At 71.8% G+C, this 56,381-nt stretch carries 52 protein-coding genes and 2 pseudogenes (1 of these 54 running past the window's edge); 28 read left to right on the top strand and 26 right to left on the bottom strand.

Annotated features, from left to right (window positions below):
• Positions 1-43: 43 nt before the first annotated feature.
• Together AC3ET3_RS22350 and AC3ET3_RS22355 are read right to left on the bottom strand one after the other, a co-directional pair.
• The gene (locus tag AC3ET3_RS22350) at positions 44-550 is read right to left on the bottom strand and encodes a DUF2563 family protein (protein WP_435612764.1); all 507 of its coding nucleotides are present in this window, start codon (positions 548-550) and stop codon (positions 44-46) included.
• 276 nt (positions 551-826) lie between these two features.
• A complete protein-coding gene (locus tag AC3ET3_RS22355) occupies positions 827-1,216 on the bottom strand; it encodes a DUF192 domain-containing protein (RefSeq protein ID WP_432134763.1) in 390 nt (129 codons plus the stop codon).
• A 105-nt stretch (positions 1,217-1,321) separates the two neighbouring features.
• On the opposite strand from AC3ET3_RS22355, the gene AC3ET3_RS22360 reads away from it, so the two are divergent.
• The 6 genes from AC3ET3_RS22360 to AC3ET3_RS22385 all read left to right on the top strand — a co-directional run bounded on the left by AC3ET3_RS22360 (position 1,322) and on the right by AC3ET3_RS22385 (position 9,225).
• Positions 1,322-2,335, top strand: a complete 1,014-nt coding sequence (locus tag AC3ET3_RS22360; protein ID WP_435612765.1) for an LLM class flavin-dependent oxidoreductase — start codon at positions 1,322-1,324, stop codon at positions 2,333-2,335.
• A 6-nt stretch (positions 2,336-2,341) separates the two neighbouring features.
• Entirely contained in the window at positions 2,342-3,145 is an 804-nt protein-coding gene (locus AC3ET3_RS22365) for a methyltransferase domain-containing protein (protein WP_435612766.1), read from the top strand.
• A 944-nt stretch (positions 3,146-4,089) separates the two neighbouring features.
• Positions 4,090-4,863, top strand: a complete 774-nt coding sequence (locus AC3ET3_RS22370; RefSeq protein ID WP_432134766.1) for an isoprenyl transferase — start codon at positions 4,090-4,092, stop codon at positions 4,861-4,863.
• 375 nt (positions 4,864-5,238) lie between these two features.
• Positions 5,239-6,564, top strand: a complete 1,326-nt coding sequence (gene phoH2, locus AC3ET3_RS22375; RefSeq protein ID WP_432134767.1) for an RNA 5'-3' helicase PhoH2 — start codon at positions 5,239-5,241, stop codon at positions 6,562-6,564.
• 398 nt (positions 6,565-6,962) lie between these two features.
• Positions 6,963-7,646: an aggregation-promoting factor C-terminal-like domain-containing protein gene (locus AC3ET3_RS22380; protein WP_435612767.1), complete on the top strand. Its 684-nt coding sequence runs from the start codon at positions 6,963-6,965 to the stop codon at positions 7,644-7,646.
• A 148-nt stretch (positions 7,647-7,794) separates the two neighbouring features.
• Complete coding sequence (locus tag AC3ET3_RS22385) at positions 7,795-9,225, top strand: AI-2E family transporter (RefSeq protein ID WP_435612768.1); 1,431 nt, start codon at positions 7,795-7,797, stop codon at positions 9,223-9,225.
• A gap of 25 nt (positions 9,226-9,250) precedes the next feature.
• Here AC3ET3_RS22385 and AC3ET3_RS22390 read toward each other — a convergent pair whose 3' ends face one another.
• Complete coding sequence (locus AC3ET3_RS22390; protein ID WP_432134770.1) at positions 9,251-9,790, bottom strand: alkyl hydroperoxide reductase; 540 nt, start codon at positions 9,788-9,790, stop codon at positions 9,251-9,253.
• Positions 9,791-9,793: 3 nt separating this feature from the next.
• Complete coding sequence (locus tag AC3ET3_RS22395; protein ID WP_432134771.1) at positions 9,794-10,348, bottom strand: peroxiredoxin; 555 nt, start codon at positions 10,346-10,348, stop codon at positions 9,794-9,796.
• A gap of 133 nt (positions 10,349-10,481) precedes the next feature.
• On the opposite strand from AC3ET3_RS22395, the gene AC3ET3_RS22400 reads away from it, so the two are divergent.
• The 4 genes from AC3ET3_RS22400 (at position 10,482) to AC3ET3_RS22415 (ending at position 14,197) form a co-directional block, all read left to right on the top strand.
• A complete protein-coding gene (locus AC3ET3_RS22400) occupies positions 10,482-11,498 on the top strand; it encodes a LysR substrate-binding domain-containing protein (RefSeq protein ID WP_432134772.1) in 1,017 nt (338 codons plus the stop codon).
• Between the two features lie 187 nt (positions 11,499-11,685).
• Positions 11,686-13,371 carry a hypothetical protein gene (locus AC3ET3_RS22405; RefSeq protein WP_435612769.1) on the top strand — a complete coding sequence of 562 codons (1,686 nt, stop codon included), beginning with the start codon at positions 11,686-11,688 and terminating at the stop codon, positions 13,369-13,371.
• A 13-nt stretch (positions 13,372-13,384) separates the two neighbouring features.
• Positions 13,385-13,765, top strand: a complete 381-nt coding sequence (locus AC3ET3_RS22410) for a roadblock/LC7 domain-containing protein (RefSeq protein WP_432134774.1) — start codon at positions 13,385-13,387, stop codon at positions 13,763-13,765.
• A gap of 3 nt (positions 13,766-13,768) precedes the next feature.
• The gene (locus tag AC3ET3_RS22415) at positions 13,769-14,197 is read left to right on the top strand and encodes a hypothetical protein (RefSeq protein ID WP_432134775.1); all 429 of its coding nucleotides are present in this window, start codon (positions 13,769-13,771) and stop codon (positions 14,195-14,197) included.
• A 71-nt stretch (positions 14,198-14,268) separates the two neighbouring features.
• Here the strand turns inward: AC3ET3_RS22415 and AC3ET3_RS22420 are convergent, their stop codons facing one another.
• From AC3ET3_RS22420 to AC3ET3_RS22440, 5 genes are all read right to left on the bottom strand, one after another.
• Positions 14,269-16,599 carry an ABC transporter permease gene (locus tag AC3ET3_RS22420; protein ID WP_432134776.1) on the bottom strand — a complete coding sequence of 777 codons (2,331 nt, stop codon included), beginning with the start codon at positions 16,597-16,599 and terminating at the stop codon, positions 14,269-14,271.
• A complete protein-coding gene (locus AC3ET3_RS22425; protein ID WP_432134777.1) occupies positions 16,596-17,285 on the bottom strand; it encodes an ABC transporter ATP-binding protein in 690 nt (229 codons plus the stop codon). Before AC3ET3_RS22425 ends, AC3ET3_RS22420 begins: the two co-directional genes overlap by 4 nt.
• Positions 17,282-17,809, bottom strand: coding sequence for a PadR family transcriptional regulator (locus AC3ET3_RS22430; RefSeq protein WP_432134778.1), 528 nt, complete (start codon positions 17,807-17,809; stop codon positions 17,282-17,284). Before AC3ET3_RS22430 ends, AC3ET3_RS22425 begins: the two co-directional genes overlap by 4 nt.
• 116 nt (positions 17,810-17,925) lie before the next feature.
• Positions 17,926-18,180: a type II toxin-antitoxin system antitoxin gene (locus AC3ET3_RS22435; protein WP_432134779.1), complete on the bottom strand. Its 255-nt coding sequence runs from the start codon at positions 18,178-18,180 to the stop codon at positions 17,926-17,928.
• The gene (locus tag AC3ET3_RS22440; RefSeq protein ID WP_432134780.1) at positions 18,177-19,124 is read right to left on the bottom strand and encodes an SPFH domain-containing protein; all 948 of its coding nucleotides are present in this window, start codon (positions 19,122-19,124) and stop codon (positions 18,177-18,179) included. The genes AC3ET3_RS22435 and AC3ET3_RS22440 overlap by 4 nt, the downstream gene beginning before the upstream one ends.
• Positions 19,125-19,397: 273 nt before the next feature.
• Between AC3ET3_RS22440 and AC3ET3_RS22445 the strand changes: the two genes are divergently transcribed.
• Positions 19,398-21,794 (top strand): transglycosylase domain-containing protein, encoded by a 2,397-nt coding sequence (locus AC3ET3_RS22445; protein WP_432134781.1) that lies wholly within the window; start codon positions 19,398-19,400, stop codon positions 21,792-21,794.
• A 36-nt stretch (positions 21,795-21,830) separates the two neighbouring features.
• Here the strand turns inward: AC3ET3_RS22445 and AC3ET3_RS22450 are convergent, their stop codons facing one another.
• The 4 genes from AC3ET3_RS22450 to AC3ET3_RS22465 form a co-directional block, all read right to left on the bottom strand.
• On the bottom strand, positions 21,831-23,822 hold the full coding sequence (locus tag AC3ET3_RS22450; RefSeq protein WP_432134782.1) for a SpoIIE family protein phosphatase: 1,992 nt from the start codon (positions 23,820-23,822) through the stop codon (positions 21,831-21,833).
• A gap of 531 nt (positions 23,823-24,353) precedes the next feature.
• Positions 24,354-25,049, bottom strand: coding sequence for a cytidylyl-2-hydroxypropylphosphonate hydrolase (gene fomD, locus AC3ET3_RS22455; RefSeq protein ID WP_435612770.1), 696 nt, complete (start codon positions 25,047-25,049; stop codon positions 24,354-24,356).
• Positions 25,050-25,121: 72 nt separating this feature from the next.
• Positions 25,122-26,519: a class II fumarate hydratase gene (locus tag AC3ET3_RS22460; RefSeq protein WP_432134784.1), complete on the bottom strand. Its 1,398-nt coding sequence runs from the start codon at positions 26,517-26,519 to the stop codon at positions 25,122-25,124.
• A 104-nt stretch (positions 26,520-26,623) separates the two neighbouring features.
• The gene (locus AC3ET3_RS22465) at positions 26,624-26,941 is read right to left on the bottom strand and encodes a hypothetical protein (RefSeq protein ID WP_432134785.1); all 318 of its coding nucleotides are present in this window, start codon (positions 26,939-26,941) and stop codon (positions 26,624-26,626) included.
• Between the two features lie 166 nt (positions 26,942-27,107).
• On the opposite strand from AC3ET3_RS22465, the gene AC3ET3_RS22470 reads away from it, so the two are divergent.
• Both AC3ET3_RS22470 and AC3ET3_RS22475 read left to right on the top strand, forming a co-directional pair.
• Positions 27,108-27,356 carry a GntR family transcriptional regulator gene (locus AC3ET3_RS22470; RefSeq protein WP_432134786.1) on the top strand — a complete coding sequence of 83 codons (249 nt, stop codon included), beginning with the start codon at positions 27,108-27,110 and terminating at the stop codon, positions 27,354-27,356.
• Between the two features lie 90 nt (positions 27,357-27,446).
• The gene (locus AC3ET3_RS22475; protein ID WP_432134787.1) at positions 27,447-28,088 is read left to right on the top strand and encodes a hypothetical protein; all 642 of its coding nucleotides are present in this window, start codon (positions 27,447-27,449) and stop codon (positions 28,086-28,088) included.
• 87 nt (positions 28,089-28,175) lie between these two features.
• Here the strand turns inward: AC3ET3_RS22475 and AC3ET3_RS22480 are convergent, their stop codons facing one another.
• Positions 28,176-29,843 carry a fumarate hydratase gene (locus tag AC3ET3_RS22480; RefSeq protein ID WP_435612771.1) on the bottom strand — a complete coding sequence of 556 codons (1,668 nt, stop codon included), beginning with the start codon at positions 29,841-29,843 and terminating at the stop codon, positions 28,176-28,178.
• A gap of 156 nt (positions 29,844-29,999) precedes the next feature.
• On the opposite strand from AC3ET3_RS22480, the gene AC3ET3_RS22485 reads away from it, so the two are divergent.
• Complete coding sequence (locus tag AC3ET3_RS22485) at positions 30,000-30,743, top strand: DUF1707 SHOCT-like domain-containing protein (protein ID WP_432134789.1); 744 nt, start codon at positions 30,000-30,002, stop codon at positions 30,741-30,743.
• Between the two features lie 124 nt (positions 30,744-30,867).
• A complete protein-coding gene (locus AC3ET3_RS22490; protein WP_432134790.1) occupies positions 30,868-31,245 on the top strand; it encodes a WhiB family transcriptional regulator in 378 nt (125 codons plus the stop codon).
• A 281-nt stretch (positions 31,246-31,526) separates the two neighbouring features.
• On the opposite strand, the gene glpX is transcribed toward AC3ET3_RS22490, so the two are convergent.
• Positions 31,527-32,561, bottom strand: coding sequence for a class II fructose-bisphosphatase (gene glpX / locus AC3ET3_RS22495; protein WP_432134791.1), 1,035 nt, complete (start codon positions 32,559-32,561; stop codon positions 31,527-31,529).
• 126 nt (positions 32,562-32,687) lie between these two features.
• Between glpX and AC3ET3_RS22500 the strand changes: the two genes are divergently transcribed.
• A complete protein-coding gene (locus tag AC3ET3_RS22500; protein ID WP_432134792.1) occupies positions 32,688-33,215 on the top strand; it encodes a DUF4245 domain-containing protein in 528 nt (175 codons plus the stop codon).
• Positions 33,216-33,280: 65 nt separating this feature from the next.
• Here AC3ET3_RS22500 and AC3ET3_RS22505 read toward each other — a convergent pair whose 3' ends face one another.
• From AC3ET3_RS22505 to xseA, 3 genes are all read right to left on the bottom strand, one after another.
• Positions 33,281-33,871 carry a malonic semialdehyde reductase gene (locus tag AC3ET3_RS22505; RefSeq protein WP_432134793.1) on the bottom strand — a complete coding sequence of 197 codons (591 nt, stop codon included), beginning with the start codon at positions 33,869-33,871 and terminating at the stop codon, positions 33,281-33,283.
• 139 nt (positions 33,872-34,010) lie between these two features.
• Positions 34,011-34,265, bottom strand: coding sequence for an exodeoxyribonuclease VII small subunit (locus AC3ET3_RS22510; protein ID WP_432134794.1), 255 nt, complete (start codon positions 34,263-34,265; stop codon positions 34,011-34,013).
• 108 nt (positions 34,266-34,373) lie between these two features.
• Positions 34,374-35,597, bottom strand: coding sequence for an exodeoxyribonuclease VII large subunit (xseA, locus tag AC3ET3_RS22515; protein WP_432134795.1), 1,224 nt, complete (start codon positions 35,595-35,597; stop codon positions 34,374-34,376).
• 180 nt (positions 35,598-35,777) lie between these two features.
• On the opposite strand from xseA, the gene AC3ET3_RS22520 reads away from it, so the two are divergent.
• The 3 genes from AC3ET3_RS22520 to ppgK all read left to right on the top strand — a co-directional run bounded on the left by AC3ET3_RS22520 (position 35,778) and on the right by ppgK (position 38,261).
• Positions 35,778-36,242 (top strand): hypothetical protein, encoded by a 465-nt coding sequence (locus tag AC3ET3_RS22520; RefSeq protein WP_432134796.1) that lies wholly within the window; start codon positions 35,778-35,780, stop codon positions 36,240-36,242.
• A gap of 176 nt (positions 36,243-36,418) precedes the next feature.
• Positions 36,419-37,462, top strand: a complete 1,044-nt coding sequence (locus AC3ET3_RS22525; RefSeq protein ID WP_432134797.1) for a 4-hydroxy-3-methylbut-2-enyl diphosphate reductase — start codon at positions 36,419-36,421, stop codon at positions 37,460-37,462.
• 52 nt (positions 37,463-37,514) lie between these two features.
• A complete protein-coding gene (ppgK, locus tag AC3ET3_RS22530; RefSeq protein ID WP_432134798.1) occupies positions 37,515-38,261 on the top strand; it encodes a polyphosphate--glucose phosphotransferase in 747 nt (248 codons plus the stop codon).
• A gap of 335 nt (positions 38,262-38,596) precedes the next feature.
• Here the strand turns inward: ppgK and AC3ET3_RS22535 are convergent, their stop codons facing one another.
• Positions 38,597-39,103: a DUF6542 domain-containing protein gene (locus tag AC3ET3_RS22535; RefSeq protein WP_432134799.1), complete on the bottom strand. Its 507-nt coding sequence runs from the start codon at positions 39,101-39,103 to the stop codon at positions 38,597-38,599.
• Positions 39,104-39,751: 648 nt separating this feature from the next.
• On the opposite strand from AC3ET3_RS22535, the gene ychF reads away from it, so the two are divergent.
• The gene (gene ychF, locus AC3ET3_RS22540; protein WP_432134800.1) at positions 39,752-40,840 is read left to right on the top strand and encodes a redox-regulated ATPase YchF; all 1,089 of its coding nucleotides are present in this window, start codon (positions 39,752-39,754) and stop codon (positions 40,838-40,840) included.
• Between the two features lie 127 nt (positions 40,841-40,967).
• On the opposite strand, the gene AC3ET3_RS22545 is transcribed toward ychF, so the two are convergent.
• The gene (locus AC3ET3_RS22545; RefSeq protein ID WP_279560030.1) at positions 40,968-41,360 is read right to left on the bottom strand and encodes a DNA-binding protein; all 393 of its coding nucleotides are present in this window, start codon (positions 41,358-41,360) and stop codon (positions 40,968-40,970) included.
• Positions 41,360-41,611 (bottom strand): hypothetical protein, encoded by a 252-nt coding sequence (locus AC3ET3_RS22550; protein ID WP_018845686.1) that lies wholly within the window; start codon positions 41,609-41,611, stop codon positions 41,360-41,362. The genes AC3ET3_RS22545 and AC3ET3_RS22550 overlap by 1 nt, the downstream gene beginning before the upstream one ends.
• A 146-nt stretch (positions 41,612-41,757) precedes the next feature.
• Between AC3ET3_RS22550 and AC3ET3_RS22555 the strand changes: the two genes are divergently transcribed.
• The 3 genes and pseudogenes from AC3ET3_RS22555 (at position 41,758) to AC3ET3_RS22565 (ending at position 45,089) form a co-directional block, all read left to right on the top strand.
• Positions 41,758-43,938, top strand: a complete 2,181-nt coding sequence (locus tag AC3ET3_RS22555) for a DEAD/DEAH box helicase (RefSeq protein ID WP_435612772.1) — start codon at positions 41,758-41,760, stop codon at positions 43,936-43,938.
• 479 nt (positions 43,939-44,417) lie between these two features.
• Positions 44,418-44,702 (top strand): hypothetical protein, encoded by a 285-nt coding sequence (locus tag AC3ET3_RS22560; RefSeq protein WP_435612773.1) that lies wholly within the window; start codon positions 44,418-44,420, stop codon positions 44,700-44,702.
• Positions 44,684-45,089, top strand: a pseudogene (locus AC3ET3_RS22565) (PIN domain-containing protein). The gene AC3ET3_RS22560 and the pseudogene AC3ET3_RS22565 overlap by 19 nt, the downstream one beginning before the upstream one ends.
• 252 nt (positions 45,090-45,341) lie before the next feature.
• Here AC3ET3_RS22565 and AC3ET3_RS22570 read toward each other — a convergent pair.
• Together AC3ET3_RS22570 and AC3ET3_RS22575 are read right to left on the bottom strand one after the other, a co-directional pair.
• Positions 45,342-45,749: a PIN domain-containing protein gene (locus tag AC3ET3_RS22570; RefSeq protein ID WP_435612774.1), complete on the bottom strand. Its 408-nt coding sequence runs from the start codon at positions 45,747-45,749 to the stop codon at positions 45,342-45,344.
• Positions 45,746-46,021: a hypothetical protein gene (locus tag AC3ET3_RS22575; RefSeq protein ID WP_255980202.1), complete on the bottom strand. Its 276-nt coding sequence runs from the start codon at positions 46,019-46,021 to the stop codon at positions 45,746-45,748. The genes AC3ET3_RS22570 and AC3ET3_RS22575 overlap by 4 nt, the downstream gene beginning before the upstream one ends.
• An 84-nt stretch (positions 46,022-46,105) precedes the next feature.
• Between AC3ET3_RS22575 and AC3ET3_RS22580 the strand changes: the two are divergent.
• Together AC3ET3_RS22580 and AC3ET3_RS22585 are read left to right on the top strand one after the other, a co-directional pair.
• Positions 46,106-46,312 (top strand): annotated as a pseudogene (locus AC3ET3_RS22580) (carbohydrate ABC transporter permease); the annotation flags it as partial.
• A 157-nt stretch (positions 46,313-46,469) separates the two neighbouring features.
• Positions 46,470-46,802: a hypothetical protein gene (locus AC3ET3_RS22585; RefSeq protein ID WP_432134805.1), complete on the top strand. Its 333-nt coding sequence runs from the start codon at positions 46,470-46,472 to the stop codon at positions 46,800-46,802.
• Between the two features lie 186 nt (positions 46,803-46,988).
• Here AC3ET3_RS22585 and AC3ET3_RS22590 read toward each other — a convergent pair whose 3' ends face one another.
• From AC3ET3_RS22590 to AC3ET3_RS22600, 3 genes are read right to left on the bottom strand one after another with little or no spacing between them, the layout of a single operon-like run.
• Positions 46,989-50,660 (bottom strand): DEAD/DEAH box helicase, encoded by a 3,672-nt coding sequence (locus AC3ET3_RS22590; protein WP_432134806.1) that lies wholly within the window; start codon positions 50,658-50,660, stop codon positions 46,989-46,991.
• A gap of 41 nt (positions 50,661-50,701) precedes the next feature.
• Positions 50,702-51,658 carry an effector-associated domain EAD1-containing protein gene (locus tag AC3ET3_RS22595; protein ID WP_432134807.1) on the bottom strand — a complete coding sequence of 319 codons (957 nt, stop codon included), beginning with the start codon at positions 51,656-51,658 and terminating at the stop codon, positions 50,702-50,704.
• Positions 51,655-52,359 carry a hypothetical protein gene (locus AC3ET3_RS22600; RefSeq protein WP_432134808.1) on the bottom strand — a complete coding sequence of 235 codons (705 nt, stop codon included), beginning with the start codon at positions 52,357-52,359 and terminating at the stop codon, positions 51,655-51,657. The genes AC3ET3_RS22595 and AC3ET3_RS22600 overlap by 4 nt, the downstream gene beginning before the upstream one ends.
• 503 nt (positions 52,360-52,862) lie before the next feature.
• On the opposite strand from AC3ET3_RS22600, the gene AC3ET3_RS22605 reads away from it, so the two are divergent.
• From AC3ET3_RS22605 to AC3ET3_RS22615, 3 genes are all read left to right on the top strand, one after another.
• On the top strand, positions 52,863-53,942 hold the full coding sequence (locus AC3ET3_RS22605) for an SMP-30/gluconolactonase/LRE family protein (RefSeq protein ID WP_432134809.1): 1,080 nt from the start codon (positions 52,863-52,865) through the stop codon (positions 53,940-53,942).
• A complete protein-coding gene (locus tag AC3ET3_RS22610) occupies positions 53,939-55,372 on the top strand; it encodes an MFS transporter (RefSeq protein ID WP_432134810.1) in 1,434 nt (477 codons plus the stop codon). Before AC3ET3_RS22605 ends, AC3ET3_RS22610 begins: the two co-directional genes overlap by 4 nt.
• Before the next feature lie 294 nt (positions 55,373-55,666).
• Positions 55,667-56,381: the 5' portion of an AfsA-related hotdog domain-containing protein gene (locus AC3ET3_RS22615; RefSeq protein ID WP_432134811.1), read on the top strand. The gene runs 314 nt beyond the window's last position; 715 of the gene's 1,029 nt are visible here — the first part of the coding sequence; its start codon is at positions 55,667-55,669; its stop codon lies off the right edge, out of view.

Here is a 56,381-nt window from a genome sequence, read left to right on the forward strand (position 1 = left end):
GTCTCGAACGGGGTGGAGCCGGTCCCGGGGGTGTTGCCCGTCATCAGATGGTGCCTCCCGCTTCGTTGCCGGTTCCGTTCGTCGTGCCGCTCTCGCCGGTTCCGCCGGCCTCCTCACCGGTCTGAGCGCCGGTACCCGTGTGGGTGTCCGACGGGGTGCCCGGGGTGTGGGTGCCGCCGTAGTGGGCCGTCGTCTCGGCGCTGATCGCGGCCATGCGGTCCCGGACGTCCAGGTCGATGTTCTCGTAGCCCTTGTGCGAGGCCAGGACGGCGATGCTCATGCCCTCCATGCAGTCAGAGAGCAGCTTGGAGAGGTTCTCCAGCTCGGTGATCACCGTCTCGTACGCCCCGTAGAGGCCGGCCGCCTCCGCCCACGCGCCGTCGCCGCCCCCGAACTCGGCGCGAACCAACTGGTCCTGGGCCACCTTGCCGGGGCCCGCCGGTGAACCCTTGAGGTCGCGGATGAGTTCGTCGACGCGGCGGCGGAAGTCCGTGAAGGAGGACAGCTCGGCGGCCAGGTCGGCCCGCGCGTCCTTCGCGAAGTCGAACACGGACGACACCCACGACGTCGACGTCGGGTTCGAACCCGAACCGTCTTCGCTCGGCAACACAGCACATCCTCCCCGTACGGCCCGAATGGTCAGGCTGAAACCCGTAGCCGCTGCGGAAACTCTAACCACCGCCGCTGACATGCCTGTTCGCGGCGTCGCGGAGGTGAACGGGATCACGTCAGGTGCCCGGAACCATTCCAGTGACGGGCGCGCCGCATTGCATGAGCATCCGTACTCAGACTCGCCCCCTTCCCTCCCATCGACTCCACCCTCCGCTCAGGAGCCCGGGTGCACCGACACCCGGACGCCCGCCCGCAGGTCCCAGCCCGCCATCGCCCCCGCCTCCGCCTCCAGCACGTGCCGGGCGCGCGGGCGCGGCAGGCCGAGGCGGTTGGGGCGCATGGTGCGTACGGCGAGGACGCGCAGGGTGCGGTCCAGGTACGCCACGTCGATCGGCATGCGCATGCCGAAGGTGTGGACGCCGGACGCGGGGGACAGCAGCATCGCGCCGGTCAGGGAGTCCCGCCCCAGCAGCCCCCTCGTACGGGCACGGTACGAGGTGGCGAACTCCAGGGGGACGCGGAGGTCCTCGGCGTCGTCGCCGGGCACCGGCACCCGCAGCGTCCCGCCGCCGTCCGGCCAGCGTTCTCGTCGTACCGTCGCCACCGGCCGCCTCCCACCTTCCTGACCAGCCCTCCCCTCCGATCTGCCAATTGGGCCGTTCCGTTAAACGAGTTGTCCCGGTCGTCGGCGTCTGGATAGGAAGCCCTCATGACTTCCATCGGCGCCATCTTCCGGCCACAGCTGCCTCCCGAGCGGCTGCGGGACATCGCCCGGCTCGTCGACGACGCGGGACTGGACGAGCTGTGGCTGTGGGAGGACTGCTTCCGGCAGGGCGGCATCTCGTCCGCCGCCGCCGTGCTGGCGTGGACCGAGCGGGTGCGGGTCGGCGTGGGACTGCTGCCCGTGCCGCTGCGTAACGTCGCCGTCACCGCCATGGAGGCCGCGACCCTGCACCGCATGTTCCCCGGGCGGGCCCGGATCGGGGTCGGGCACGGCGTGCAGGACTGGATGGGGCAGGCCGGGGCGCGTGTCGACTCGCCGGTGACGCTGCTGCGGGAGTACACGGTGGCCTTGCGGGCGCTGCTGAACGGGGAGCGGGTCACCGTCAAGGGGCGGTACGTCCGGCTCGACGACGTCGGGCTCGACTGGCCGCCGACCGGGAGCGGGGCGGCGCCGGCCGAGGTGCTCGTCGGTGCCGTCGGGGAACGTACGGTCCGGCTGTCCGGGGAGGTCGCCGACGGCACCGTGCTCAACGAGTCCGCCTCACCCGAGCGGGTGCGGGAGGTCCGGCGGATCGTCGAGCGGGAGCGAGCGGCAGCCGGGCGGAACGGCGCACGGAACGGCACACGGAACGGCGACGGTAACCGCGAAGGGCATGGTGAGGGGACCGGTCGGCGGATCGGCCGGAGCGACGGCGAGGGGGCCGACCAGGGGACCCGCCACGGCAGCGCCACGCGGCCGCACCAGATCGTCGTCTATCTCTTCGCCGCCACCGGGGAGGGCGCCGCCGAGCGGCTGCGCGGGGAACTCATCGCCACCGGACTCGACTCCGTTCCGGGGCTCGGCGTCGCCGGTGACGCCGAGACGGTCGCCGCTGCGGTACGGCGCTTCGCCGACGCCGGCGCCGACAGCGTCGTACTCCTCCCCACCGCTGATGAGCCCGACCCCGAGGGGTTCCTCCGGTTCGTGGCCGAGGACGTACGTCCCCTCGCCGCGAGCTGAGGACCTGTGAACGGCAGCGTCAACGACCGCGGCGGCGACGATTACGAGGCCCTCGTCGCCGAAGGCGCCTCCGTGCCGACCGACGGGTGGGACTTCTCCTGGTTCGAGGGCCGGGCCACCGAGGCGCGGCCCTCCTGGGGGTACGCGGTGTCCCTGGCAGGGCGGCTGGCGGAGGCCGCCGCCGTGCTCGATCTCGACACCGGGGGAGGGGAGGCCCTGGACTTCGCCCTCGCGCGGGCCGCGCCCCGGGCGCCGGGGCTCGCCGTCGCCACCGAGGGCTGGCCGCCCAACGTGGCCGGGGCCACCGCGCTGCTGCGCCCGCGCGGGGTGGCGGTGGTCGCGGTCGCCGACGACGCGCCGCTGCCCTTCGCCGACGGTACGTTCGACCTCGTCGTCAGTCGGCATCCGGTGCGGCCCCGGTGGGCCGAGATCGCCCGGGTGCTCGCGCCCGGCGGGACGTACTTCGCGCAGCACGTCGGGCCGAGCAGCGTCTTCGAGCTCGTCGAGTACTTCCTCGGGCCGCAGCCGGACGAGGTCCGCGAGGGCAGGCATCCCGACCGGGAGCGCGCGGACGCGGAGGCGGCCGGGCTGGAGGTCGTCGACCTGAGGGCGGAGCGGCTGCGGATGGAGTTCCGCGACATCGGTGCGGTGGTGCACTTCCTGCGCAAGGTGGTGTGGATGGTGCCGGGGTTCACGGTGGAGGCGTACGAGCCTCGGCTGCGCGCCCTGCACGAGCGGATCAGGAGCGAGGGTGCCTTCGTCGCCCATAGCGCCCGGCACCTGATCGAGGCCCGCCGCCCGGCCCGGTAAGCCGCGCCCCGTGCGCTGCCCGTCGCCCGGACACCCGCCGCCCGCCGCCCGGCCCGGGTAAGCCGCGCCCCCGTGCCCTGCCCGCCGCCCGCCCCACCCGCCGCGCGTCGCCGTGCCCGGTGAGCCGCCCTCTGCCCGTTCCCCAAGCCGCGCCCCGACCGCCGCCCCCGTGCCCCGCCCCACTCGCAGTCCCGTGCCCGCCCCACTCGCCGCGCCCGTGCCCCGCCCGCCCTGCCCGCCGTCCCGTGTCCCGCCCTGCCCGGTGAGCCGCCCTCTAGCACCCCCATGCCGGAAATGGCCGGAAGTCCCTCCGCAAGGTGTCCACATCGTTATCAGAAATCCCTCGCGTCACACGTAAGTCTCACGTAAGTTCAGACCAAGGCAATTCGCGTAAGCAAAGCTGCGCGGGCGTCACCGCGCAGTGGAGGGGGCTGCGCGGTGGCGTGCGCGTCAAGCGGGCGTTCGCGCCTCGGGTAGCCCATCGGAGGGACGTCCCTCAAACCTCCGAAATCACCCCCGTTTCCTCCGTTCGGCCTGGGAATCCGCCGACTTTCGGCCATCCGTACCCCAGGAACGACCCCTATCGGGCCCCTTATCGCGTCGCCGGGCGACTCCGGAGAGTAGTTGTGACCCGCCGATGCACGCAGCATCACTTACGAAGGGTTATGGTGGAAACCCCCCCTCGGGCCGGTCCGTCTCCCCCCCACGGACCGGCCCGTTTTTTGTGCGCACCGACCGGCGCCCGTCCCTCCGCCCAGTCGGCCCCTCCCCCCGGCCGACCCCGGTCCTGTCCCTCCGCCCGCAGCAGCCGCCCCCATCCGCCCGCCCCACCCCCGCCTCAAGGCGCCCGCCCCGCCCCCCGCCTCAAGGCGCCCGCCCCGCCCCCGGCGGGGTAGGCTGCGCCCCTGCGGGGACCGCATCCGCACCGGAGGGGTGGCAATCACGTGAACCTGCGCGACAAGCTGCGCGGCCTGCTGGTCAGGCTCTACGCACGCCGGGTGGAAGGCCACCTGGACCACGCTCAGGTGCCCAAGCACATCGGCGTCATCATGGACGGCAACCGCCGCTGGGCTAAGGCCGCCGGCTCCTCCACCGTGCACGGCCACCGCGCCGGCGCCGACAAGATCGAGGAGTTCCTCGGCTGGTGCAGTGAGACCGACGTCGAGGTCGTCACCCTCTGGCTGCTGTCCACGGACAACTTCGACCGGCCGCAGGACGAACTCGGTCCGCTTCTCGGCATCATCGAGGACGTCGTGCGCACCCTCGCCGCCGACGGCCGCTGGCGCGTGCACCACGTCGGCACCCTGGACATCCTCCCGGCCGGAATGCAGCGCACACTGAAGGAGGCCGAGGAGACCACCGCGCACATCGCCGGGATAACGGTCAACGTCGCCATCGGCTACGGCGGCCGGCAGGAGATCGCCGACGCCGTGCGGTCCATGCTCCTGGACGCCCACGAGAAGGGCACCTCGATGGAGGACCTCGCCGAGACGGTGGACGTCGAGATGATCGGCCGCCACCTCTACACCGGCGCCCAGCCCGACCCGGACCTCGTCATCCGCACCAGCGGTGAGCAGCGGCTCTCCGGTTTCATGCTGTGGCAGACCGCGCACTCCGAGTACTACTTCTGCGAGGTCTTCTGGCCGGCCTTCCGCAAGGTCGACTTCCTGCGCGCGATGCGCGACTACGCGGCCCGCCACCGCCGCTTCGGCGGCTGAAGCGGCTGAAGCGGCCCGACCGGACCGCGCGCCGGACACACGCGCGTCCCCCTGGCGCCCCCGGGGAAACCCTCCGCGTACCCCATTCCCCACGGATGTAACAAGGAGTTCACCGGCCTGCCGTGACAAGCGTCGGCATGGCGGCGCGTGTTCGAGGGCATAAGGCAAGCAGGTCGATGCCCGAACCACGGGTGTCGGATCCTCAGCGGGCGGCACGGGGTCGTCCGCCCGGGAGGCCCTTTGCACCAGCCGGAACGTGCGGTCAGCACGGACGCAGCGGAGGGCCGGTCGCCGGCCCGCGGTGCAGCGGGGCCGGAGACCGGTCCAGTCACTCCTCGTCGCTCCCCGACCTCATCCGAGGGGGTACGTCCTTCCGTGGTGACCAGCACAAAGCGCCACAAGCCAGACCGGCGCACCTACGTTCTCGACACCAGCGTCCTGCTGGCCGACCCGAACGCCCTGAGCCGCTTCGACGAGCACGAGGTCGTGCTCCCCATCGTCGTGGTCACGGAGCTGGAGGCCAAGCGGCACCATCCCGAACTCGGGTACTTCGCCCGGCAGGCACTGCGCCTGCTGGACGATTACCGGGTGCGGTACGGACGCCTCGACGCCCCCATCCCGATCGGGGACCTGGGCGGGACGGTCCGTGTCGAGCTCAACCACTCGGACCCCGGCGTGCTGCCCACCGGCTACCGCCTGGGGGACAACGACTCACGCATCCTCGCGGTGGCCCGCAATCTGCAGGCCGAGGGGTTCGACGTCACCGTCGTCTCGAAGGACCTGCCGCTCCGGATCAAGGCCTCCTCCGTCGGTCTCCTCGCCGAGGAGTACCGCGCCGAACTCGCCATCACGGAGAACTCCGGATGGACCGGGATGTCCGAACTGACGCTGCCCGGCGAACAGGTGGACATCCTCTTCGAGGAGGGACACCTCCACGTCCCCGAGGCCGCCGACCTGCCCGTGCACACCGGCCTGACCATCCAGTCGGAGCGCGGCAAGGCGCTCGGCCGCGTCACCCCCGAGGGGAACATCCGGCTCGTGCGCGGCGACCGTGAGGCCTTCGGCATCAAGGGGCGAAGCGCCGAGCAGCGGATCGCGCTGGACCTGCTGCTCGATCCGGACGTCGGGATCGTCTCCATGGGCGGCCGGGCCGGCACCGGCAAGTCGGCGCTGGCGCTGTGCGCGGGTCTGGAGGCGGTGCTGGAGCGCAGGCAGCACCAGAAGGTGATGGTCTTCCGGCCGCTGTACGCCGTCGGCGGGCAGGAGCTCGGCTATCTGCCGGGCTCCGAGGCGGAGAAGATGAGCCCCTGGGCGCAGGCCGTCTTCGACACGCTGTCCGCGGTCACCTCGCGCGAGGTCATCGAGGAGGTCACCGCCCGCGGGATGCTGGAGGTGCTCCCGCTGACCCACATCCGCGGCCGCTCCCTGCACGACGCGTTCGTGATCGTCGACGAGGCCCAGTCGCTGGAACGGAACGTCCTGCTGACCGTGTTGTCCCGGATCGGCGCCAACTCGCGGGTGGTACTCACCCATGACGTGGCACAGCGGGACAATCTGCGCGTTGGGCGCTATGACGGTGTCGTGGCCGTCGTGGAGAAGCTGAAGGGGCACCCGCTCTTCGCGCATGTCACCCTGACCCGGTCCGAGAGGTCCCAGATCGCCGCACTCGTGACCGAGATGCTGGAGGAGAACAGCGGCTGACCCTTCGGGTGAGCCGGTCGGCGCCGCCCCGCAAAGGCCGAGAGCCTAGCGGGGCGGCGTCGTCGTACGGGGGCGTTCGGCGAAATCTCCGGGCCCAAACCAGATGTGACCTTTAACACGCAGCACAGAATTGCCTCGCGGCGCCGGGTTACGGCAGAGTCTCAATCCTGTCAGGCCCCGCATACGACACGGCTGTACCCCCAGCGGTACGGCACCACAGCAGGACTCATCAACTCCATAACGCCGTCGTATGCCGCCCGAGCACCAAGCGGCGCTTCCGTCAAGGGAGTCGTCCACCGGGCCCGCGCCTCCGTGACCCCGTAGTTGGGAGGCCAGCGCCAGGGGCACGATTGCGTCCGCCAGGGTCACCGAGGCGGGCGATGCTGGAAGGAAACCGTGTGAGCCGGATCTCGGTCCGGGGATTCGCAGTGGCCTCGGCCACGGCGGTCACCGCTGTCGGAAGCGTCGTCGGCGTTGCGTCGGGCAGTGTCGCCCAGAGCAACGACGCGGAGGCGACGGCGAGTGACGCGACCCTGCTCGCGGACATACCCGTCGGTGAACAGGCCCAGGTGCAGACCGCCTCCCTGACGCAGCAGGCCAACTTCCAGGCCATCGCGGCGGACGAGTCCGCCAAGAAGGACGCGGAGGAAGCGGCCCGCAAGGCCGCCGCCGAGACCGCCGTCGCGAAGAAGGAAGCGGCGGAGAAAGCCGAGAAGGCGGCGAAGGCGCGCGAGGAGGCCAAGCTCAAGGCCAGCCGCAGCGCCGGTGACTTCCCCGTCCAGAGCTCCTACACGGTCGCCCAGATCCAGGCGATGGCCCGCTCCATGGTGCCCAGCGGGCAGTTCCAGTGCTTCAGCAACATCGTGGACCACGAGTCCAGCTGGAACTACCACGCGGTGAACCCCTCCTCCGGCGCCTACGGCCTCTTCCAGGCGCTGCCCGCCGGCAAGTACGCGAGCGCCGGAGCGGACTGGCAGAGCAACCCGGCCACCCAGATCAAGTGGGGGCTGAACTACATGAACAGCCGCTACGGCAGCCCCTGCGACGCCTGGTCCTTCTGGCAGGCCAACCACTGGTACTAGGCCCTCGCGGCATCCGCCCGGTTCCCGGGCCCGCTCAACCCTCCGCAGCCCCTCCCCGTCCTAGGGTGAGGGGCTGCGGCCCTGTACGGTCGTACACCGACGACTCCTGGGGGGAGCGGTGGGGAGAGACGGGGGAAAGGGACGGATCATGTCGCGAGTGCCAGGGTGGCTCGGCCGGCTCGGAGCCGGGCTGACGCGGATGGGCAGGCAACTCGACGAGCGCCGCGCCGAGGTCGAACGGGAACACGCCGAACCGGAGCCGCCCCCGCCGCCCGCCGACCCCCGGCCCACCGTGGTGCTGCCCCCCGTTCCCCGCCCCGACCCGGCCCAGGCGGTGCCCTGGGGCGTCCGGGTGGCCGCCGAGGCCGGCTGGCGGCTGCTGGTGCTCGCGGGCACCGTCTGGGTGCTGATGCGGATCATCAGCGCCGTACAGCTGGTGGTGCTCGCCTTCGTGGTCGCGCTGCTGCTGACCGCCCTGCTGGAGCCCACCGTGACCCGGCTGCGGCGGCGCGGGGTGCCGCGGGGGCTGGCGACCGCGTTCACCGCGTTCCTCGGGTTCGTCGTCATCGGACTGCTCGGCTGGTTCGTGACCTGGCAGGTCATGGAGAACATCGACGACCTCTCCGACCAGGTCCAGGACGGCATCGACGACCTGCGCCGCTGGCTGCTCGACAGCCCCCTCCACGTCACCGACAAGCAGATCAACGGCATCGCCAAGAACCTGCGGGAGGCGATCGGGGCCAACACCGACCAGATCACCTCGGCCGGGCTGGAGGGCGTCCAGGTCGTCGTCGAGGCCCTGACCGGCATCCTGCTGGCCTTCTTCTCGACCCTCTTCCTGCTCTACGACGGCAAGCGCATCTGGGAGTGGTCCCTGAAGCTGGTCCCCGCCGCCGCGCGCCCGGGCGTCGCCGGCGCCGGTCCGCGCGCCTGGGCCACGCTCACCGCGTACGTACGCGGCACGGTCATCGTCGCCCTCATCGACGCCGTGTTCATCGGTATCGGCATCTACTTCCTCGATGTGCCGATGGCCGTCCCGCTCGCCGTGTTCATCTTCCTGTTCTCCTTCATCCCGCTGGTCGGCGCCGTCGCCTCGGGCGCGCTGGCGGTGGTGGTGGCGCTGGTGACGCAGGGCGTGTTCACCGCCGTGATGACGCTGGCGGTGGTGCTGGCGGTGCAGCAGATCGAGGGGCACATCCTGCAGCCGTTCATCCTCGGCCGCGCGGTGCGGGTGCATCCGCTGGCGGTGGTGCTCACGGTCGCCACGGGCGGCATGGTGGCCGGCATCGGCGGCGCGGTGGTGGCGGTGCCGCTGGTCGCGGTCACCAACACGGTGGTCGGCTATCTGGCGGCGTACGCCCGGGAACGCGCCCACGAGGAGCACGCGGTGCTCGCCGGTACCGCCGAGCTGTCCCCGGCCGCGGCGCTCGGCGGCGAGGCCGGTCAGCCCGGTCAGCCCGGTGAGGCCGAACGTGCCGGTCAGGCCGGTCAGGCCGGTCAGGCCGGTCCGGCCGGTCGGAGCGGCGCGGCCCCCGGCGAGGCGCCCGGAAACGCGGAGAACCCCGCCCACGAGGAGTGAGCGGGGTCCGCGGAGCGAAGGGCGACTACTCGACCTCGGCCAGCACGGCGTCGGCCTCCAGCGTGGCGCCCACCGCCTGGATCACCGAGGCGATCTTGAACGCCTCCTGGATCACCTCACGGTCGACACCGGCCTTGCGCAGCACCTGCTCGTGCGAGTCCAGGCACATGCCGCAGCCGTTGATCGCGGACACCGCGAACGACCACAGCTCGAAGTCGACCTTGTCGACGCCGGGGTTGCCGATGACGTTCATCCGCAGACCGGCGCGCAGGGTGCCGTACTCGTGGTCCGACAGCAGGTGCCGGGTGCGGTAGAAGACGTTGTTCATCGCCATGACCGCGGCGGCCGACTTGGCGGCCGTGTACGCCTCCGGCTTCAGGTTCGCCTTGGCCTCCGGCGCCAGCTCGCGCAGGACGAGAGGGGAGCGCGAGGCGATCGCGGTCGCCAGCACCGTGCCCCACAGCTGCTGCGCGGGCAGGTCGGAGTTGCCGATGACCGAGCCCAGGTTGAGCTTGAGGTCCTTGGCGTAGTCCGGTACGCGGGACTTCAGCGAGTCGAGGGACATGACTCACTCACCGGCCAGCAGCTTGACCGGGTCGAGGGTGTCCTCGCCCTTGGTCCAGTTGCACGGGCACAGCTCGTCGGTCTGCAGGGCGTCCAGGACCCGCAGGACCTCCTTGGGGTTACGGCCCACGGAGCCGGCGGTCACCATGGTGAACTGGATCTCGTTGTTCGGGTCGACGATGAAGACGGCGCGCTGCGCGAAGCCGTCCTCGCCCTCGATGCCGAGCGCGCGCATCAGCTCGTGCCGGGAGTCGGCCAGCATCGGGAAGGGCAGGTCACGCAGGTCGTCGTGGTCCTTGCGCCAGGCGTGGTGGACGAACTCCGAGTCACCGGAGAAGCCGAGGATCTGGGCGTCCCGGTCGGCGAACTCCTCGTTCAGCTTGCCGAAGGCCGCGATCTCGGTCGGGCACACGAAGGTGAAGTCCTTGGGCCACGCGAAGACGACCTTCCACTTGCCCTCGTAGGTCTTGTGGTCGATCTGCTCGAACTCCTTGCCCTTCTCCAGCGAGACGCAGGCGGTCAGTTCGAACTCGGGGAACTTGTCACCGACAGTGAGCACTAGCTCTCCTTGCAGCGAAGAAGCATCCGGATAGCGGACGCTTCCCATGGGTTGGACACCGCTGATCGTGACACAGGGCGGATTGATCCAGGAAATAGCTACACTCGGTCGAGTTGATCGGAGGTAGTTATCAGTGACCGTTGGTAGTACGAACGCCGGTAAGAAGCGCCCGCCCAGTCTCGCCCAGCTCCGCGCCTTCGCCGCCGTCGCCGAGCACCTCCACTTCCGCGACGCCGCCGCGGCCATCGGCATGAGTCAGCCCGCCCTGTCCGGCGCGGTCTCCGCGCTGGAGGAGGCCCTCGGGGTGACCCTCCTCGAACGTACGACCCGCAAGGTGCTGCTCTCGCCCGCCGGTGAGCGGCTCGCCGTGCGCGCCAAGGCGGTGCTGGACGAGGTCGGCAGACTCCTGGAGGAAGCGGAGGCGGTACGGGCGCCCTTCACCGGGGCCCTGCGGCTCGGCGTGATCCCGACCGTCGCGCCGTACCTGCTGCCCACCGTGCTGCGCCTGGTACACGAACGCTATCCGCATCTCGACCTCCAGGTGCACGAGGAGCAGACCGCCAGCCTCCTCGACGGGCTGCACACCGGCCGCCTCGACCTGCTGCTGCTCGCGGTCCCCCTGGGTGTGCCCGGGGTTACCGAACTTCCGCTGTTCGACGAGGACTTCGTGCTGCTCACGCCTCTCGATCACTGGCTCGGCGGCCGGGAGGGCATCCCCCGGGAGGCGCTCAAGGAACTCGATCTCCTCCTTCTCGACGAAGGGCACTGCCTGCGCGACCAGGCGCTCGACATCTGCCGGGAGGCGGGGCAGGGGTTCAAGGGGGCGGGGCGAAGCCCCTCGGGGGAGGGCGGCGGTGGGAGACGGGTGGGCGCGCCGGTGACGACTACCGCCGCCGGGCTGTCCACGCTGGTGCAGTTGGTGGCCGGGGGGCTCGGCTGCACGCTGCTGCCGCGTACCGCGCTGCGGCTGGAGACCGCGCGCAGCAGCCAGTTGCTGACCGGCTCCTTCGCCGAGCCCGCGCCCACCCGCCGGATCGCCCTCGCGATGCGCGCCGGGGCCGCGCGGGAGGCTGAGTACGCGGAACTCGCCGACGCGTTGCGCGAGGCGCTGCGGCCGCTGCCCGTACGGGTGCTCGACAGCGACGCCTGAAGTCCCCCAGTCGTTCAAATGGGCGTCGAACAAAGCCCATGTGAACATCACAGAAGTCCAAGTTCCGCCAACTCGGGGCAGGGTGGGACGTAAACCGCTTTCGTCCCCCACACGGCTGATACACATACCCCCCTCAGAGCTACACGTCAGGCGCGTGTGCGAAGGGCCAAGGGGAGTGATGTCGGGGTTGGCAGCCGCACTGGGCGCGTGCGGGCGTGACGGGTTCACCGGGGTACTGCGGGTGTCCGGCGCACCCGGCGGCGTCTTCCACCTGCGCGGCGGGCTCGTCGTCGCCGTCGAGTCGCCGGGTGCGCCCGGGGCGGACGCGCTGCTGCTGCGGTCCGGGCGGATCCAGGGCGAGGAGTGGGCCGGGCTGGTGCGCGAGGCGGGCGGGGCCCGCTGGCCGGCCGACGGGATCGTCACCCACGGGTACGCGGGGGCGGCGCAGCTGCGGGTGGTGTGCGCGATGGCGCTGCGGGACGCCGTGTTCGCGGTCGTCGCCGGCCGGGTCGACGCACTCGAACGCGGGCCCGCGGCCGGTCCGCCGCCCGCCGCCGTCCCCGTCGGGGAACCGCCCCAGCGGCTGCTGCAGGAGGCCGGGCGCCGGCTCGCTGCCCTGGCCGCGCTGCCCTGTCCGGTACGGCCGGACCGGGAGCGCCCGGTGCCCGCGCCGCTGTCGTACACCGGGGAGTGCCTCAGCGCCGAGCGGCGTGAGCTGCTCGCCCACGCGGATGGGCGGCGTACCGCCCGTGACCTGGCGTTCCGCACCGGGCGCGGGGTGTACGCGGTCACCGTGGAGGTGGCCCGGATGCTCGGCGAGGGCCTGCTGGAGTGCCTGGAGAACCCCTGGCCGATCCCCGTCCACCTCCCGGCCGGCAAGGACCTCTCCGTGCGCCGACCGGCCCCCGCCGCTCGCCCCGGCACCGGTCCGGCTCCGGCGACCCGTTCCTCCGGCGTCGCGGTGGACGGTTCTTCCGACGGTGCGGTGGACGTTTCTTCCGCCGGTGCGGCTGCCGAGGACGGGGCCCGGGGTGCGGCCCGGGGCCCGTTCAGGGGCGAGGGCGGGGCCGTGGGGGAGGGGGACGGTGTGGGCTTCGGCGGTGCGGTCGCCGGGCGTGGCACTCGGGGTGAGTCCCCCTGCGGAGGCGGAACCGTCGGCGGTGCGGTCGTCGGCGGTGCGGCCTCGGGCGCGGTGGCCTCCGGACGGGGGACCGGCCGCGAGGACTCCCCGGGGCGCGGTCACCGCAGCCGGGCAGATTCCCGTGGGACCGGCCCGGCCGGTGCGGCGGGTGGCGGCGGGAGCGAGCGGCTCGTGCTCGGAATGGATGCCGGCGTGGCACCGCCGGGGGACGGGCTCTCCGGGGTGCCGGTGGCGGCCCGGTCGGCTCCCGCGCCGGGGCGCCCCTTCGATCCACCGCCCCCCGTGCTACCGGCGCCCGCCACCCGGTCGGCTTTCCCCGCCCCCGCATACGAACCCGCACCCGCACCCGCGCAGGCCGCCGCGCTGGAACCCGCGCCGTCCCGGCGCCCGCCCGCCGACCGACCGGCACCCCCGCCGCCCCCGCTCGCGCCCGGCGCTCCGCCAACGCCCGCCCTGCCCCCGCCCGGCGCCCCGCCGACCCCCACACCGCCCGCGCCCGGCGCCCCACCCCCGCCCGGCACACCGCCCGCGCCCCCGTGCGGCGGCACGCCGCCCGAGTCTCCGTGCGGCGCCGGCGGGGCGGAGGCGACGGAGCAAGAGTCTTTGCCGGTGTCCCCCAGAGGACCGGGCGGGCCCTTCGAACCTCCCGAGCTGCCCCGGCGCAGGCCGTTCTTCCGGCTGCGGGCGGGGGCGGGGCCGAGTGACGTATCCGCTGATGAACACAGGAAATAGGAGAGTTGCAGCCATGGACCACCAAGCCCTCGCGCGGGAGATGCGCGGTCTGCGCGAGCAGGTGACCGGGATCACCGACACCGCCGTCGCGGCGGCGGACGGACTGCTCATCGCCGCCGACACCGCCGACTCCATCGACCCGGAGGGCCTCGCCGCCCTCGCCGCGGCCGGACTCGGACTCGCCCGCCGCACCGCCGCGGCCACCGACCGCGGCGCCCTGCACCGGACGGTCACCTACGGCAGCCACGGCTGCGCCGCCTTCTACGCGCTCGGCGACACCGCGCTGATGGTCGTACTCGGCGACGAGGGCCTGGACCTCGACCGGCTGCACACCGCAAGCCTGCCCGCACTGGACCGCATCGGCGCGATCCTGACGACCCCCCAAGGAGTCTGAACCATGGCCACGAAACGGATGACTACGAGCTTTTCCGACCAGGTGATGGGCCTGGTCAAGTCCCTGCGCTCGGAAGCCCCGGACTGCGTCGCCGCCGGCGTGGTCGACATGGCCACCGGGATGCTGCTCTCGTACGAGACCGTCGACAACCACCCGCCGGAGGTGCTGGACCTGCTGGCGGGCGCCACCCTCGACCTGTTCCAGGGCCGCACGGTGGTGATGATCGAGGACGTCTTCAAGGAGCGCCGCGGGATCAGCAACGACACCCACTTCTTCCAGGAGATCCTGGTCAACAGCGAGAACCTCACCCACCTGTTCCTGCGCCTGACGGAGCAGCAGGACGTGGTGGCGGTCGTCGTCTGCCGCAAGTCGGTGAACGTGGGCATGCTGTTCGCCCAGGCGCGGCGGGTGGTGAAGGAGTACAGCCTGTAGACGCGGACCGGGCCCCCTCCCCGCCGGTCGGTTCCGGCGGGGAGGGGGCCCGGTGTCCGGTGGCCCGGGTCCTACTCGGTGCGCAGCCCGTCCGGCCGGAGCAGCCGCAGCAGCGGCGGCAGGCTGAACAGCGTCACCCCGAGCACGACCCCCGCGCCGATCCCGGTCATCGACACCACGCTCCACCAGTCGAGGATCACCGGCGTGTCCGTCATGCCCAGCAGCAGCGCGCCCAGCGCCACCCCCACGAGCGAGGCGAGCAGCAGGCCGAGCGCGATCGGGATCGCCGTCTGCCACAGCACCGACAGGCCCAGGGTCCGGCGCCGGGTGCCGAAGGCGACCAGGGACGACAGCAGCTTGCGCCGCTCCCGCAGCTGCTCCAGCTGGGACACCAGCAGGCTCGCGCCGATCAGCGTCAGCACACACGAGGCGCCGACCAGCAGCCCCGTACGGATGGAGGCGAACCGGTTGGACTCCTGGGTCGCCGACCACACCGACTGCGAGCTCATCGGGTTGACCTGCGCGGCCGTGTTGCGCGCGTACTCGAACGCGTCGGGCACGGACTCGTCGATCGACAGGTACAGCTGTCCGCTGACCGCCTCGGAGACGTCGTCCGGCAGGGCGGACGGGGTGAGCAGGAACCCGCCGCGCCGGATGCCGTTCATGTCGGCTGCGGACTGCGCGTGCTTGACGTTCGCCGGCACCTTCCAGGTGAGGTCCGGGCCGTTCTCGTCGTCGGGGCTGAAGTGCAGGGTGGCCCCCGCCTTCGCCATCTGCGGGCCGTCCGTGTCGTACTCGGCGCCGTCCAGGACGAACACGTCGCCGTCCCGGCACGACGGGAGCTTCGCCAGCTCCCGCAGGTCCGCGCAGGTGCCCACGGAGAGCGGGGCGCTGAGTTCCGTGCCCTCGCCCGTCCAGGCGGTGTTGGCGACGTATCCCTCGGACAGGCTGATGACCCGCCGCACGCCCCGGGTGTCGGCGAACCGGTCCGCGGCCTCGGACAGCGCCATGCTCTTCGGCACCTGTACGTCCATCTGGGTCCGCGAGACGTCCTTGCCGGTGTTCTTGGTGTAGTCGCCCTCGACGCCGGCGAACAGCATCTGCAGGGCGACCGCGCCGGCGACGGCCACCGCGATGCCGTTGACCATCCGGGCCGCCGTGCCGCTGCTCAACTGCAGTCGCCGTACCGCGAGTTGCCACGACAGGGCGCCCGCGCCGAGCCGGGCGACGACGGTCTCCACCAGCCAGGGCAGCAGCGCGGTCACCCCGACGAGCAGCAGCAGGACACCGCTCACCACCTGGTACTCGTTGAAGTTCCCGTTCTCGCGGCCCTGGCCGAGCATCGGCGCGAGCAGGCCGAGGCCCGCCAGCGGCAGCAGCAGCCGCCACCACAGCCGGCGCCGCGTCGGCTTGGCCGTGCGCACCACGCCGAGCGGTTCGATCACCACGCCGCGCAGCGCGAGCAGCGTGACCAGCACGGCGGCCGCCGGGACGGCGACGGCGACCAGCACGGCCAGCGCCGGCGAGGGGTTGAGATAGCTGGGGAACACGCTGATCCCGAACACCTCGACGGAGCCCGCCACCTGACGGCCGAGCAGGAAGAAGCCGAGGCCGACGACCAGCCCGAGCAGCGCCCCGGCGAGCGCCTCGCCGGCCGCGATCCGCCGGGTCATCCGCCCGTCGGAGCCCACCAGCCGCAGCGCCGCCAGCCGGCGGTCGCGCCGCTCGCCGCCGATCCGTACCGCGGCCGCGACGAACACCGCGACCGGCATCAGCAGCACGACCAGCACGACCAGGTTGAGCAGCACCAGCACCGGGTCGGTGCGCTCCTCGGACGGCTGCGCCTCGCCGAACCGGTTCAGCCGCACCACCCAGGCGCCGCCGGCCCGCTCCTCCAGCTTCTCGCCGCCCGCGTAGTAGGCCAGCTCCCGCGAGCCGACCAGCCCGGCCTCCTTGATCGTGCCGGTGATCCGGTACGGCAGCCGCTCCCGCAGCAGCCGGGCCCCGTCGGACTCCAGCAGCTCCTTGAGCGCGGGGGAGACGACCATCTCGTCCGCGGCCGGGAACGCGTCGACGCCCGGCGGCAGCGGGGCCCGCGGCCCCATGGGCTCCAGCAGCCGCCCCCGTATGTCCTTGTTGCGGAACGAGGTGTCGGTGTGGGCCACGACGACCGTGTCGTCGGTGCGGGAGACGGTCTCGCCGGAGCCGAAGTCCATCCGGGCCTGTTCGCGGTCGTGCCGGACCGACAGCGCGGTGGGCAGCGCGGTCGACAGCAGCAGCAGCGCCACACCGAGTCCCACGCCGACGGCGGTCAGCGTCAGCCGGACCCAGCCCTCGCGCCCGCCGGAGACCGCGAACCGCAGGCCCAGGCGGAGGTCGCGGCCCCATGCGCGCGGGTTCATACGGCCCGCTCCATGTCCCGCGACCTGCCGTCCCGTACGACGATCTCGCGGTCGGAGTAGGCCGCCACCCGGGCCTCGTGGGTGACCAGGACGACGGCCGCGTTGGTGGTGCGGGCCGCGTCGGTGAGGAGTTCCATGACGCGTTCGCCGTTGAGCGAGTCGAGCGCGCCGGTGGGCTCGTCCGCGAACACCACGCGGGGGCTGGTGACCAGCGCCCGCGCGACCGCGACCCGCTGGCCCTGGCCGCCGGAGACCTCGCCGGGCCGCTTCCGGCTGAGGTCGTCGACCTCCAGCCGCTCCATCCAGGTGAGCGCGGTGCGCTCGGCGGCCTTGCGTGAAGTGCCGTTCAGCCGCAGCGGCAGGGCGACGTTCTCCACGCAGGTCAGTTCGGGCACCAGCTGCCCGAACTGGAAGACGAACCCGAACTCGCTGCGCCGCAGCGAGCTGCGCTCGGCGTCGCTCATCGTGGCCATCTCGCGTCCGTCGTACATGATCGACCCGGAGTCGGGTGTCACGATGCCGGCGAGGCAGTGCAGCAGCGTCGACTTGCCCGAGCCGGAGGGGCCCATGACGGCGACGACCTCGCCGGGGTGGATGGAGAACCCGGCGCCGTCCAGGGCGAGCGTCGGACCGTAGGCCTTGCGCAGATCCTGCGCCGTGAGCAGGGAACCGGCGGGAGCTATCACTGGGCCGTCACCGCCTCGCGGAGCCGGTCGAGCCTGGCGGCGGTCAGCTCCAGCCAGCGCAGGTCGGCCTCCAGGTGGAACAGGGCGTGGTCGCAGATCAGCTGGTCGGCGAGGTCGCCCTTGCGCTTGCGGTCGGTCAGGATCCGCATGCTGCGCAGGTGCTCCGAGCGCTGGGTGTCGAGGATGTCGGCGGCGTCGCGGTGGGTGAGCAGGGCGAGGACGACCTTGGTGTACAGGGTCGACTGCAGGTACGGCTCGGGCTGCTCCGGCGTGGCGAGCCACCGTTCGACGTCGGTGATCCCGGCGTCGGTGATCGCGTACCGCTTGCGCTCGGGCCCGCCGCCCGGCTCGATGCCCTCGACCTCGACGAGGCCGTGCTTCAGCAGCCGGGACATCGTCGAGTAGACCTGGCCGTAGTGCAGCGGCCGGTCGTGACCGAACTTCGCGTCGAAGGCCCGCTTGAGGTCGTAACCGTGGCGGGGTCCGGACTCCAGGAGTCCGAGAAGGGTGTGACCGATGGACATGGCGAGGACTCTACACAGCGTGTATACCCGGTGCGTATACACCGGGTGTGGACTCCCTCGCGGAGCGTGCGGGCAACCGCTCTCTCAGTCGTGGAGCCGCAGGTCGCAGCCGATTGTCACGGTTCTGACACAGGGGGGCGGCCGCGGCGCGGCAGCGGTCCGGCCCCCCGCGGCAGCCGTCCGGCCTCCGCCAGCGCCTTGCGCAGCAGGAACTCGATCTGCGCGTTGGCCGACCGCAGGTCGTCGGACGCCCAGCGCGCCAGCGCCTCGTACACCGACGGGTCCAGTCGCAGCAGCACCTGCTTGCGCTGCTGCGACCGCCGCCGGGGCGCCGGACCCTCGTCGGAGTCGTTCCCCGGTCGGTCCGTCACTGGTAGAGGGTCCCGGTGTTCAGGACGGGCTGCGGCGCCCGGTCCCCGCACAGTACGACCATCAGGTTGGACACCATCGCCGCCTTCCGTTCCTCGTCCAGTTCCACGATGTCCCGCTCGTTGATCCGGGCGAGCGCCGCCTCGACCATCCCGACCGCCCCGTCGACGATCTCCCGCCGCGCCGCGACCACCGCGCCCGCCTGCTGGCGCTGGAGCATCGCGGAGGCGATCTCGGGAGCGTACGCGAGGTGGGTGAACCGGGACTCGATGATCTGCACACCGGCCGCCTCCACGCGCGCGTGCAGCTCGATCGCGAGCTTCTCGGTGATCTCCTCGGCGTTGCCGCGCAGCGAGAGCCCGTCCTCCTCGTGCGCGTCATAGGGGTACTCGATGGCGATGTGGCGGACGGCGGCCTCGGTCTGGGTGGAGACGAACTCCAGGAAGTCGTCCACCTCGAAGGTGGCCTGCGCGGTGTCCCGCACCTTCCACACCACCACCGCGGCCAGCTCGATCGGGTTGCCGTAGGCGTCGTTGACCTTGAGTACGGCGGTCTCGTGGTTGCGGACCCGGGTGGAGATCTTGGTGCGCGAGGTGAACGGGTTCACCCAGCGCAGCCCGTCCTCGCGGATCGTCCCGCGGTAGCGCCCGAAGAGCTGGACGACCCGCGCCTCGCCCGGTGCCACCATGTTCAGCCCCGACATCGCCAGCAGTGCGCTGAGCCCGGCCAGCACGCCCGGCACGATCAGCGAAGCCTTGACTCCGGCGGCCACGGCCGCGGCGGCGCCGCCGGCTATCAGCCCGATCCCGGCCAGCAGCCCGACGAGCCCGAGCAGCAGGGCGTACCCGCCGCCGATGCTGTGCGCCGGGAACTCCTTCACCCGTGGTTCCGGCATCTCCGGTGCCGTGGGCGTGGCGGTGGCGGCTGAGGCGTCGTGCGTGGGCATGGGTGGGTCCCCCCGTTCGTCGGGCGAGTCGCCGGTCGGGCGCCTCGCTAGCTTGTGCCTATCTAAGTGATATCAGATTACCGTCGCGCGGCAACCCTGTGCCCCTCTCGCACGTCGGTTCCGGTGGACGGCGTGCTGATTCTCACGCCTCCCCCGCCCGGAAAGGCCCGGATCGGGGGCCCTTTGTCATAGAGAGCGGTGTTAGCTTTCTGAGCTGACCTGCCCCCTGGGCACTGGGGTGACTGCCGAGTAGGAAGCGGAGCGAGCGGACTCATGGGACGAGCGGAAGAGAGACGAGCGCGCCAGCGCGGTGGCCGCCGCGCCGCGCCCAGGAACCGCTCGTCGGAGCCCTCGGCGACGGACTCCGCCTCGCCGTCGGTCGCCGAGGGCGGCCGGGCCGCGGCCCGCCGGGCCGCCAGGCGGGGCGGCGGGGCGAAGGGCGCCAAGAGCGACCGGAGCCTCATACGCAGGCTGTTCACCTGGAAGAAGATCCTCGGCACCTTCCTCGGCGTCTGCCTCCTCGGCATCGGCACGTTCATCACGCTGTACCTGATGATCGACATCCCGGAGGTGAACGCCGACGCCCTCAAGCAGAGCAACACCTTCAAGTACAGCGACGGCACGATCCTCGCCCGGGACGGCGAGCTCAACCGCGAGAACGTCGACCTCTCCAAGATCTCCAAGGACGTCCGCAACGCGTTCGTCGCCGCCGAGAACAAGAGCTTCTACGACGACTCCGGCGTCGACCTGAAGGGCACCGCGCGCGGCGTCCTCAACACCCTCACCGGCAAGGGCGCCCAGGGCGGCTCGACGATCACCCAGCAGTACGTCAAGAACTACTACCTCACCCAGGAGCAGACGGTCACCCGCAAGCTCAAGGAGGTGGTCATCTCCCTGAAGCTGGACCGCGAGAAGTCCAAGGAGTACATCCTCGCCGGCTACCTCAACACCAGCTACTACGGCCGCGGCGCCTACGGAATCCAGGCTGCCTCCCAGGCCTACTACCGGGTCGACGCCGACAAGCTGAACGTCGAGCAGGCCGCCTACCTCGCCGCCCTGCTCCAGGCGCCGAGCCAGTACGACTGGGCGGTCGCCGGCGACACCGGCAAGAGACTGGTGCAGCAGCGCTGGAACTACGTCCTGGACAACATGGTCGAGGAGGAGTGGCTCGACAAGTCCGAACGCGACGCCATGAAGTTCCCGATCCCGAAGGACCCCAAGCCCGCGCCCGCCAAGAAGGGCCAGGTCGGCTACCTCGTCGACGCGGCGGAGAGGGAACTGCGGCACCAGCTGGTCGCACAGGGCGTGGCCGAGAACAGCAAGGCGGCCGAGGCCCTGGTCGGCCGGGGCGGCTGGACGATCACCCTCAACATCGACCGGAAGAAGCAGCAGGCGCTGGAGGCGTCCGTCAAGGAGCAGCTCACCAGCAAGCTCGACCCCGACAAGCGCAAGGTCGACGGCGACATCCAGGCGGGCGCCGCCTCGGTCGACCCCAAGACCGGCGCGGTCGTCGCGATGTACGGCGGCGTGGACTACTTCAAGCACTACGTCAACAACGCCACCCGCACCGACTACCAGCCCGCCTCCACATTCAAGCCGGTCATCCTCGCCGCCGCCCTCGACAAGGGCGCCAAGACGCAGGACGGCGACGAGATCACCGCCAACACCCTCTACAGCGGCAAGAGCAAGCGCCCGGTCGTCGGCAGCGACATCGCGTTCGCCCCCGAGAACGAGGACGACGTCAGCTACGGCGACGTCACCGTCCAGGAGGCCATGAACAAGTCCGTGAACTCGGCCTTCGCCCAGATGGGCGTCGACGTCGGCATGGACAAGGTGATGGAGACCGCCGCCGACCTGGGCATGGACCCCAAGGACCTGAAGGCGGTGCCCGCCCAGACCCTGGGCACCATGGGCGCAAGCCCCCTGGAGATGGCCGGCGTCTACGCCACCCTCGACAACCACGGCAAGAAGGTCACCCCGGCGATCCTCAAGGACGTCGAGAACAGCGCCCTGTCGCTGAAACTGCCGGACCCGGTCGGCGACCAGGTCATCAGCCGCGAGGCCGCCGACACCGTCACCTCGGTGCTGACCGGCGTGGTCGACGACGGCACGGCCCGCCGGTCCGTGCGCGACAACCCCGACCGCAAGGGCCAGAAGGTCGCCGGCAAGACCGGTACCTCCGACGACAACAAGTCGGCCTGGTTCTCCGGCTTCACCCCCGACCTGGTCACCTCGGTCGGCCTGTTCGGTGAGGACGCCAAGACCCACGCCCAGGTCAACATGACCGGCGCCACCGGCGAACTCCCCGGCAAGGGCCGCGTCAACGGCGGTGGCCCCCCGGCCCAGATCTGGGCGCAGTACACCTTCGGCGTCTCCACCGAGGTCTCCAAGTTCGACCTGGAGACCGACCAGGGCGCGGCGGTGCGGCCGACGAAGTCGGCTACCCCGTCGCAGTCCCCGTCCTCGACGCCGTCCGAGACGCCCAGCAGCGAGCCCCCGTCGTCCTCGGCACCGCCGTCGTCCTCGGCGCCGCCGTCCCAGACGCCGACCTCGGAGCCGCCGGCCACCTCGGAGGCGCCGACGCCGCCTGATCCGTCGACGGCGCCGCCGACGGGTTCGCAGAGTCCGACCGGTCCGCCCGACGTCTTCAACCCGCAGTCGGGCGGCTGACCCGCCGCAGGGGAGCGGGCCCGCGGCCCGCTCCCCTCACGGCCTGACCAGCTCGAACCACACGACCTTCCCGGTGCTGAGCCGGGTGGCCCCCCACCGCCGGGCCAGCCGGTTCACCAGATACAGCCCGCGCCCACCCTCGTCGGTGGCCCGGGCCTGCCGCAGCCGCGGCAGCTGCGGCACGTCGTCGCCGACCTCGCACCGCAGCACGTCGGTCCGCAGCAGCCGCAAGGTCACCGGCCGCGACGCGTACCGCACCGCGTTGGTGACCACCTCGCTCACCAGCAGCTCCACCGAGTCGCTCAGCTCCTCCAGACCCCACCGGTCCAGCGCCCGCCGGGCCAGCCGCCGGGCCTGGCCCGGCGCGGAGACCTCCGGGTCCAGCACCCAGTACGCGACGTCGCTCGGCGCGATCCCGTCGAACCGCGCCGCGAGCAGCGCGATGTCGTCGTCCCGGTCGCCGGGCCCGAGCATGTCGAGGACCTCGTCGCACAGCGCCTCCAGCGGCGGCGGATGGTCCGGCCCGGTCAGCCGCGCGGTCGCCGCCAGCTTCTCCCGCAACTGCTCTATGCCGGTCGCCACGTCCCGCAGCCGGGACTCCACCAGACCGTCGGTGTACAGCAGCAGCGTGCCGCCGGCCGGTGCGTCCAGCTCCACGGCTTCGAAGTCCACCCCGCCGACGCCGATCGGCGCCCCCGGCGGCACCCGCAGCACCTCGGCCCGGCCGCCCAGGTGCAGCAGCACGGGCGGCGGGTGGCCGGCGTTGGCGATGGTGATGCGGTGCGCCACCGGGTCGTAGACGGCGTAGAGGCAGGTCGCCATGCGGTCCGTGCCGAGCCGCTGCGCCTGCTCGTCGAGGTGGTGCAGCACCTCCTGCGGCGGCAGGTCCAGCCCGGCCAGGGTCTGCGCGGTGGTCCGCAGCTGACCCATGATCGCGGCCGACGTCATGGAGTGCCCCATCACGTCCCCCACGACCAGCGCCACCCGGCTGCCGGGCAGCGGGATCGCGTCGTACCAGTCACCGCCGACCCGCGCCGTCTCGGCGGCCGGCAGGTAGCGCGACGCCAGCCGTACGCCCGTGGGCCGCGGCAGCGTCTCCGGCAGCATGGTGCGCTGCAGCTCGTCGGCGATGTACGCCTCACGGTCGTACAGCACCGCCTTGTCGATGCCGAGCGCGCTGTGCGTGGCCAGCTGGGCGGCCACCAGCAGGTCGTCGCCCTCGAACGCCATGCGCTCCGGGCCCCGGATGAACACCGCGGCCCCGATCACCCGGCGCCGCCCGCGCAGCGGCGCGAGGATCGCGCGCTGGCCGCACGGCACGACCGACTCGCCCTCGTCGCCGAGGAGTTCCGGCAGCGCGGCGCGGGCCGCCGGGGCGTCCGCGAACACCGGCCGCACCCCGCGCAGCACCTCCGCGAGCGCCCCGCCGGGCCGTACCTCGCACAGCTCGGCGATCGCCGCCGACAGCTCGGACAGCTCCGGCGCCTCCGGCGGCGCCACGGGCTGCGCCCAGCCGGCCTCGGTGTCCCGCTCCTGCGGTATCCGGTCGGTACGCCGCAGCCGCAGCACCACCGGCCCCAACGGCCGCTCGTCGCCGACCGGAAGGGGATCGCGCAGGTAGACGAGGATCGCGTCGGAGAAGGTCGGCACGGTCGCCCGGCACAGCCCCATCACGATCTCGTCCAGGTCCAGGCCCCGGGCGATCCGCCGGGTCGCCGCGCCCACGAACCGCAGCCGGTCCCCGTCCCGCCGCATCGGCGTGGGCCGGCCCGGCGACACCGGCTGACCGGTGCGCCGCTCCGGCCCCGCCCCGCGCTCGTCGGCGCCGGGCTGCACGGGGATGGTCTCGGGGGCCGGGCGCGGCCGGTGGCTGTCCGGCTCGGCCGCCGACGGCTGGGAGTGCTCCGGGTCGGAACCGGCCGGTAAGGCCGCGGCCGCCGCGGGCGCCTGGGTACGCAGGAGCGCCCCGCGGGGGTCCGTGGGGTCGACGCCCTGAGGGCGCTCGAAGGATGTCGGGTGCTCCGTCACGCGTGTCGAATCCATCCGTCCGGGGCGGTGGGCCCTGCCGTCACGTTCCCGCGTGCCACGCGACGCCTGGCCCGCGCCTCTGCGGCGTTGTCGTCGGTCCCCGGTTTCCCCGCGCCCGGCTTCGCTCGATCGGGGGCAGCCCCATCGCGTCGACTCCTTCCTGCGCCGTACGGCCGCACGCCGTCCCACGCCCGGTTCCGCGTGCGCGGGCGGCACCGCCGCCCGCGTGCCCCGCCCGGCGGGCGGACGACGGGAAGGTGACGGCGAGGTCCCGGTGCGGCTTTGCCCGCCGAAGTGCCGATACCCGCAATACGTGTCCCGGGAACGGATTTCCGGAGTGGTCGGAGGATGTTCCCGTGCCACCGGTGGTCCGCGCGCGGACCGGACCGGTCGTGTCCTCGTACCCCTCGCTCACGTCCTGCCGCCCCTCGGTGACGTTCGGTCAGACCCGGCGCCTGCTCCCGGAGTTGCCTCGGTGCGCCCGTGCGGAGGACGATCCTACGTTTCCTGCACCGGGGCGCATCAAGGGTCTCATGAGGACATGCGCGCGGGCGTACGGTCCCAGTCCTCGGGCAGCGAGGGAACCCCCCAGGACGGATCCGGACGCCAGTTCTCCCAGTTGTCCGAGAACGGCGGCCCCCAGGAGCGGATCGCCTCCACCGCCCGCAGCCCCGCCCGGCGCACCCGCTCGGCGAGGCCGGCGTCCATCAGCCCGTCCCGCTGGGCCTGCGCGAACTCGTCCTCGTCCCGCCAGTGCCAACTGCGGTCCGAGTGCACGGAGATGTCCAGGAAGTGGTCCTCTGAGTCCACCCCGCCCGCCCAGCGGACGAGCGGCTCCTCCAGGTTGACGTACCAGTTCTTGAACCGCCAGCCCGGCTCCCAGAACAGCCACACCGACCACGGCTCGCCCGGCCGGGCCAGCTTCAGCACCCCGGTGCCGAACCAGTGGTCCAGCTGCACGGAGCGCGGCTTGGTGTAGCGGGTGGCGAGGGGCTCCTGGTGCAGCGGGGTGCCGTCCGCGAGGACCGGCTTCACGCACTGGGTGCCCGGCGCCATCCACACCGCCAGCACGTCCTCGTCGTCGCGTACGACGGTGACGGGGCGGGCGATGTGGAAGCGCGGGCCGGCGTTCTCCCGGTAGCGCCACAGGATGTGACTCCCCGGCGCCCAGTAACCCGCCGGTCCGCTCGACCGCGCTTCCCCCGTCACCGCTCCACCGTCTGCCATGCACAGATATTAGGTGCCCACTCCATCCGACGCTGCGGTGTCCGTCACGGTTCACACGGCGGGCACCGCCGGTTACGGGCGCGTCATCCGCAGCACGTCCAGCGCCTCGTCGAGCTGTTCCGCGGTGAGGTCGCCGCGCTCCACGTAGCCGCCCTCCAGGACGGCCTCGCGGATGGTCTTCCGCTCGGCCAGCGCCTTCTTGGCGACCTTCGCGGCCTCCTCGTACCCGATGTACTTGTTGAGCGGCGTCACCACGGACGGCGACGACTCGGCGTACTCCAGGGCGCGTTCGCGGTGGGCGACGATGCCGTCGACGGTGCGGTCGGCGAGCAGCCGGGAGGCGTTGGCGAGCAGCCGGACCGACTCCAGGACGTTCTTGGCGATCACCGGCAGCATCACGTTCAGCTCGAAGTTGCCGGCCGCACCCGCCGTGGTGACCGTCGTGTCGTTGCCGATGACCTGCGCGGCGACCATCAGCACCGCCTCGGGGATCACCGGGTTGACCTTGCCCGGCATGATCGACGACCCGGGCTGCAGATCGGGCAGGCTGATCTCGGCGAGCCCGGTGCGCGGCCCGGAGGACATCCAGCGCAGATCGTTGGCGATCTTGGTGAGGCCGACCGCGACGGTCCGCAGCTGCCCGCTGGTCTCCACGATGCCGTCCCGGGCGCCCTGCGCCTCGAAGTGGTCGCGTGCCTCGGTCAGCGGCAGCCCGGTGACCCGGGCCACCTCCGCGATCACGGCGGCGGCGAAGCCGGGCGGGGTGTTGATCCCGGTGCCGACGGCGGTGCCGCCCAGCGGCAGCTCGGCCAGCCGGGGCAGGGACGCGGTCAGCCGCTCGATCCCGTACCGCACCTGGGCCGCGTACCCGCCGAACTCCTGGCCCAGCGTCACCGGGGTGGCGTCCATCAGGTGCGTACGGCCCGACTTCACCACGTCGGCGAACTCCGCCGCCTTGCGCTCCAGCGCGGCGGCCAGGTGGTCCAGGGCCGGGATCAGATCGCGGGTGACGGCGGCGGTGGCGGCGATGTGGATGGAGGACGGGAACACGTCGTTGGACGACTGCGAGGCGTTGACGTGGTCGTTGGGGTGCACCTGACGGCCCAGCCGCTCGCTCGCCAGGGTGGCGAGGACCTCGTTGGTGTTCATGTTCGACGAGGTCCCGGAGCCGGTCTGGAACACGTCGACCGGGAAGTGCTCGTCCCAGGCGCCCCCGGCGACCTCGTCGGCCGCCTCCCGGATCGCCTCCGCGACCTCCTCGTCGAGCACTCCCAGCTCCGCGTTCACCTTCGCCGCCGCGCCCTTGATCCGGGCCAGGGCCTCGATGTGGGCCCGTTCGATGCGCTGCCCCGAGACGGGGAAGTTCTCGATCGCGCGCTGGGTCTGCGCCCGCCACTTGGCGTGCGCCGGGACCCGGACCTCGCCCATCGAGTCGTGCTCGACGCGGTAGCTCTGCTCTTCGTCGGCCACTGCCGATCACCTCCACGAGTCACAGCATCCGGAACGTGACAACTGTTCCCCGTGGAGGCGGACGAAGACGGGCGGAGGTGGACGGGGTGGACGGGGCGGGCGGGTTACGCCTCGGACGTTTCGAGGTGCGCCAGGCGTTCTCCCCGGAGTACGGCGACCCGGATGACGTCGTTGAGCAGGTGCCCCAGGAAGCGCACGCCCTTGCGCAGCTCCTCGACGGTGGCCTCGGGACGTCCGGCGTCCAGCACGGCGCCCGCGCCCTGGTCCAGGGCGGTGGCGACGATGTCCTCCTCGGTGGCGTCGGCGAGGCTGTTGATGAACCCCTTCCCGTGGGGGACGAGGCAAGGCTTGCCCTCGGGGGTGGTCCAGGGGAGGCGGCGGAGGCCGGGGGGAGGGGCGAGGGAGGGTAGGTTGTCGGTCATCGTCGGCGACTCCTTGTCAGTCGTGGACGGCAGGGCCCCAGGACGGCTTGCTCCCGGACTGGGGCCCGTTTGCGTTGTCACAGCCTAACTGCGTCATGCTGCAGTTGTCTGCAGATTAGCGCAGCCTGACCGGGCGTACTCCTGTACGCCGCCGCAGCATGGCCTCATGACCGACGTTGAGGGACTTCCGCTCTACCGCTGGCAGGAGATCGCCGCCGACCTGCGCGAACAAATCCGCACGGGACGGCTCCCGATCGGTGCCAGACTCCCCGGCGAGCGCCTGCTCTGCGAGGAGTACGGCGCGGCGCTGGGCACGATCCGGCGCGCCATCCGGGACCTCAAAGAAGAAGGGCTGGTCGGCGTGCTGCCGGCCAAGGGAACGTACGTCCTGCGCAAGCCCTCCGCGGACGCATAGCGCTCTGGCGCACAGTCGCGCCGGGTCGAGCGGGGTGTGGGGCCCTTAAATGCCGGCACTCTGGCCGAGGCATCCGCCTATGCTCCCCTGGTGCAGCCGCATTCCGACCGCAGCAATCCGTTGACCAGGGCGTTCCCGGCCGAACTCGCAGGTGATGCTCAGGCAGTCCTGGCGGTGATGCCCGATTCCCGGCTCCCGCCGCACGGCTCCTTCTCGGCCGCTGTGGAGGGCAGGCAGGTCGTGATCCCCGAGCGCCTCTACAACGACGAGCCGTCGGCCGGCGCGGTGGCGTCGCTCTCGCCGCGCCAACGGCAGCTTCTGCACTGCCTGTACTCCCGGCACTGCGACGGGATGGTCAGGCAGCGCCACCTGGAGAAGGTCGTGGGTTCCACGGACCCGTGGGTCATCCCCTTCGTCGTGCGGCTGGTCGGCGAGTACGTTCTGGAGATCCTGGTCTCCCTCTGCGATGAACTCCGCGATCTCGCCACGCCCGGTACGTGCGGCCACCTCGCCTACGGGCAGTTCCTCGTGGACAACCCCGCCTTCTTCGCGCGCACCCAACGGCGGGTCGTGAGCTACTGGAACTGCCACTACCGGGGCATGTACGCGAGTTTCCGGGGCTACCCGGGGTGCACTCTCCTCGACCTCCTGCGGTCCGCTGCCTCCGACAGGGCGGGCCGTCCCTGGCCCAGCCTCGCTCCGGCCGGCACCCGGGTGGACGGCTACTGCTAGAGGACCTGCCGCAGCCGCTGCCCTTCCGAGCGGCGAAGAGCCCCCGGCCGGACCGGCCGGGGGCTCCTGCTCTGCGGGAACGGGGGGTCAGCCCAGCCCGGGTCCCCGGACCGGGATCGACGTGAAGGTCGGCGCGGGGGCCGGGTCCTTGAAGAAGTCGTTGCCCTTGTCGTCGACCACGATGAACGCCGGGAAGTCCTCGACCTCGATCTTCCAGACGGCCTCCATGCCGAGCTCCTCGTACTCGACGACCTCGACCTTCTTGATGCAGTCCTGCGCGAGGCGCGCGGCGGGGCCGCCGATCGAGCCGAGGTAGAACCCGCCGTGCGCGGCGCACGCGTCGGTGACCTGCTGCGAGCGGTTGCCCTTGGCCAGCATCACCTTGGAGCCGCCCGCCGCCTGGAACTGCTCGACGTAGGAGTCCATGCGGCCGGCTGTCGTCGGGCCGAAGGAGCCGGAGGCGTAACCCTCGGGGGTCTTCGCGGGGCCCGCGTAGTACACCGGGTGGTCCTTCAGGTACTGCGGCATCTCCTCGCCCGCGTCCAGCCGCTCCTTGATCTTGGCGTGCGCGATGTCGCGGGCCACGACCAGCGGGCCGGTCAGCGAAAGCCGGGTCTTGACCGGGTACTTGGTCAGCTCGGCGAGGATCGTCTCCATGGGCTGGTTGAGGTCGATCCTGACGACGTCCGAGGCGCCGTCCAGGTGCTCGTCGGTCGTGTCCGGCAGGAAGCGCGCCGGGTCGGTCTCCAGCTGCTCCAGGAAGACGCCCTCGGCGGTGATCTTCGCGACGGCCTGGCGGTCGGCGGAGCAGGACACCGCGATGGCGACGGGGCAGGAGGCGCCGTGCCGGGGCAGCCGGACCACACGCACGTCGTGGCAGAAGTACTTGCCGCCGAACTGCGCGCCGATGCCGATCTTCTGGGTCAGCTCGAAGACCTTCTCCTCCAGCTCCTTGTCCCGGAAGCCGTGCCCGAGCGGCGAACCCTCGGCGGGGATCTCGTCCAGGTAGTGCGCGGAGGCGTACTTGGCGGTCTTCAGCGCGTACTCGGCGGACGTGCCGCCGACCACGATCGCCAGGTGGTACGGCGGGCAGGCGGCCGTGCCCAGGGAGCGGATCTTCTCCTCCAGGAACCTCATCATGGACGCCTCGTTGAGGACGGCCTTCGTCTCCTGGTAGAGGAACGACTTGTTGGCCGAGCCGCCGCCCTTGGCCATGAACAGGAACTTGTAGGCGCCGCCGTCGGTCGCGTACAGCTCGATCTGCGCCGGGAGGTTGGAGCCGGTGTTCTTCTCCTCCCACATGGTGAGCGGAGCCATCTGCGAGTAGCGCAGGTTGAGCTTGGTGTAGGCGTCGAAGATGCCCTCGGACAGGGCCTTCTCGTCCTCGCCGCCGGTGAGGACGTTCTGCCCGCGCTTGCCCATGACGATCGCCGTGCCGGTGTCCTGGCACATCGGGAGCACGCCCGCGGCCGCGATGTTCGCGTTCTTCAGCAGGTCCAGGGCGACGAACTTGTCGTTGGCGGACGCCTCGGGGTCGTCGATGATGCGGCGCAGCTGGGCGAGGTGGGCGGGGCGCAGGTAGTGCTGGATGTCGTGGATCGCCTCCTCGGCCAGCTTGCGCAGCGCCTCCGGCTCCACCTTGAGGAAGGTCCGCCCGTCGGCCTCGAAGGTGGAGACACCCTCGGAGGTCACCAGCCGGTAGGGGGTGGTGTCCTCTCCCATGGGGAGCAGATCGGTGTACGCGAACTCAGGCATCTCGCCCATTCCTCACTCACGGCAGACAGCGGCTGGCAGTCATTGGCAGCGCCCACCAGCGTAGAACCTGCCGCTGACAGCTCGTCTGTGAGGTAGGGCTCAGTCGGTCCCGGAGGAGGGGTGTCGCGATCTATCGTGTTTCGCTACGCTGCTGTCGTGGACCTTCAGAAGCAGCCCGCCCCCGCGACCACTCCCCCCGCCTCCGCGGCAACTCCCGCCGCCCCCGCCCCCGCCCCCGCTCCCGCGCCGGCCGCCGAGCTGCGTGCCTCGGACGCCGACCGGGACAGGATCGCCGACATCCTGCGCGAGGCGCTGGCCGAGGGCCGGCTCAGCCCCGAGGAGCACTCCGAACGTGTGACGGGCGCCCTGGCCGCCAAGACGGTCGGTGAACTGGACGTGTTCATACGCGACCTGCCCGCCGCCCACGCCCGCCGCGCCACCACCGCCGGCCCGCCGAGCCGCCCCGCCCCGGGCCCCCTGCCGGCCGGCCCGTACGACAACGTCGTCGCGGTCTTCAGCAGCGCCGCCCGCCGGGGCCGCTGGCGCGCGGGCCGCCGGATCCACGCGTACGCGATCTTCGGCAGTGTCGAGATCGACCTCAGCGAGGCGCTCTTCGAGTACCAGCACATCGTCATCAAGGCGTTCTCGCTCTTCGGCAGTGTGGAGGTGTACGTCCCGGAGAACGTGTCGCTGCGCGGTACCGGCGGCGGTGTCCTCGGCAGCTTCGAGGTGGACACGATGGACGCGCCCGAACCCGACGCGCCCGTGGTCTACCTCGACGGCTGGGCGGTCCTGGGCAGCGTCGAGGGACGGCCGCGCCGCGGCAGGCTGGTGGCGGACATCCTCGACCGGGTGCACCGCAAGGTGGACCGGAGCCTGCGCAGGCATCTGGACCGCTGACGGCCGGGACCGACAACGACCTTGCGGGGCACGGCGGTTGGGAACTCACTGCATAGGCACGCGTACAGCGGGTAGACCTTGCTGCATCGTCTCTCGCTCGCGAAGCCGTCGTCAGGAGTAGACCGTGCTGCAACCGCCGCATTCGTCCCTGCAGGTAGCTGCTGTTCCGGCCCCGCGGGTGCCGGCGCGCGACAGGGACCACGACGCCCCGTGGCACACCGAGGCGGTGTGCCGCCGCGACGAGGCCGGCCTCTTCTTCGCGCCCTCCAAGGAACCGACCGCCGCCCGGCTCTCCCGTGAGGAGGCCGCCAAGCGTGTCTGCGCCCGCTGCCCGGTCATGGTCGAGTGCCGCGAGCACGCCCTGCTGCAGCCCGAGCCCTACGGTGTCTGGGGCGGCCTGACCGCCGCCGAGCGCCGCGTGGTGCTGGCCCGGCGCCGCCGCCGCGAGATGGAACTGAAGAAGGCGGCGCGGACGACCGCGCCGATCGCCAAGGCCGGCTGAGCCCCCGGCACCCGGCGCGCCCGCCGGACCGCGCCCGCAGGCACCCGGGGCGCCCGCCGGACCGCGCCCGCCGGACCCCGTACAGCCGGACCGCGTGCCGCCGGGCGAGGTGCCCGGCCGGGCGCGCACCGCCCGCCGCGTCCCGCCCGCCGCGTCCCGCCGGGCGCATCCGGGCCACTCAGCCGCCGTCCGGCGACGGCCTCCGGTACGCGGAAGAGGTGCCCTCACCGCACTGAGGGCACCTCTTCGTCGTGGAAGGCGGCCGTCGGGCCGCCCTCGGGCTACTTGGCGCGGTCGAAGTCGATCGCGCTGTAGGCCCGGAGCTTGCTCAGACGGTGCTCGGAGTCGATCCGCCGCACCGTCCCCGACTTCGAGCGCATCACGATCGACTCGGTCATCGCGGTCTCCGACCGGTAGCGCACGCCGCGCAGCAGCTCGCCGTCCGTGATCCCGGTGGCGACGAAGAACACGTTCTCCCCGGTCACCAGGTCCTCGGTGGTCAGCACCCGGTCGAGATCGTGCCCGGCGTCGATCGCCCGCTGCCGCTCCTCGTCGTCCTTGGGCCACAGCTTGCCCTGGATCGTGCCGCCGAGGCACTTCACCGCGCAGGCGGAGATGATGCCCTCGGGCGTCCCCCCGATGCCGAGCAGCATGTCGACTCCGGTGCCCTCGCGCAGTGCGTAGATCGAACCGGCGACGTCGCCGTCCGAGATCAGCTTGATGCGGGCGCCGGCCTCGCGGATCTCCTTGATGATCCCCTCGTGGCGGGGCCGGTCCAGGATGACCACGGTGACGTCCTCGGGCGTGGCCCGCTTGGCCTTGGCGACCCGCCGGATGTTCACCGACACGGGCGCGTCGATGTCCACGAAGTCGGCGGCCTCGGGACCGGTCACCAGCTTGTCCATGTAGAACACGGCGGACGGGTCGAACATCGACCCGCGCTCGGCGGCGGCCAGCACCGCGATCGCGTTGGGCATGCCCTTGGCCGTGAGGGTGGTCCCGTCGATCGGGTCGACGGCGATGTCGCACTCGGGGCCGGTCCCGTCACCGACGTGCTCTCCGTTGAAGAGCATCGGCGCCTCGTCCTTCTCGCCCTCGCCGATGACGACCACGCCGTTCATCGAGACGGTGGAGACCAGGGCCCGCATGGCGCGCACCGCGGCGCCGTCGGCGCCGTTCTTGTCACCGCGCCCCACCCAGCGGCCCGCGGCCATCGCCGCGGCCTCGGTCACCCGGACCAGTTCCAGGGCGAGGTTGCGGTCGGGGGCCTCGGAGGGCACATCGAGTTCGGACGGCAGATGATGATTCTCGGTCATCGGAGCGCACCTTTCTGATACGACGACGGCCGGATGAGGGTTGCGCCCCGACTCTATCGTCAGTCCGACAAAATGAGCAGGGGACCCCACGGATGAGCGGACCGGGCACCTGCGACGATAGGGGGCGTGGCAGGTTCGACAGGCAAGCAGAAGACGGTCCGGGACATGATCCTCTCCCTCGGAGTGATCATGATCGCGGCGGCGGTGATCTACGTGTTCGTCCCGCACGACGACAAGGACCCCGACCTCCCGCGCGTCGACTACCGGGTCGAACTGCTCACGGCCCGCCGCGCGGCCTCGTACCCCGTGGCCGCCCCGGAGGGCCTGCCGGACGCCTGGAAGGCCACCTCCGTACGCTTCAGCGGCGCCGACTCCGACAGCTGGCACCTCGGGTTCCACGCCCCGGACGGGGAGTACGTGGGGATCGAGCAGTCGACGACCGGGAAGCGGGCCGAGTTCATCGACGAGGCCAGCCAGGGCGCGCGCGAGACGAAGACCGTCGAGGAGATCGACGGCCGCACCTGGACCCGCTACACCGGCGGCCGCTACGACGCGCTGGTCCTCAAGGGGGACGACGGCTCCACCACGGTGGTGGCCGGCACCGGCTCCTTCGAGCAGCTGACGACGATGGTCAGGGCGCTGAAGATGGCGTGAACCGCAACTGACACGTAAGGGGCCACCGGCATGCCGGTGGCCCCTTCGGGTACGCGTCCGCGAGGTCAGACCGTGGTGACGACCTGGTCGAACGTCAGGCGCGGGGAGCGCGGGTAGGACGCGTTCTCGCCCGGCCTGCCGATGTTGACCACCATCAGCGGGGTGTGGTCGCCGTCCAGGAACTCCTTGCGGACGCCCTCGGCGTCGAAACCGGTCATCGGGCCCGCGGCCAGGCCGGCGGCGCGCACGCCGACGATGAAGTACGCGGCCTGCAGCGCGGCGTTGAGCGCGGCGGAGCCCTCGCGGACCGGGCGCTCGGCGAAGAAGGCGTCCTTGGCCTGCGGGAAGGCCGGGAACAGCGTGGGCAGCTCCTCGTGGAACTCGTTGTCCGCGGAGAGGATCGCGACCAGCGGGGCCGCGGCCGTCTTGGCCCGGTTGCCCTCGGCCATGTGGCCCACCAGGCGCTCGCGGGCCTCGGCGGAGCGGACCAGGGTGATGCGCAGTGGGGTCTGGTTGAAGGCGGTCGGGCCGTACTTGACCAGGTCGTAGATCGCCTGGACCTGCTCCTCGGTCACCGGCTCGTCGGTGAAGGTGTTCGCGGTGCGGGCCTCGCGGAACAGCAGGTCCTGGGCGGCGGGGTCAAGAACGAGAGTCATGCGTGAACTTTCCTCGGGTGCGTGTCCGGATCCGGGCACGGCCGGACCGGCTTACGTCCTCGACGGTACGCAAGATCTGTTCAACCTTCAACAAAGCCCGGGGTGGGGTGACCCACCTCACAGCCGCCCGGCGGCCCCGCTACCCCTTCCCTTTGCCGGAGTCCGCATCGCCCACCGCGCCCTCGGTCTCCTCCTCGGCGAGCGCCGCGTCCAGCCGGGCGCGCGCACCCTCCAGCCAGCGACGGCACACCTTCGCCAACTCCTCGCCGCGCTCCCACAGCGCCAGGGACTCCTCCAGCGTCGTGCCGCCCGCCTCCAGCCGGCGCACCACCTCGACCAGCTCGTCCCGCGCCTGCTCGTACCCGAGCGTCGCCTCGTCGGCCTTTCCCGTCATGCCACCCATCCTTGACCGCCCGTTCCCTCAGAGCCTCTCGGCCTTCTCGGCCTTCTCGGCCTTCGCCTGCCTTCGCCTGTCGGCCGTCGCCTGTCGGCGGTCGCCTTCTCAGCCGTCGCCTTCTCGGCCGTCGACCCGGACCGTGAACTCGCCCTCGGCGACCCGCGCGCGCAGCGTCTCGTCCGCCGTGACCTCCTCCGGATCCCGGACCACATGCCCGTCCGCCCGCTGCAGCACCGCGTACCCGCGCCGAAGCGTCGCGGCGGGGGAGAGGGCGACCACGCGCGCGTGCGTGTGCGTCAGCTCCGAGTCCGCGCGGTCGAGCAGATGGCCGAGGCAGCGGCGCCCGCGGTCGGTGAGCGACGCCACCTGGTCCGCCCGCTCGTCGATCATCCGGTGCGGGTCCTGTATCGACGGGCGGGCCAGCGCATGGGCCAGCCCCCGCTCCTCGCGCTCCACGAACGCCCGCACGCACCGCCGCGCCCGGTCCCGCAGCACGTCCACGCGCTGCAGCTCCTCCCCGACGTCGGGCACCACCTTCTTCGCGGCGTCCGTCGGCGTCGAGGCGCGCAGATCGGCCACGAAGTCCAGCAGCGGCTGGTCCGGCTCGTGCCCGATCGCCGAAACCACCGGAGTACGGCACTCGGCGACCGCGCGCACCAGCTGCTCGTCGGAGAACGGCAACAGGTCCTCCACGCTGCCCCCGCCGCGCGCGACGATGATCACGTCCACGCCGTCCAGGCCGTCCAGCTCCTTCACCGCCTGCACCACCTGCGGCACCGCGTGCACGCCCTGCACGGCTACGTTGCGCACCTCGAAGCGGACCGCCGGCCAGCGGTGCCGCGCGTTCTCCAGCACATCGCGCTCGGCGGCGGAGGCCCGGCCGCAGACCAGCCCGATCAGCTGCGGCAGGAACGGCAGCGGCTTCTTGCGCTCCGCCGCGAACAGCCCCTCCGCGGCGAGGGACTTCTTCAGCTGCTCCAGCCGGGCCAGCAGCTCCCCGACGCCGACCGGCCGGATCTCCGCGGCCCTGAGCGACAACTGCCCGCGCGGCGCGTACCACTCGGGCTTGGCGTGGACGACCACGCGCGCGCCCTCGCCGACGACATCGGCGACCGCGTCGAACACCTGCCGGTAGCAGGTCACGCTGACCGAGATGTCGTACGACGGGTCGCGCAGCGTGAGGAACACCACGCCCGCGCCCGGGCGCCGCGACAACTGGGTGATCTGACCCTCGACCCACACCGCGCCGAGCCGGTCGATCCACCCCCCGATGAGCCGCGAGACCTCGCCGACGGGCAGCGGGGCGTCCGCGGACGTGTTCACAGCCATGCCGGTGAGCGTAACCGCCGCCACCGACAACGGGTCAGGCCGTCGGACACGCGCGCGTGGCGGGCGCGGACAGGGTGGGTGCGGCGTGGCGGCGCCCGGCACGGGCGGGAGATCTCTAATTTCGAGATCGTGACAAGATGTGTAAAACGCATGAAAAGGGTGCTGGTGCAAGGGGTTCGAGTGGATGGTGGTGACGGCGGGAGGGCAGGAGCACGTCGGCTGCGGGGCGCGCTCCTCCTGACCGGCGGCGCCACCTGCTCCCTCGCCCTCGCCCTCGCGGCGACGGGACCGGGCAGCGCCGTCGCCCACGGCGCCGCCGCCTCCTGGTCGTCGGGGAGTGAGGGCGGAGTGGCGGGATCGCCGAGGCCGTCGGGCGGTGCGGGGCGGCCGTCGGAGAGCGCCACCGGCGACAGCTCGCCGAGACCGGCCGGGAACGGGACCGGCGCCACGCCCGGCGAGAGTGACGGCCGTGCCCACGGACCGGACCGGAGCCGCCGGCCCCGTCCCGGGCCCGGCGGTCACCTCGCCGGGACCGGCACCGACCGCACCCCGCTCCTCGCCCTCGGCGCCGTGGGCGCCGGACTCGCCGCGGCCGGTGTCGCCCTGATGGTCTGGAGCCGCCGCCGGGACCGCCACCGGAGCTGAACCGACGGGACGCGAACGGAACGACAGGACTCCGTCGGCTTCCAGCTTCGTGAAGCATCCGGTCCGGAGTTGCGTCGCGTGAAGACACGGTGCGGAGTTCCGTGAAGACACGGTCCGGAGTCTCCGGGAGCACCCGGTCCGGCGTGCTCACCGACCCGCCGGGTGCGGCCCGTACGATGGGGACCATGACAGCTTCGCCTGGCCGCCGTGTCCTGCTCGCCGCCCCCCGGGGCTACTGCGCCGGCGTGGACCGCGCCGTGATCGCCGTCGAGAAGGCCCTCGAACAGTACGGGGCCCCCGTCTACGTCCGGCACGAGATCGTGCACAACAAGTACGTCGTGCAGACCCTGGAGAAGAAGGGCGCCGTCTTCGTCGAGCGGACCGAGGAGGTGCCGCCCGGCAACATCGTGATGTTCTCCGCGCACGGCGTCGCCCCCGTCGTCCACGAGGAAGCCGAGCGCGGCCGTCTCGCCACCATCGACGCGACCTGCCCGCTCGTCACCAAGGTCCACAAGGAAGCCGTCCGCTTCGCCAACGAGGACTACGACATCCTCCTCATCGGACACGAGGGCCACGAAGAGGTCATCGGCACGTCCGGTGAAGCCCCCGACCACATCCAGCTCGTCGACGGCCCGGGCGACGTCGCCAAGGTCGAGGTCCGCGACCCGTCCAAGGTGGTCTGGCTGTCCCAGACGACGCTGTCGGTCGACGAGACCATGGAGACCGTCGACGCGCTCAAGGAGAAGTTCCCGCAGCTGATCTCCCCGCCCAGCGACGACATCTGCTACGCCACGCAGAACCGTCAGCTCGCCGTGAAGCAGATGGGCGCCGAGGCCGACCTGGTGATCGTGGTCGGCTCCCGGAACTCCTCCAACTCCAAGCGGCTCGTGGAGGTCGCCAAGCTGGCCGGCGCCCGCCAGGCCTACCTGGTGGACTTCGCCGACGAGATCGACGAGGCCTGGCTGGACGGTGTGACGACGGTCGGCGTCACCTCCGGGGCCTCCGTGCCCGAAGTGCTGGTCGAGCAGGTCCTGGAGTGGCTCGCGGAGCGCGGCTACGGCGACGTGGAGATCGTCAAGGCGGCCGAGGAGTCCATCATCTTCTCGCTGCCCAAGGAACTCCGCCGTGATCTCCGCGAGGAGGCGGCGACGCTGGTGGCCGAGCGCGGCGGCAGCGGGCCGGCACAGGCCGTCACCGGGCGCGCGGCCACCGGCGAGTGACGTTCGACGACCACGCGGAGTGACCGTCGGTGGTCCGTCGTAACGTGGAGCCATGCAGATCTTCGGCGTGGACATCGGTGGATCCGGGATCAAGGGCGCCCCTGTGGACCTGGACAGGGGCGACCTGGCGGAAGAGCGCCACAAGGTGCTCACCCCGCAGCCCGCGACGCCCGAGGGCGTGGCCGACGGCGTGAAACAGGTCGTCGACCACTTCGGCTGGACGGGCCCGGTCGGACTCACCTTCCCGGGCGTCGTCACCGACGGGTCGACGATCCGGACCGCCGCCAACGTCGACAGGAGCTGGATCGACACCGACGCACGGGCGCTGTTCGGCGAGCGGCTGGGCGGCCTGCCGGTGACGGTCGTCAACGACGCCGACGCCGCGGGCGTCGCCGAGATGAACTTCGGCGCGGGCAAGGACCGCCGGGGCACCGTCATCCTGCTGACCTTCGGCACCGGCATCGGCAGCGCGGTCTTCGCCGACGGCGTCCTGCTGCCCAACACCGAACTGGGCCACCTGGAACTGAACGGCCACGACGCGGAGAAGCGCGCCTCCAGCAAGGCCAAGGAGGACGGCGAGCTGACCTGGGAGCACTGGGCACGCCGCGTCCAGAAGTACCTCGCCCACGTCGAGATGCTGTTCTCCCCCGAACTCTTCGTCATCGGCGGCGGCGTCAGCCGCAAGGCGCACAAGTTCCTGCCCCACATCCAGGGCATCAAGGCGGAGATCGTCCCGGCCCAGTTGCAGAACAACGCGGGGATCGTGGGAGCGGCGATGCGAGCGGCGACGGGTGAGTGACGGGCGTGCGGCGGGCGTGCGGCGGGCGAGCGCTGTGCGCTTAGGGGCGCCGGGACGGTAGCGACGTCCGGCAGGCAGGGGCGCGGCGTCGGCCGGGTCCTGGCCCGGGCCGCGGAGGCGCCGCGCCGTGGAGGCGTCGGGACGCGAGCCGCGGGGTCGCCGGGCCGTCGGGCCGTCGGGCCGCTTGGGTATCGGGGCGCTTGGCCCTTGGGGGCGCCGGGTCGCCCGGCCATCGGGGCGCCGGGCCGCTGAGTCGGCGGGCCGTCGGGGCGCCGGGCCGCTGAGTCGGCGGGCCGTCGGGGTCTCGGCCGCCGCCCGTCCGCTCCCCGCCCGGGTCAGCGGGGTGCCGCCGCCCCTCCGCTCCGCGCCCGCCGACGGATACCGGCCAGGTGCACGCGCCGTACGAGCACCGTGAGCGCGGTCAGCAGCGTCCCGCCGTAGAGCCAGGCGGCCTGGGTGGCCAGGGCGGTCATCAGGCCCATCAGCCACGGCCCGACCCCGCCGTCGCCCTCCGCCAGGGGCGTCAGCCCCACGACGAACGCGATCGGCACGACCACGGGCGCGGCCACCAGGTCGCCCCGCCGCACCCACAGCGCCGTCAGCAGGCACACCGGCAGGAACAGCACGCCGTACGCCGTCAGCGACGCCCCGAAGAGCAGCCGGTCGAGGGCCGCGAACCCGAGCATCAGCGCTCCGCTGAGCAGGCCGCCTCCGAGCCCGGTGAGCCGGGGGTTCGGCAGCCGCCGCAGATCCCGTACCAGGGGCGGGGCGGGACGGCGCCCGCCCGGCGGCGTCGCCCGCGCCGTACGCTCCGCACGCCCGGCGCGCCCAGCACTCCGCACGCCCCCCGTGGACTCCTTGCGCCCCGTGCGGCGGGGGCCGCCCGCACCGGCGGGGTGCGCGGCGGAGGGCCCTCCGGTGACCGCCGGTCGCCGACGGCGCGGCTCCCCGCCACGTGGCTGCGGCGTGCGCGGTGCCCGGGCCGGCTTCCCGTCGCGCGCCGGGTGAGACGCCGGGGGCACATCCGGGCCGGACGGCCCCCGCCCGGACGACGACCCGGCAGCCGGCTTCCCCGCCCCCCGTCCGTCGCCCGAGGGCTGCCCGCCAGAAGGCCGCCCCCGACCCGGTCGCCCGCGCTCCGGCCCGTCGGACTGCCGGCCCGCCGTTTCCCGCGGACCGTCGGCCCGTTCCACCCCTGGACCCCCGCTTCCCGTTCCCACGCGCGCGGAACCGCCCCCCTCGCGGCCCGTCTGGGGCGGCAGCGGCGGGGGGTTCTGTCGCGTTCCGTGGTGCGGGGGCCGCGTTCCGTTTTGCTCCACCGGACCAACTTAGGTCTGTTTATGTGCCGAATCGGGGGTCAGACACGCCGGGGCACAGAGCTTGGCCAAGCGTTCGACCGGTCCACCGGGGCGCGGCCGGGCACGCCGTAGACTGGTGGATCGGCCGGTCCTCTGGCCCCCTGGCCCTCACCACATACGGGAAGTCGCAACGTGTCGCTCACGATCGGAATCGTCGGTCTGCCCAATGTCGGCAAGTCGACCCTGTTCAACGCCCTGACCAAGAACGACGTGCTGGCGGCCAACTACCCGTTCGCCACCATCGAGCCGAACGTCGGCGTGGTCGGTGTCCCCGACGCCCGCCTGACGAAGCTCGCGGAGATCTTCGGCTCCCAGCGGGTCCTGCCCGCCACCGTCGACTTCGTCGACATCGCGGGCATCGTGCGGGGCGCCAGCGAGGGTGAGGGCCTGGGCAACAAGTTCCTCGCGAACATCCGGGAGTCCGACGCGATCTGCCAGGTCATCCGCGCCTTCAAGGACGAGAACGTCGTCCACGTCGACGGCAAGGTCTCGCCGAAGAACGACATCGAGACCATCAACACCGAGCTGATCCTGGCCGACCTGCAGACCATCGAGAAGGTGCTGCCCCGCCTCCAGAAGGAGTCGCGGATCAAGAAGGACCTCGCGCCGAAGGTCAAGGCCGTCGAGGAGGCCAAGGAGATCCTGGAGAAGGGCGACACGCTCTTCGCCCACGGCATCGTCCAGGGCACCGAGCGCGCCGAGCCGCTGCACGACCTGCACCTGCTCACCACCAAGCCCTTCCTCTACGTCTTCAACGTCGACGAGGACGAGCTGACCGACGAGACCTTCAAGGACGAGCAGCGCGCCCTGGTCGCCCCCGCCGAGGCGATCTTCCTCAACGCCAAGCTGGAGGCGGACCTCGCCGAGCTGGACGAGGACGAGGCCCTGGAGCTCCTCCAGTCCGTCGGCCAGGAGGAGCCCGGCCTCGCCACCCTGGCCCACGTCGGCTTCCGCACCCTCGGCCTGCAGACCTACCTGACGGCCGGCCCCAAGGAGTCCCGCGCCTGGACCATCAAGAAGGGCGCCACCGCCCCCGAGGCCGCCGGCGTCATCCACACCGACTTCCAGAAGGGCTTCATCAAGGCCGAGGTCATCTCCTTCGACGACCTGGTCGAGACCGGCTCGGTGGCCGAGGCCCGCGCCAAGGGCAAGGCGCGCATGGAGGGCAAGGAGTACGTGATGCAGGACGGGGACGTGGTGGAGTTCCGCTTCAACGTCTGACGCTATGTCAATACCTGTGCCCGACCCGCCTGTTGCTGGGTCGGGCACAGCTGTATATCCGCAGTGAGTCCTCGATCCCGCGATGCGGTGACAGCGTTTGGCCGGGCGGCATGGCGGCGATGCGGTCTCAGACCTTGACGACCTCCACGGAAGGGCCGCACAGGAGTGTCAGATCCTCGGGGTCGGAGGTGAGGACGGTGACCGGTTGGGGCGCGTTGCGGGCGATGGCGGCGAGAGCGGCATCGATGGCGTACTTGTGGCCGTGAAGGTGATGGGTGCGAAGGAGGACTGCGGCCCGGTCGGTGATCTCCTTGGTGACGTCGTGGACGTCGACGCGGGAGAGGACCCACTTGATGCGGGCCGGGTGAATGCGCTCGTAGTCGGCCTCAAGCGTGGTCATGGCGCTGGTGGCGACTCGGACGCCCTCCTCCGACGCCGCCTGGACCAGGGCCACCACGGTGCGGTCCTTGCGGTAGAGCTTCGAGAGTCCTTCGCTGTCGAGCAGGAGGGTGCCGGGCATCAGGCGGCGGCCCCGCCGGCCTGCCGGTGGTCGTGGCGCAGCAGCGCCCGGGCGGCCTCGACTTCCTCGCGGGTGAGGGCTTCGTTGTCGGTCTCGAAGTCGGCGACGATCTCCCGCAGCTTGTCCATGGCGACCCTCTGTTCGAGAGCCTCGGCGACGTAGGCGGAGAAACCGCCGGGCCCGACATGGGCGCGTACGGCCTCGGCGAGATCCTCGGGCAGGCTGATCGAATACTTCCTACTACCGCTCATGGTGCCAATCCTACCGGTGGTCGTAAGTCTGGGGGTGTGAATGACTGTCCCGAGGTTCGGTCGATCAGCAGGGAGCTGCGAATGCCCGTCGAGACCCCGTGTGAGCGGTGGAAAGATGCGGGGAGGGTCGGAGAGGGGCGGGAAGCGTGGGGCGTGGCGAGCGGGACACAGTCGCGAGGGGAACGCGACTGTACGAGGCGGCGCAGGCAGTGGTCGGTGACCATGGAAGGGCAGTGGAGGCGGTACGGGCGGCACTGAAGCCGATCCATGATGCGGCGGTGAAACGGGAACTCGACGCCATTCCCGTCGCTCGGCTGCAGGACGTCACCGAAGGGCGGCTGCGGCTGGGGAGCGTCGAGAAGAGCGGACTGCGCACCGTGGGCAGTGTTCTCGAAGCGGGCCCCTACCGGCTGCGGCAGATTCCCGGTGTAGGGCAGCGCACCGTCGACCAGATGCTCGCCGCCGCCCGCAGGCTCTCCGAGGCTGTGTACGAGACCGTGGCCGTCCACATCGACGTGGACCGGCCGGAACCGCGCACCACCGCGCTCGTCATGGCCCTGCACGTCCTGGTGGAGGCAGGCCCGGACGCCCGGCGTGCGGTCGACAAGGCCACCGTCCTGGCGGAACGGCTCGGTCCGCTACTGGCCGACGCCAGGCCCGCCGCCGGAAGGGTCCGGATGCTGCTGGCCGGCCGGGAGAAGAAGGCTCGCGCGTGGGCGGCGGTCGCCGAGACCCGGTCGCTGGTGGACGAGGCGGAGCAGGCCGGCCTGCCAGAGCTGCTCGCCCAGGCGTCGGTGGACCTGCTCCGGGGGCTCTCGTCCGACGTCGCGGCCTGGGTGGACTTCGAACTCCGCTCCGCCGAGTACTACAGCCTGCTCGCCGAGATTTCCGGGCGGCTGCCGGACGCGGCTGCCGCAGAGGGCTTTCTGCCGGACGAGATTGCGGAGCGGGTACGGACCCAGCACCTCGACGACACGCACCGGCGGGTCTCCCTGCGCGGTTACCAGTCGTTCGGCGCACGGTTCGCGCTTGCGCAGCGCAAGGTGATACTCGGCGACGAGATGGGCCTCGGGAAGACCATCCAGGCGATCGCCGTCCTCGCCCACCTGGCAGACGAGGGGCAGAGCCACTTCATGGTCGTCTGCCCGGCGAGCGTCCTCGTGAACTGGACACGGGAGATCGAGGCCCGCAGCGCCCTTCGCGTCATGGTGCTCCACGGGCCCGACCGGCACGACGCGTTCGCCGACTGGAAGGGGCGGGGCGGGGTGGGGGTGACCACGTTCGACGCACTGCGCGGATTTCCGGCGCCGGGCGGCGGGGAGGTCGGACTCCTCGTCGTCGACGAAGCACACTCCGTGAAGAATCCGAAGGCCAAGCGGTCTCAGTCGGTCGCCCTGTGGGCGGAGCGCTGTGAGCGCAGCCTCTTCATGACCGGAACCCCGATGGAGAACCGGGTCGTGGAGTTCCGCAACTTGGTCCGGATGCTCGACGGCGACGTCGCGGACTCACTCGGTGAACGGGACGCGCTGGCCGGATCGGTCGCCTTCCGCAAGGCGGTGGCCCCGGTCTACCTGCGGCGCAACCAGGAGGACGTGCTGACGGAACTCCCGAGCCTTCAGCAGACCGACGAGTGGGAGGAGCTGAGCGCTTCGGACGAGGAGGCGTACCGCGAAGCCGTGCGCGCGGGCAACTTCATGGCCATGCGCAGGGCCGCGTACATGCGCCCCGAGAAGTCGGCCAAGCTGGACCGGCTTGGGGAGATCGTTCAGGAGGCCGGCGAGAACGGGCAGAAGACGGTGGTCTTCTCCAACTTCAAGGACGTACTGAGCGTGGTGAAAGATGTCCTCGCGGCCGGAACCGCTGGGGCCACTCCGGTGTTCGGTCCGCTGACCGGCGGCGTCCCGGCCCAGCGTCGCCAGGAGATCGTCGACGACTTCGCCGGTGTCCAGGGCCCGGCGGTGCTCCTGGGGCAGATCCAGGCAGCGGGCGTCGGCCTCAACATGCAGGCTGCCTCCGTAGTCGTCATCTGCGAACCCCAGATCAAGCCGACCATCGAACATCAGGCGGTGGCCCGGGCCCACCGTATGGGCCAGGTCAGGCCGGTTCGCGTGCACCGTCTCCTCGCCACCGGAGGCGTGGACGAACGCATGGTGAAGATGCTGGAAGCCAAGACGCGCCTGTTCGATGCCTACGCCCGCCGCAGCGTCGTGGCCGAAGCCACCCCGGACGCGGTCGACGTGTCGGACACCGAGCTGGCACGTCGCATCGTCGAGGAGGAACAGGCACGTCTGGGTATGGCGGACGAGAGGTCCACGCCATCCGAGTGAGGGTGCCCTCCGGTCCGCAGCCAGTCCGCAGGACACCCGTAAACGGCCGTCGGGAGCCAACGCACTCCAACTAGGAAACCCTAGGTCAGGGCCCTGCGCAGGGCTCCGTCGCAGGTCAGGATCAGGCCGCAGACATTCCGCTTCAACGTGTAGCGGCTGACATATCACCACGTTGCTGATCTGGCAAACATGCAGGTCAGAGAGGGTCCGACTCTTCGGGGTCGGGCCCTTGGTTTTTTTCCCGTGCTGGGATGGTGCTGGGATAGCTGACCCCTCGTCACCTGTCATCACCCCTGCTCATCCCTACCGTGCTGGGATTGTGCTGAGATGGGATGAGAAGCCTGTGCTGGGTTTCGGGCAGCGATCTCCCGATGCGGCAGTTGGGCGGGTGGGGCGGTATCCGCACGACTTCTTCACGACTCCGGGGCTGCGCAGATTCGATCCGTGGTGCTTTTCCTACTCGTTTGGCACATATGGGCATGGGTGAGACGACGTACGGCATCGGGGAAGGCCCGGCGACGCGGGTGAGCCTGTCGCTGCCGGAGGGGACCGCGGAGGCGATCCGGGCGCGGGTGGGGAAGCGGGAGTTCTCCGCGTTCATCGCCGAGGCGGTCGAGCGTGAACTGCGCGGGCAGGGCCTGGACGAGTACCTGGCGGACTACAAGAGCCGCAAGGGGCCGGTCTCCGAACAAGCACGTCAACGAGCGCGGCAGGTCTTCGACGAGGTGTTCGCCGAGGAGGCCGAGTGGCCCGCCGCAGGCTGAGTCACGAGGGGGCGCTGGCCCTCGACAGTGAGGTACCTTCGCAGCTGCTCGCCGACGACGAGCAGGTGGTGGCTCTGATCGCTGAGGCGCGCTCGCGCGGCATGGAGGTCGTGATCAGTGCGCTCACCATCATCGAAGCCGTCCATTCCCGTACCAACAAGTCCCGCCTGAACTGGGTGCTCTCCGGGCTGCGAGTCGTCCCGGTGGGTGGCGAGGGCGGCCTCGAAGCTGCTGATGAACGCCGGCTTGCACGGACACAGGTACGCAATCGATGCGGCGGTCGCCGAGGTGGCACTGCGGCAGCATCGCCCCGTGGCCATGCTGACGTCGGATATCGACGACATGACCAAGCTGTGCGGCGAGAGGGTCCGGCTCGTGGCGGTGTGAACTCCCCTGGCTCGCTTTCAACCTGGTGATCAATACCCGCCGCGCTGCCGGGCACCACAACATCGCCGTGGGGCCTTCCCCCGACCAGAAGTCTCCTCGCACCGGCATCCCTGCCCCTGCTGCCCAGCCGCCGCCACATCGGCGTGCTGCGCGTGTGCAGCGCGTCGGCCGCACACCCTCAGCAGTGGGCGCGATGAGCCGTGAGCGATGTCGGCACGGCCTGTCTTCGTCGTAGAGGGGCGAACACCGATCTCAGACGTCCTTGATCTGCACGCGGTCGCCGCACAATTTCGACCAGTCGTCGCGGTCCGAGGTCAGTACCAGGACGGGCGCCGGGGAGCGGAGCGCCATCGCGGCGACGAGGGCGTCGATGGCGTACTTGTGGCCGTGCAGGCCACCGGCGTCGGCCAGCAACTGCACCGCGGTGAGGCTGTCCGCCTGGGTGACGTCCTGGACCTGAAGACGGGAGAGAAGCCAGCGCAGCCGGGCGGTGTCCGTCCTCCCGTAGACGGCCTCCACCACCGTCAGGGCCGACACGAGGACGGGCACGCCTACGCGCCGTGCGGCCTCGATCCGGGTGACCATCTGGCGGTCGTTACGCAGCAGTAGCGACAGTGCCTGGGAGTCCAGAACCAGGGACCTGGCCGCGGGCTCCTTCACGCGGCGCTGTCGTTCGACGCGTACGGCGCCGGTGCGTCACCGAACAGTTCGTGCTGCGCGGCCTGGATCTCGGCTTCGCTCAGCGGTTCGTGCTCAGCTTCGTAGGCGGCCACGATCTCGGCGAGGCCGTCCATCGCGAGTTGATGCCGGACCGCCGCGGTCACATACGCGGACACGCCGCGCTTGCCGGTGCGGGTCCGCAGGGCACCGAGGAGTTCCGAGGGCATCGAGACGGAGATGTTCTCCGTGCCGCCGGGGCGGGGTGACTTCATAGGGGCCAGTCTAGTACAGGAACTATTACATCGAGTGGGATGCTGGGCGGCCCGTATCCGGCGGCGTAGTCTCGGCGCCATTGCAACGACTTCTACATCCCGTTCCTGTACATGCCCTCCGAGGACCTGGGCACCATGTCGACCGCCCTGTTCCGCTTCAAGGGCCCCTTCGGCGCCCACTGGGAGGACATCTCGGCCGGCGCGATCCTCGTCATCCTGCCGACGCTCGTCATCTTCCTCTTCCTCCAGCGCTACATCTACAACGGCTTCGCGCGAGGCGCCACGAAGTGAGCCTGGCCCGTCCGCCCGCCGCCCGGTTCCGCCCCTGCCCGCGCCCGGTTCCGCTCCCCGGCACCCGGTTCCGCTCCGGCCCACGGCGCGGGACGGGCCGAGGGCGCCGGCCGTACCGGCCGCGGCACCGGCGCGGGCAGCCCTCCTCGACGAGCGGGTGACCCCGCGCGCCTTCCCGCACGCCCTCGCGAGCCCGGACGGCGGCCCTGGACGGCTGCGGGGCGACGGCTCGGGCAACGGGGCGACGCTCCAGATCGTCGCCGACGACGTCTGCTTCGAGTACAACGTCCCGCTGGCCGACACCGGCGGGCGGGAGGTCAGGGCGCCCTTCAGCGCGTTCGCGCCCGCACCCTGGGACACCGCCCACGCCGGAGCCGTGCTCGACGCGGCCCGTCTCGCCGAGGTGACGGCGTTCAACCTGTACCTCGGCCGCGGCGGCGGCGCGGCGACCGAGGGTGTCGTGTACGTGGACGCGATCAGGGCGGAGTGACCGGCGCGGCTTCGCGCCGTGGCCCGTGCTGGAGGCCGGCCCTGATCGCACGCGGAGCGCGCCGGCGGGTGGCGCGTGTCAGGGCCCGGCCCGGACCTTCCGGCAGGTGGGCGGCCGGTGTGTGTTCCTCCGGCGTTCCGGCCGCCCCCTGTCGTCGTCACGCCCCGATCCCCGGGGCGCGGGGTGTCACCAGTCGCGGCTGATCGACGACACCCGGATCTTCCGGAGCTCCTCCACCACGTGGTCCGGCGAGAAGGCGTGCTGGAGGTCCTGTACGAGATGCGCCAGGGTCTGCAGCACGTACTCCATGGTCACGAACCGGGCCTGGGTGCCCCGCTCCTCCAGCACCCTGCGGGCGCCGGAGTCCGCGCCGCGCACGATGACCCGGGCGGGCCGGCCCGCCACGGCCTGCGCGCCCTCGGCCGTGAGCGCGAACTGCAGGGGGACCATGATCTCGACGGTGGCCCCGGTGCCCGGGGCGGTCCAGACGGACACCGCGAACCCGCCTTCCATCGCCGTGTCCGTGGCCTGGACCCTCATGTCCCGTACGGTCTCGCACAGCCGGTCCAGGTACGCCTTGGCCGTCTCGGCGTTGTCGAGGTCGCGCGAGAGCTCCGCGAACGTCTCGCCCTCCGTGCCCGGAATGGTCTCCCCGGCCACCTCGCCGCCGACCCGTTCGAGCTGTTTGCGCTCGTCCTGAATCCGGCTTTCGATGGTCTTCCGGATGGCCTCGCGCTCCTGCTCGTCGAGCACCGCCTTGATGACGTCCTCGTTCACGAGGTCGGACAGCGGGTTGAGCTCGTCCCGGTCGGCCAGCTTGGCGAGGCGTTCGCGGTGCAGCGAGGGGATCCGCATCTTCGAGACGCGCGCGAGCCAGGTCGGCAGCCCCGATTCGACGCGCTGTGCCAGCGCGTGCATGCGGAAGGAGTGGTCCGAGCCGTCCTCGCCCACGCAGAGTTCGGCCGCGGCCCGCAGGTACCCGGCGACCTGTTCGCAGAGCTGCTCGACGTCCGCGTAGTACAGCTTGACCGACGGCGCCCGCCGTTTGCCGCGGTCGGGCTGCTCGGACGACTGGACCACGCCGCCGATCCGTTTGGCCATCTCCTCGTACGGAATCCCGTTGAGCCACTCCCACGCGACGACCGCCCGCAGGAGCGCGTTGGCGTCCTCCATCGTCAGCGCGTCCTCGTCGACGGTCAGGAGCCGGCGCAGGTCGTCGGAGATCTGCTGGTTGTTCTCGCTGAGCAGCCGGTCCGGTACGGCAGGCCCCTTGGCGGCTATGTAGCGGAGGGAGAAGTAGCGCTTCGTCGGCTCCTCGGCCGAGTCCTCCGGCAGGCAGTGCGCGCACAGGAGGGTGAGGACGGCTCCCTTGAGCGAGGGCATGTGGTTGCTCGTGGGCTGTCCCGGCAACGCGACCCAGGCGGTGACCCGCTGTACCGACCGGGCCTTGAACGCGTGCCACAGCAGGTCCAGATTGCCCTTGTTCTCGATCGCGAGGCGCGCGAGCTGCTGCAGGTCCGCCGCGTCGTCCAGTTCCAGGCCCGACTGGCCGAGTGCCTGACCGAGCGGGGACAGCGACAGCACCTCCTCGCCGCCCCGGTAGCCTTCGCCCTCGCTGAACGTGATCAGGTTCCGTGTCTCCAGCTCCCGCAGTACGTCCTCGGCGCCGGGGATGTCGGGGGAGTCGGGTTCGTAGGAGATGAGGAGTCCGCCGAGGATCTCCGAGACCCGGTCGAGCCACTGGCGCCGGGTGAGCCCGCTGCGTCCCTGGCAGAGCACCTGGAGAACCAGACCGCTGATCTGGAGGGTGTCCCGGAACTGGGAGCGGACCCTGAGCGAGCGTTCGGTGCTGTTGACGAAGGTCCGGTACACGCCCTCCTCGGTCGAGAGCGCCTTGACCTGGTCCGGGCCCAGGCCGTCGATCTCCTGGAGGTCCCTCTGGGAAGGCACCAGGATGTAGAACTTCCCGAGCTGGTCCGTCACCGTCTTCTCGAGCCGCCGGCCCGCTCGCCCGCCCTTGTTGTCCAGATCGGCGGCCGGCAGCAGGCGCCGCATCCGGTTGGCGCCCTCACCGCCCCAGCCGGAGACGCTCGTCGCGATGACGACGTCGGCGGGCAGGTTGAGCCCCACGGCCAGGGTGTCCGTGGCCACGATCACCCGCAGCAGCCCGTCGGGCTCCCTGAACTCCTCCTCCACCTGGCGCCGCAGGGTGGGCGCCAGAGCGGCCGTGTGGAAGGCGACGCCGTGCCGCAGACCTCGCATGACCAGGTCGTGCAGGGGCAGATCCGAGTTCCTGAGCCGCTCGTACAGATGGCCCGCGTCGTCCCTCGCCTGCGACTCCGGCCCGTGGTAGCGGCCGAAGTGCCAGGGCGAGCCGCGCCGGCCGACCGGCTTCTGACCGCTGGTGCCCTGCAGCAGGTCCTGAATGGCCAGCGCGAGACTCTGTGCGATGGTGCGGCCGGGGACGAAGACGATGATCCGCTTGTCCGGATCCTTCATCAGGGTGTGGACGACCAGGGCGGCCGCGAGCGGCGCGGTGGAGAGCCTGCTTCCGGGCAGTCCCTCGAAGCGCAGGGAGAGGGCCTTGGCGTGCTTGTCGCGGATGTCGCCGAGATCGTGCGGCTCCTCGTAGGGAGGCGGGGGTGACTGGTGGTCGCCGGGCATGCTCAGCAGGTGGGCCTTCTCCTGCACCAGCCAGCGCCGCGGCCCCACCACGTAGGTGTCGAGCGGCACCGGCCGCACGTTGGTGAAGTGCTTGCGGAGCAGGCGGTCGTGTCCCAGCCACCGCTCCAGCGTCTCGCCCGCCGCCGGCGAGAGCGCGGCCGACAGGCCGAGGAGAGCCGGCTGCTGGTCGCGGGGGAGCATCTTCACCAGCGTCAGCAGGGCCTCCAGCTTGGCGGCCCGCTCGCTGCGCTCCGCCAGCATCTGGAGTTCGTCCACCACGAGGAGGGCGCTGCGCCGCAACGGCGACAGCCGGTGCACCAGATACACCCCGAGCTTCTCGTAGATGGCCAGCGCGACGTCGTACGAGCCGGCGCCGACGGGACGGTCGTTCTCCGGGTAGTCCCGTGAGGCCGGGTAGACGAGCAGGCCCTTCATGTCGGGGACGCTGCCCTTGAGCGCCTGCCACTCGGAGTGTTCCTGGGTCACCAGGGCCTTGATGGGCAGCAGCATCATCGACGTCTTCCCCGAGTTCACCGCCATCGTCATGCCGAACCGGGCCAGGGTGGTCTTGCCGCTGTTGGTGACGGCGTAGATGAGGCCCACCCCCCGCTGGTCGACGATCTCCCGGCACAGGATGAGCAGCCGCTGCTGGAAGTCGGACAGTTCCTCCCAGGAGCCGAGCCGCTCCTCCCAGCTCTCCAGCAGCGCGTTCCGCAGGTCCGGGCGGTCCCCGGCGGGGAGCAGTTCGCCGTAGCCGCGGATGGTGGGCGCCATGGTGCCGATCAGAGCCTCGGCCGCCTCGGGAGGGGGCTCCGTGAGCGGCACGGGGTCGGGGGCGGGCTCCTCGGGGCTGTCCAGTCTGGCGAAGACCGACTGGTGGTTGGCCGTCTGGTCCTGGTTCGCCAGCCGGGCGAGATCACGCCAGTCGAGGGACACGGCTCCCGATTCGGCCCGTTCCCGGATGTGCTCCCAGAAGTCGGCCTGGCTGGCCGCGTCCGGCGGGTACTGCGCCGGCGGGAAGTTCAGGTCGCGCAGAAACCTCTTCCTGGCGGTGAGGTCCAGATACGCGGCACTCAGCCCGCCGCGCAGCTCTTCCCAGTCGCTCTTCGCGATGTCCCAGGTGATCGGGCCCGTCACCACCTCGTCGGAGAGGTCGTCGGCTGTCGGCTGCTCGGACGCGTCGTTGAATGGCATGACGGCTCCTGTGCGAGACGTGGATCAGTGGTGCGGGTCGTTCACGCCGTGCCGGGCAGGACGATGAGCTGCGTCTGGACGCTGCGGCACGGGGCTGCCTGGTTGACGGTGTCCTGGGCCGCGAAGCGGGCGGCGGCCCCGATGGCCCGCGCGTCGGCGGGGTGGGCCGAGGCCGCCAGTTCGCGGTAGAAGGCGGCGGCGAAGAGGACGGAGCACTCGGCGTCCAGCCTGCCGCGGTGGGCGATGACGACGTCGGCGTACGGAGTGAAGAGTTCCGCCACCTCCTGGCCCTCGCAGGACCGCAGGACCAGCGCGCGCAGGCGGTGACCGCGGTGCTCGGCGACGAGCCTGAGCGTGTTGCGCAGATCGTCCGCGGCCAGGTGGTGCGCCTCGCCGCCGGCGTCCTCCAGGATCAGCTCGTCGCGCGTGCCGTGGCAGGCCAGGTGCAGCACATGGGGCAGGATCGAGCGGATCTCCCCCAGATCGGCGCCGCCGGCGGCCGGGAAGGGCCTCATGTCCAGGCGCCCGCCCTCCCTGACGGCCGCCCGCAGTTCGGCGCTCGCCCTGGTGGCGCCGTAGCGGGCGGGCTCGGCGCCGAGCAGCATCACGCGCAGGCGCTCGTCCGTCGCTCGCCCCGGCGCCGCCGACGTGGCACCTGCCGGCACTGCCGACGTGGCACCCACCGGAGCCGCCGGTGCGGCTGCCGCCCGCTCCGGGCGGGCACGGGACGCCGCGGCGAACACGGGATGGAAGGGGTGCTCGTCGTGCGCCTTCGCCAGGATGCGGGTCCGGCCCGCCGCCATCACCCCGCCCTCCAGCTCCGAGGAGACCTGGCCCCAGAAGTCGCCCATGGTGTCGGCCCCGGCCGGGATCGCCCACGCCGGGAACCCCGCGGAGCGCAGCATCCGCCGGGCCCGGCCCGCCGAGTGGTAGACCTCGGCCAGTGCCTGCACCTCCTGCCGGCGCAGGGGCGCGCCGTCCGGGTCCGGCGGTGTCACAGGAACGCCTTCAGCCGCAGCGGATCGGGCAGTTCCCGGCTGTACCGGCGCAGCAACGGCTTCTCCACCCCGGCCGTCACCGTGCATCGCAGCTCCGTGTCGGTGCCCGCGCCGCAGCGCACGACGAGGCTGAGCGGGTAGGTGCCGGTGAGTTCGGTCGCCGTGGTCGGCCTGAAGTCCCAGGCCGGGGTGGAGCCGCCCAGGTCGAGCGCCTGGACGAGGGGCTGGTTGGTCGTGTAGCCGACGGTCCGCGTCATCTCGCCGAGGGAGGCGTCCGCGCCGAGCAGGGAGAGCTGCGGTCCGAGGCGGCGTACACGTTCGACCTGCACGGGGTCCGTCAGCCGGATCGGGTCCATGGAGTGGGCGACGGGCTTGGGTCCCCAGCCGGAGGTGAGGTGGAGGGCCACGTTGGCGAACTTCAGGCGGGGCCCGCGGACGTGGGGGACGAAGGTGAGGGACAGCCGGACCAGGTGGTGCTCGTAGAGGGCGGCCTGTTCCTCGGCGTACCGGGCGAGTTCCGGGTCCGCGGCGAGTTCCTCGGGGGTCAGGCGGACGGCGTGCGGCCCGCCGAGCCGGAGACGGCCGGCGAGGGCCTCGGGCTCGCGGCCCGGCGAAGGCTCCTGACCGGACCCTCGCGTGGGGTCGTCGGCGTTCAGGACTAAGTCGTACGTCGTCAACCGAGGATCAATGAGCTCGATCACCAGCCACCCTTTCAGGGACGGAGGAAGGCCGGGATGGACTGCGGAGCCGCGGCTTCGGCCGGTGCGCAGGCGTCGACGGCTCTCCCGAGTTGTCCCCGCGTGTCCCCCTGGTGTGCAAAAGGCTACCCATAGTGGGTGGTTGAGGATATGACTTTGCCGCCACTCGCCGATGTCCGCTCGCGATCGGCTCCCTCACCCCGGGACGGATCACCCGTCGGCAAGGGGCGAACACCGGTCCCGGGCGCCGGACCGGCGGCCCGCTACCTCCAAGGTGACATCCCCACTGCGCCCTAGGTGGCCTGGGGAAACGCCGGACGCGCGCCTAGATTCGGACTGTCGCAAGAGAGCAAGTGAGCACGTCTGCCGCTGAGTTGTCGCTCTGCCCGCCGGTTCTCGCCAGTCGTGGCCCGTCGTAGGGGTCCGCCGGGGTCCGGTGACTCGTCCCGCCGCGGTCCGGAGCAGTGAGTCTCCGCAACCGCCCCCACCCCGACGAAAGGAACGCAGTGTCCCGCACCCTGCCGCTACGAGCTGCCGTCGCCTCAGCGGCCGTTCTCGCGACGATCGCCCCGATAGGCCTCCCGGCTTCCGCCGCCGTGGCGCAGCCGTCGTCCTCGCACTCGCACTCGGCCGCCGGCTGGTGGCGGGGGCCGCAGGTCATCGACAGCCGCGCCGCCGACGTCTACCCCGAAGGCATCGCCTGGGACCCGACGCGCCGCGCCTTCGTGGTCGGGTCCGCGCTGCGGGGCGACCTGTCGGTGATCGGCATGGACGGCACCGTCACACAGCTGGCCCCGAGCATCGGCATGGTCTCCACCCTCGGCGTGCGGGTGGACACCGCCCGCAACCGCATCATCGTGGCGTACAGCGACTTCTGGATCCGCCAGCGCCTGGACGTCGGCGACCAGCCGCCCACCTCCGGCGTGGCGATCTTCGCACTGGACACCGGCGAGCTGCGGCGCACGATCGACGTCGCGGGCGGGCGCGAGCGGACCTTCGCCAACGACCTGACCTACGACGACCAGGGCAACATCTACGTCACGGACTCCGTGTCCGACACGGTGCAGCGGATCGACCCGCACGGGAACGTCACCCCGCTGGTGACCGACCCCCGGTTCGCCGCCGACATCGTCGGCCTGAACGGCGTCGTCTGGCACCCGCGCGGCTATCTGCTCGCCCTGCGCTACGACACCGGCGTCATGTACCGCATCGACCCGAAGGCCCCGGCGCACCGCAGGGTGACCGAGGTACGGCTGCCCCGGCCGCTGGTCGGCACCGACGGGCTCGGGCTGCGCCGGGACGGTTCCCTGATCGTGGTGACCAACTCCATCGGTGAGGCCGTCGGCGCGCCGGGCGGCGTGGACGCCGTCACGGTCCTCGACTCCCGGGACGGCTGGCGCAGCGCCACCGTCCGCAGCCGCACCGAACCCTGGCCGACCGGTGGCCCCACCACGGTCGCGCTGACCCCGTACGGCGACTACGTGCTCAGCGGCCAGGTCGGCGAGGTCCTGGCCGGGCGCACCTCGGACCGGATCACCCTGCGGCGCGTGCCGTGCCCCCCCACGAGCAAGGAGAAGAACCGATGACCACCGACGGCCGCATGTCGACGTGGGCGTTGATCGCCACGTCCGTGCCCATGTTCATGGTGTCGCTTGACAACCTCATCGTCACCAACGCGCTGGCGGAGATCGGCAAGGAGTTCGAGGTCAGGCAGTCCGAACTCCAGTGGGTGATGAACGGCTACGTGCTCGCCTTCGCCGGGCTGCTGCTGGCCGGCGCCGCGCTGGGTGACCGGTTCGGCCGACGCCGGGTGTTCCTCACCGGCGTCACCCTGTTCACCGCCTCGTCGGTGGCCTGCGCCCTGGCCGACTCCGTGGGCACGCTGGTCGTCGCCCGGGTGCTGCAGGGCGCGGGTGCGGCGGCCATCCTGCCGGTCTCGCTCACGCTGGCCGTCGCCGCGGTGTCGCGGGAGCGGCGCAACCTGGCCGTGGGCGTGTGGGGCGGGGTCAACGGGCTCGGCATCGCGATCGGCCCGCTCGCCGGCGGTCTGGTCACCGAACAGATCCACTGGTCCTGGATCTTCTGGATCAACGTGCCGGTCGGTGTCCTCGCGCTGCCCCTCGCGCTGTGGGCGGTCAAGGAGAGCCGGGGCGCCGAGCGGGAGCTGAACGTCGTCAGCATGGTGCTGGTGACCGGTTCGGTGGTGTCCGCCGTCTGGGGCATCGTCTCCGCCGCCGACCACGGCTGGACGGCGTCCGCCACCGTGATCGGGCTGTCCGCCGCGCTGGTGCTGGCGATCGCCTTCGTCCTGTCGGAGCGCGCCAGCAAGGCCCCGCTGATCCCCTCGCACATGTACCGGGTGCCCGCCTTCGTGCTGAGCAACGTCGTCTCGATCACCATGTACTTCGGGGTCTTCGGGTCGATCTTCTTCCTGACGCAGTTCCTCCAGGGCCCGATGGGCTACTCGCCCTTCGAGGCCGGGCTGCGCACCCTCCCGTGGACCGTCGCGCCGATGATCGTCGTGCCCGTCGCCAGCCAGTTCGTGGACCGGATCGGCGGCGGAGTGCTGCAGGCGGCGGGCTGCGCCCTCCAGGGCGTCGGCCTCGGCTGGATCGCCGTGATCGTCACCCCCGACGTCGGGTACGGCGCCATGGTGCCGGCCCTCGCCCTGGCCGGTGTCGGCATGGGCCTGGTCTTCGCGGGCAACCCCGCCACGGTCATCTCCTCGGTGCGCGAGAGCGAGCACAACAAGGCGTCCGGAGTGAACAACACCAGCCGCGAGTTCGGCGGCGCGCTGGGGGTGGCGGCGCTGACCACCGTCTTCAGCCACCGGTTCACCGACAACTCCTCCGGCGACCCGATGGCCGCGTTCACCGACGGCCTGGAGGCCGCCCTGTGGATCGGGGTGGCCGTGGTGATGCTCGGCGCGGTGAGCGGTCTGTTCATCCGGCGCGGCGCGGCCCACGCCGGCGAGGACGCCGTCCAGCAGGCCCCGGCGACGGTGCCGGTCGGCTGACGCCGGCGACGGTGCCGGGCGGCTGAACCCGGCCCCGGTCGCGGTGCGCGGTCGACGTCGGCCGCGGTCGCGGCCGGCCGGTCCGGGCACCCGCCCGGCCGGCACCCCGGCGAAGGTCCGGCGGCGGGCACCGGCCAGGAGGCCGGCCCGCCCCCGGCGGCCCTCGCCGGCACGGTCCCGGCCGGCCGTCCCCCTCGGCCGGCCAGGTCCGGCCGGTTCCGGTCCGGCGGTCATCCCCCGTCGGCCGGACCGGAACCGGCGGAACACCCAGAGAACTGGTTTGGAGGGAAACTGATGACCACCCAGGTGACGGAAGAAGCCACGCCGTCCGTGGTCCCCGCCGTCGAGTACGGGCGCACCATCGAGCGCTCCCTCGCACACCGCTCCGCGATCTCCGAGGTCTTCGTCACCGACGTGCGGACCGTGCGGCCCATGGCGGTGACGGCCGGGATCCACCTGCCGCTGACCCACCTGTACTACAGCGACCACCGGCAGCGGCCCAGGCTGCACGACGCGCTGCTGCTGCTGGAGGCCGGCCGGCAGGCCGCCATCGCCGGCTCCCACACCAACGCTGGGGTCCCGGTCGGCACCCTCGCGATCGTGGACGCCTTCCAGTTCTCGCTGCGGAACCTGCCCGCGCTGCGGATCGGCCACGAACCCGGGGCGCCCCGCGTCGACACCGACTTCTTCGGCCGGACCGCCCGGCACAGCGGCCGCTACCGCAAGGGCCGCCTGGAGCAGCGGATCTTCCTGGGCGAGACGCACGTCGCCGACCACTCCATGGACGTGCTGTTCCTCAAGAACCACGAGAACGAGATCCTGCGCCACGCCCAGCGCGGCACCCCCGCGCCGCTCAGCTCCCAGCTCACCGAGACGCCCGGCGCCGTCGAGCGGATCGCCCCGGAGCGGGTGGGCCGCGACAACCCCCTCAACGTCGTCCTCGCCGACCCCCGGTCCACCGGCGGGACGGTCACCGCGAGGGTCGTACCGCGCCTCGACAACCCGGCGC

The organism is Streptomyces sp. bgisy159 (assembly GCF_057707805.1).

Bases quoted from the DNA above. Each gene is read 5' to 3' on its own strand.
- AC3ET3_RS22575 (WP_255980202.1), bottom strand. From the start codon at position 46,021: ATGAAGTCACCCCGCCCCGGCGGCACGGAGAACATCTCCGTCTCGATG.
- AC3ET3_RS22385 (WP_435612768.1), top strand. From the start codon at position 7,795: ATGTCGCGAGTGCCAGGGTGGCTCGGCCGGCTCGGAGCCGGGCTGACG.
- AC3ET3_RS22510 (WP_432134794.1), bottom strand. From the start codon at position 34,265: ATGACGGGAAAGGCCGACGAGGCGACGCTCGGGTACGAGCAGGCGCGG.
- fomD (WP_435612770.1), bottom strand. From the start codon at position 25,049: ATGGCAGACGGTGGAGCGGTGACGGGGGAAGCGCGGTCGAGCGGACCG.
- AC3ET3_RS22610 (WP_432134810.1), top strand. From the start codon at position 53,939: ATGACCACCGACGGCCGCATGTCGACGTGGGCGTTGATCGCCACGTCC.
- AC3ET3_RS22560 (WP_435612773.1), top strand. From the start codon at position 44,418: ATGGGTGAGACGACGTACGGCATCGGGGAAGGCCCGGCGACGCGGGTG.
- AC3ET3_RS22550 (WP_018845686.1), bottom strand. From the start codon at position 41,611: ATGAGCGGTAGTAGGAAGTATTCGATCAGCCTGCCCGAGGATCTCGCC.
- AC3ET3_RS22545 (WP_279560030.1), bottom strand. From the start codon at position 41,360: ATGCCCGGCACCCTCCTGCTCGACAGCGAAGGACTCTCGAAGCTCTAC.
- glpX (WP_432134791.1), bottom strand. From the start codon at position 32,561: ATGACCGAGAATCATCATCTGCCGTCCGAACTCGATGTGCCCTCCGAG.
- AC3ET3_RS22525 (WP_432134797.1), top strand. From the start codon at position 36,419: ATGGGGACCATGACAGCTTCGCCTGGCCGCCGTGTCCTGCTCGCCGCC.
- AC3ET3_RS22420 (WP_432134776.1), bottom strand. From the start codon at position 16,599: ATGAACCCGCGCGCATGGGGCCGCGACCTCCGCCTGGGCCTGCGGTTC.
- AC3ET3_RS22410 (WP_432134774.1), top strand. From the start codon at position 13,385: ATGGACCACCAAGCCCTCGCGCGGGAGATGCGCGGTCTGCGCGAGCAG.
- ppgK (WP_432134798.1), top strand. From the start codon at position 37,515: ATGCAGATCTTCGGCGTGGACATCGGTGGATCCGGGATCAAGGGCGCC.
- xseA (WP_432134795.1), bottom strand. From the start codon at position 35,597: ATGGCTGTGAACACGTCCGCGGACGCCCCGCTGCCCGTCGGCGAGGTC.
- AC3ET3_RS22480 (WP_435612771.1), bottom strand. From the start codon at position 29,843: ATGCCTGAGTTCGCGTACACCGATCTGCTCCCCATGGGAGAGGACACC.
- AC3ET3_RS22360 (WP_435612765.1), top strand. From the start codon at position 1,322: ATGACTTCCATCGGCGCCATCTTCCGGCCACAGCTGCCTCCCGAGCGG.
- AC3ET3_RS22445 (WP_432134781.1), top strand. From the start codon at position 19,398: ATGGGACGAGCGGAAGAGAGACGAGCGCGCCAGCGCGGTGGCCGCCGC.
- AC3ET3_RS22470 (WP_432134786.1), top strand. From the start codon at position 27,108: ATGACCGACGTTGAGGGACTTCCGCTCTACCGCTGGCAGGAGATCGCC.
- AC3ET3_RS22440 (WP_432134780.1), bottom strand. From the start codon at position 19,124: ATGCCCACGCACGACGCCTCAGCCGCCACCGCCACGCCCACGGCACCG.
- AC3ET3_RS22465 (WP_432134785.1), bottom strand. From the start codon at position 26,941: ATGACCGACAACCTACCCTCCCTCGCCCCTCCCCCCGGCCTCCGCCGC.
- AC3ET3_RS22505 (WP_432134793.1), bottom strand. From the start codon at position 33,871: ATGACTCTCGTTCTTGACCCCGCCGCCCAGGACCTGCTGTTCCGCGAG.
- AC3ET3_RS22590 (WP_432134806.1), bottom strand. From the start codon at position 50,660: ATGCCATTCAACGACGCGTCCGAGCAGCCGACAGCCGACGACCTCTCC.
- AC3ET3_RS22390 (WP_432134770.1), bottom strand. From the start codon at position 9,790: ATGTCCCTCGACTCGCTGAAGTCCCGCGTACCGGACTACGCCAAGGAC.
- AC3ET3_RS22430 (WP_432134778.1), bottom strand. From the start codon at position 17,809: ATGTCCATCGGTCACACCCTTCTCGGACTCCTGGAGTCCGGACCCCGC.
- AC3ET3_RS22415 (WP_432134775.1), top strand. From the start codon at position 13,769: ATGGCCACGAAACGGATGACTACGAGCTTTTCCGACCAGGTGATGGGC.